Raw genomic sequence first — 57,671 nt, forward strand, 5'->3', positions numbered from 1 at the left:
TCCGCACGTTGCTGGCGATCGCGTCCAGGTCGACCAGGGCTTCGGCGAGGGCGCTCATCGGGCCGCCTCCACCGTGCGCCTGCCGGGCAGCGCGAACAGCCAGCCCGCGCCCACCGCCAGCAGCCCGCGGTGAACGGCCAGGCTCAGACCGATCACCAGCCCGCTCAGCAGAATCGGATAACCGAGCACGATCAGGCCCTGAGCGGACCCAGCCAGCCCGGAAACCGGTACGAGCAACAGCCGGTGCAGCAGGGCCAGGACCGGCATGTGAATGACGTAGATCGGCAGGGTGATGCGGCCGAGCCTAGCCAGCGGTTCGCTGAGCGCCGACCAGCGCGACAGCCGGGCAGCTGCGGTTATGCCGAAGATCACTGCCAGCACCGAGACCGCCGGCCATACTCCGAACCACTGCTGGGCACCGGTCACCGCCATCGCGGCGAGCGCCAGGACGTAGCCACCCGAGGTCAGCACCAGCCGGCGGCGGCTGGCGGTGGCGGCCCAGTGCTGGATCTGTGGCCGCAGGTACAGCCCGGCGAGGAAGAAGACCAGGTTCTGGTAGAGGCCGGCGCGATTGCCGGGGGTGTCCAGCAGGCCGGCGGCGGCGACGGCGGACAGCGCGGCGGCGGGGACCAGGACCAGCGCCCGGGGCGCCCGGCGGGTCACCTTGGCGACCGTGAAGTGCAGCGCCAGGGCGTACAGGTACCAGAGGTTGGACGGCGTGACGGTGAGCTGCTCCAGCAGGCCGAGCACCGAGGTGGCCCGGTCGGTCGGCAGTTCCGGCGCGGCGGCGAGGACCACGGTGTGGATCAGCAGCCAGACGGCGTACAGGTAGAGGAACCCGGCGATCCGGCTGCGGGCGACGACCCGCCACGGCCGCTGGGCGGCGTTCGCCGCGAAGACGCCCGAGATGGTGAAGAACAGCGGCATCCGCAGCGGCAGGAACTGCTCACCCAGCGTTCCCCAGAAGCCCGGCACCGGTACGCCGACGTGCCAGTCGATCTGGAGGTAGTCCTTCACGACGACGTGCCACAGCACGACGAGGACGATGCAGACGCCCTTCGCGGCATCCGCCCACTGCGCTCGGTGTGAGCCGGCGGCGGCGGGTGCGGGCCCAATTCGTTGGCGGTGGCGGAACCGGACGCGCGTCGCGTCGGGCTCCCGCTCGGCGGGCCGGGACCTGGTGGGCTGTGGGATCACGCACCGAAAGCTGCCAGCCGGATATCCGCGCGTGGTCGCCGAATTGTCATGATCCGGTAATGGACGGCGCGGGACCCGACCGTGGGCGGTTCCGAGCCGCCCCGGCCGACGTCGGACGGCACTAGGCTCGGTGCGGAGGTGCCGAACATGAAGCTCGGGCTGCACTACTGGAACTACTCGACTCCGGCCGACCCGGCCGCGATCGCACCGACCCTGGCGCAGGCGGCGAGCGTCGCGGAGCAGGCCGGGGTCGCGTCGTTCACGGTGATGGACCACTTCTTCCAGATGGACGCGGTCTTCGCGGCCGAGGAGCCGATGCTGGAGGCGTACACCACGCTCGGCTACGTCGCGGCCGTGACCCAGCGGATGACACTGGGCGTGCTGGTCACCGGCGTGATGTACCGCTACCCGGGGTTGCTGGCCAAGACCGTGACGACCCTCGACGTGCTCTCCGGCGGCCGGGCCCGCCTCGGCATCGGCGCCTCCTGGTACGAGCGGGAGCAGCTCGGGCTGGGTGTGCCGGTCGTCCCGGTCGCCGAGCGGTTCGAGCGGTTGGAGGAGACGCTGCGCGTCTGCCTTCAGATGTGGAGTGCCGACGACGGCCCGTTCAACGGGCGGCATTACCAACTCGCCGAGACCATCAACTCGCCACAGCCGTTGAGCCGTCCGCGCCCGCCCATCATGATCGGTGGTGGCGGCGAGAAGAAGACCCTGCTGCTGGTGGCCCGGTACGCCGACGCCTGCAATCTGTTCGGCCGCGCCGGCGTCGACGACATCGCCCGCAAGCTGGACGTGTTGCGCGGGCACTGCGCCGCCGAGGGCCGCGACTACGACACCATCGAGAAGACGGTGGTCGCCTCCCAGGCGCCGCTGGACGACACCGACGCGTTTCTCGCCGAGGTGTCCGAGTACGCGGCGCTCGGGGTGAGCGAGGTGCAGGTGACGCCGGATCGGGACCCGGTCGAGTTCGCCCGGCGGCTCGGCGACGAGGTGTTGCCCCGGTTGGCCGACATCGGCTGATTCCGCCGCGCCGATGCCGACGGGAACGAGCCGGATCCCGTGCGGTGGGTGGACGCGACGAGGGCCGTCCTCCCGGTGGTGCGGAGAACGGCCCTCGTCGATGGTGGGGTCAGGCGACCGCTGCGGGGAATCGTTCCCAGACCCGGTGCGCGGCCATCAACTGCTGCACCGCGGTCAACGCCTCGGCAGCCGAGCCCGCCGCCACGACGCCCGGGGTGCCGGCGACGCCGGCCTGCTCCAGCACCGTGACGCCGGCGCCCCAGGCGCCGATCGCCTTCGCGTGCCGCCAGCACTCCTCGACGAGCAGCAGCACGCGCGGGTCCACGGTCGCCGGGGCCGGCGTGCCCGCCTTGTCGTCGCGGGCGGGCAGGGCATCCGGTGCGGGCACCGGCGCTCCGGCCAGCAGGACCGCGTCGAACTCCACCGAACGACCGGTGGCGAAGGTGCGCTGCACCGGCAGGTCGCCCACCATGCCGCCGTGCGGGGCGATCAGCAGCGGCACCATGCCGGCACCGAACACCGCCCGGCGGACCTCGTCGACGCCGTCCAGGTCGCCGTCGGGGTCGACGACGATCCCGACCGTGCGGCCGTCGCTCGGCCACTCCCGACCGACCTGCGACAGCGCCGGGCTGGGCGTGACGTCGGGGAGGGCGACGGTCGGCCGGGGTGCCGGCAGGCCCAGGCCGGTGGCGACCTGCTCACACAGCACCGGGTCGATGTTGGCGAGGCTCTGCAGCTGGCGCTCCTTGATCGCCTGGTGGTAGCACTTGCCCAGCTCGAAGGTGTACGCCCGGATGATGTGCTCCCTCTCGACCGGCGACATGCTCAGCCAGAACAGGCGGACCTGGCTGTAGTGGTCGTCGAACGAGGCCGGATTGGCACGTACCTTCGGGGCCTCGGCCACGGTGACCGGCACGTCGACGAACGCCTGCTCGGCGTCGCCGGCGGGGAACGGGTTGCCGCCGTCGAGCGAGTTCGGCCGGTACGGTGCGACGCCGGCGTGCACGGCGTGCTGGTGGAAGCCGTCGCGCAGCATGTCGTTCACGGCGGTGTGCGGGCGGTTGATCGGAATCTGCGTGAAGTTCGGCCCGCCCAGCCGGGTGAGCTGCGTGTCGAGGTACGAGAAGAGCCGGCCCTGCAACAGCGGGTCGTTGGTGACGTCGATGCCCGGGGGCAGGTGACCGAGGTGGAAGGCGACCTGTTCGGTCTCGGCGAAGAAGTTCGTCGGCGTCCGGTTGAGCACCAGCCGCCCGATGGGCTGCACCTCGGCCAGCTCCTCCGGCACGATCTTCGTCGGGTCGAGCAGGTCGATGTCGGCGAAGGTCTCCTCGGGAGTGTCCGGGAAGACCTGGATGCCCAGCTCCCACTCGGGATACGCGCCGGCCTCGATGGCGTCGTAGAGGTCGCGTCGGTGGAAGTCCGGGTCGATGCCGCCGAGCAGCTGGGCCTCCTCCCAGGTCAGCGAGTGCACGCCCAGCTTCGGCTTCCAGTGGAACTTGGCCAGCACCGTCTCCCCGGCCTCGTTGACGAGGCGGAAGGTGTGCACGCCGAAGCCCTCCATCGTCCGGTACGAACGCGGGATGCCCCGGTCGGACATGTTCCAGATGGTGTGGTGCTGCGCCTCGGTGTGCAGCGACACGAAGTCCCAGAACGTGTCGTGGGCGCTCTGCGCCTGCGGGATCTCCCGGTCGGGGTGCGGTTTGCCGGCGTGGATGATGTCCGGGAACTTGATCGCGTCCTGGATGAAGAAGACCGGCATGTTGTTGCCGACCAGGTCGAAGGTGCCCTCGTCGGTGTAGAACTTCGTGGCGAAGCCACGGGTGTCGCGGACCGTGTCGGCCGAACCCCGTGAACCGAGCACAGTGGAGAACCTGACGAAGACGTCGGTCTCGCGACCCTTCTTGAGGAAGCCGGCACGGGTGACCGCCTCGGCGGTGCCGTACGCGGTGAAGACCCCGTGCGCGCCGGCGCCACGGGCGTGCACGACACGCTCCGGAATGCGCTCGTGGTCGAAGTGCGTGATCTTCTCGCGTAGGTGGTGGTCCTGGAGGAGCACCGGGCCACGCGGGCCGGCCTTGAGCGAGTGGTCGGTGTCGCGCAGCCGCGCCCCGTTCGCGGTCGTGAGATGGGCTCCCTGCTGACCGTTCGCGGTCGTCGGCGCGCCGGTCTCCGCGCCGGTCGGGGTACGCGTCTGCGGTGCCCTCTGTTCCGGCTTCGGCGGCAGCGGATCGTGCGGCGTCGTCGGCTCCTCGACGGTCGGTGGCGCGCTCCCCGGCGCACCGGGGATGTCGGGGGTGAGGGCGTCGGCGATCTTTCCTGAGGCGGTCTTCACGGCGTTCTTGACCGCCTCGGCGGGCTTGCTGGAATCCACTGAATGAACCTCTCCATGGCACGTGGGCGGGCCGGCGCCTGCCCTGCTACCCCTGGTCAGAGGGTCGAAACACGACTGATCTCGGCATTTCGCGCCGGGACTGGTGATTTCGCCGATGCCAGGATCGGCGGAGCAGCCAAAACTGACACACGTCGATATCCCTCGACTTTAGGGAGTGCCCGACGTGTCCTCACCAACCACCACCCGTCCCCGTTCCGTCGCAGCCCGGGCCGCCCGGCTCGCGTTGGCCGCCGTCCTGGCCGCCGGTGGCGCCCTGGCCGGGTCGTCCAGCGCGGCCCAGGCCGCCGGCCCCTACGAGCGCGGCCCCGCCCCGACCACCTCGATCCTGGAGGCCAGTCGCGGACCGTTCTCCACCGCGTCGCAGAACGTGTCCTCGCTGAGTGTCACCGGCTTCGGCGGCGGCGTCATCTACTACCCGACCAGCACCAGCGAGGGCACCTTCGGCGCCATCGCCATCTCGCCCGGCTACACGGCGGCCTGGTCCAGCATCAGCTGGCTCGGACCCCGCATCGCCTCGCACGGTTTCGTGGTGATCGGCATCGAGACCAACAGTCGGCTGGACCAGCCGGACAGTCGGGGCCGGCAGTTGCTGGCCGCGCTGGACTACCTGACCCAGCGCAGCTCGGTACGGACCCGGATCGACAGCAGTCGACTCGCGGTGGCCGGCCACTCGATGGGCGGCGGGGGCAGCCTGGAGGCGGCCTCGTCCCGGCCGTCGTTGCAGGCCGCGGTGCCGCTCGCGCCGTGGAACCTGGACAAGAGCTGGTCCGAGCTGCGGGTGCCCACGCTGATTATCGGTGGGGAGAGCGACAGCGTCGCGCCGGTCTCGTCGCACTCGGTGCCCTTCTACAACAGCATCCCGGCCTCCGCCGAGAAGGCGTACCTGGAGCTGAACGGGGCGAGCCACTTCTTCCCGCAGACCACGAACACGCCGACCGCGCGGCAGATGGTGGCCTGGTTGAAGCGGTTCGTCGACGACGACACCCGCTACGAGCAGTTCCTCTGCCCCGGCCCGAGCGGCTCGGCCATCCAGGAGTACCGCAACACCTGTCCCAGCGCCTGACGGCGGTCACGGGGCGGTCGCCGCTGGCGGCCGCCCCGTCCACGTGCGTGAAGGGGTATTGAAGGTCTTGACGCCCAACCCGAGAAACGTACACTGCGAGTGTAAATAAACACCCGCCACGACAGAGGGATGGGTGATGGAGCGCGGCCTGGAACTGCACCACATCGGCGTCCGTTTCGGCGGCCTCACCGCCCTCGACGACGTGTCCCTGCGGGTGCCACCCAACCGGGTGGTGGGCGTCATCGGGCCCAACGGCGCCGGCAAGACCACGCTGTTCAACGTGATCTGCGGCTTCGTCGCACCGGAGACGGGGTCACTCACCCTCGACGGCCGCCCGCTGCGGCCACGGCCGCACCGGCTGACCCGGCTCGGCATCGCCCGGACCCTTCAGGGCACCGGGCTCTTCGCCGGGCTGAGCGTGCTGGAGAACGTGATGACCGGCGCGTCGCACACCGCCCGTGCCGGCTTCGTCCCGGCACTGCTCGGGCTGCCGGCCAGCGACCGCGACGAACGCCGGCTGCGCGCGGACGCCCTGGCCATCCTCGACGAGCTGGGCATCGCCGAGCACGCCGGGGCCGCGCCGACCACCCTGCCCTTCGCCGTACGGCAGCGGGTCGCCCTGGCCCGCGCGCTCGCCGCCCGCCCCCGACTGCTCCTGCTCGACGAGCCGGCCGGTGGCCTCGGGGCGGACGACATCGCCGAGCTGGCGGAGCTGGTCCGTCAACTGCCCCGGCGGGACACTGACCCCTGCGCCGTGCTCCTGGTCGAGCACCACATGGACCTGGTGATGGCTGTCTGCGACGAGCTCGTGGTGCTCGACTTCGGCCGGGTCATCGCCGCCGGCACCCCGGACGAGATCCGCGACGACCCCGCGGTCACCGACGCGTACCTCGGTGCCACCGTCGAGGAAGAGGTCTCCCCATGAGCGGCACCGATCTGCTCGTCGTGCGGGGGTTGGTCGCCGGTTACGGGGCCGCGCCCGTGTTGCGGGCCATCAACCTCACCGTCCCGGCCGGCACCATCGCCGCCGTCGTCGGCGCCAACGGCGCCGGCAAGACCACCCTCCTGCGTGCGCTCTCCGGCATGATCCGCCCGGCCGCCGGCCAGGTCCTGCTGGCCGGCGAGGACCTTCGCGGGACGCCGGTGGAGCAGCTCGTCCGACGCGGCATGGCGCACGTCCCGGAGGGTCGGGGCGTGATCAGTGAGCTGACCGTCGACGAGAACCTGCGGCTGGGCGGGCTGTGGCGGCGCGACCGGGCCGACGCCGGGCGGGCCCTCGACGAGGTCTACGAGCTCTTCGAGCCGCTGGCCCGCCGCCGCCGGCACCTCGGTCACCAGCTCTCCGGCGGCGAGCGGCAGATGCTGGCGCTCGGTCGGGCCCTGGTCGGCCGACCCCGCCTGCTGCTGCTCGACGAGCCGTCGCTCGGCCTGGCCCCCCGGGTGGTCGCCCGGACCATGGCCCTGCTCCGCCAACTGCGCGACCGCACCGGCCTGACCGTCCTGCTGGTCGAGCAGAACGTGCGCAGCGCGCTCGCCGTCGCCGACCAGGGCGTCGTGATGTCCCTCGGTCGGGTGGTGATCGCCGCCCCGGCGGCGAAGCTGCGCGACGACGTCGACCTGCGCCACGCCTACCTCGGTTTCTGACCACCATCTCGTCCCCCGGAGGGAGGACTGTTGGACCGCTTCGTCTTCCTCACCGTCGACGGCCTGTCCCGGGGCGCGGTGTACGCCGCGTTCGCGCTGGCCCTGGTGCTCATCTGGCGGGCGGCGCGGGTCGTCAACTTCGCCCAGGGGGCGATGGCCGTGGCCGCCGCGTACGTCGCCTACACCGTCAGCACCGCCACCGGTTCCTACTGGCTGGGCTTCGTGGTCGCGATCGTCGCCGGCCTGCTGCTCGGTGCGTTGGTGGACCGGGTGGTGATGCGGCACGTCGATCACGCCTCACCGCTCAACCCGGTGATCGTCGCGCTCGGGCTGGTGCTGCTGATCCAGGCCGTGCTGGGCATGGTGTACGGCAGCGAGTTCCGCCCCGCCGAAGCCCCGTTCAGCCGGTCCGCCCTCACCGTGGGCGGCGTCGCCGTGCTGTCCCCGTACGACCTGTTCGTCTTCGCCACGATCGGCGTGGTGGTCAGTGGGCTGGCCTGGATGTTCGCGCGTACCCCGGTGGGGTTGCGGATGCGCGCGGCGGCCTTCGCTCCGGAGGTCTCCCGGCTGCTCGGGGTCAACGTCGGTGGGATGCTGACCCTCGGCTGGGCGCTCGCCTCCGGGGTGGGCGCGCTGGCCGCGATGCTGGTCCTGCCGACCGAGCTGGGCCTGCACCCGCACGCGATGGACCTGGTGTTCGTCTCGGCGTTCACCGCGGCGGTGGTCGGCGGGCTGGACAGTCCACCGGGGGCGGTGGTCGGTGGGCTGGTGGTGGGCTTGCTGCTCTCCTACGTGAGCGGCTACGCCGGCAGTGACCTCACCCCGCTCGCGGTGCTGGTCCTGCTGCTGGCGGTGCTGCTGGTCCGACCCGGTGGGTTGTTCGCCCCGGTCGCGGCGAGGCGGGTGTGAGCGCCACGAAGGCGGCGGTGCCGCCGAGGGAGCAGCTCGACGACCCGGCCAGCCGACCGGTCGACCGGCGACGCGGTTCCACCCTGCTGCGCCACCTCGCGGTGGTGCTGGCCGCCGGGTTGCTACTGGTGGCGGTCAGCTACTCCGTCGAGCCGTTCCGCAACTTCCAGCTCGCCACGGTGGCCGCCTACCTGTGCGCGACCGCCGGGCTGACCGTCCTCACCGGGCTCAACGGTCAGCTGTCGCTCGGGCACGGTGCGCTGATGGCCACCGGGGCGTACACGGTGGCGCTCTGCCAGACCGCGTTCGCCGACCGGGGGCTGACCGGCGGCTGGCTGTTGCCGCTGTCGTTGGCCGCGGCGATCGTCAGCACGGTCGCGGTCGGCGCGGTGGTCGGTGTGGCAGCGGCCCGGCTACGCGGCCCGTATCTCGCCGGTGTCACTCTCGCGGTGGCCGTGGTGGTGCCGGCGCTGGCGGTCACCTTCGACGGCGTGTTCAACGGCGAGCAGGGGCTGTCGGTGCCGGTCGAGCCGCCGCCGCTGTCGCTCGGCCCGTACTTCCCGTACGAGCGGTGGCAGCTCTGGGTCACCGGCGCGGCCACCCTGCTCGCGTTGTTGCTGCTGGCGAACCTGATCCGCAGCCGGTACGGGCGGACCTTCCGGGCGGTCCGCGACGACGAGGTGGCGGCCCGCCTCGCCGGCATCCATGTGGCTCGCACCCAGGTTCTCGCGTTCGTGGTCAGCGCCGCCACCGCCGGGCTCGGCGGCGCGCTGCTGGCGGTGCTCGCGCAGAGCGTCTCGCCCGGCGCGTTCTCGCTGACCCTGTCGCTGTTCCTGCTGATGGCCGTGGTGATCGGTGGCCTGGGTCGACTGACCGGCGCGCTCTGGGGGGCGGTCCTGCTGGTCGCCCTGCCCGATCTCACCCACTCGCTGACCGAGACGCTCACGCTCTCGCCCTCGGTGGCGCAGCGGATGGAGGGCAACCTGCCTCTGGCGATCTTCGGACTCACCCTGATCGTCGTCATGATCGCCGCCCCCGGCGGTGTGCAGGGTCTGCTGTCGCGTCTCGGCCGGGCGTTGCTGGCCAGGCGGCCGACCCGGCGTTCCTGAGCTGTCCTCGGTCCGGCCTCGGCCGGGCGCCCCACCACCACACCGTTCCCCGAAGAACCGGACCGAGAAAGGTCGGTGTTTCCCATGCACCGTAAAGCGCATCGCGGCCTCGCGATCGCCAGCACCCTTGCCCTGCTCATCACCGCGGCCGGCTGTGGCGGCGACGACGGCCCCGGCTCCGGCGGGGCGTCGGTGCCGGGCGTCACCGGCACCGAGGTCGTCGTCGGCACCCACATGCCGCTGACCGGGCCGGCCTCGGCCGGTTACTCGAAGATCGCCCCGGCGACGAAGGCGTACTTCGACTACGTCAACGCCAATGGTGGCGTGCACGGCCGCAAGATCACTTACAAGATCATGGACGACGGTTACAACCCGGCGAACACCCAGCAGGTGGTCCGCCAGCTCGTCCTCCAGGACAAGGTCTTCGCCATCCTCAATGGTCTGGGCACGCCGACGCACACCGGTGTGCTCGACTTCCTCAAGAGTAACCGGGTGCCCGACCTCTTCGTCGCCTCCGGCAGCCGCAGCTGGGACCAACCCGACAAGTATCCGGGCACGTTCGGGTTCAACCCGGACTACACGGTCGAGGGCAAGATCCTGGCCAACTACGCGAAGGTGAACCTGGCCGGCCAGAAGGTCTGCTTCCTCGGTCAGGACGACGACTTCGGCCGCGACAGCCTGGCCGGCGTGGAGAAGGTGCTCGGCGCCGGTGCCGTGGCGGCCAAGCAGACGTACGTCACCAGCAACACCAACGTGGCGCCGCAGATCGGCGCGTTCAAGGCGGCCGGGTGCCAGGTCGTCGTGCTCGCCACGGTGCCCGGCTTCACCGCGCTCTCCGTCGGCACGGCGGCGCGGCTGGGCTTCAAGCCGCAGTGGCTGGTCTCCAACGTCGGCGCCGACCACCCGACCCTGGCCAAGCAGCTCGGCGCCGCGGCGCCACTGCTGGAGGGCATGGTCGGCACCAACTACCTGCCGATGCAGAACGACACCGCCAACCCGTGGATCCAGCTCTTCATGAAGGTCAACAAGGAGCACAACGGGGACGCGCCGTTCGACGGCAACACCGTCTACGGCATGTCGGTCGGCTATCTCTTCGTGCAGACGCTGCTGGCCGCCGGCAAGGACCTCACCCGGGAGAAGGTCCTCGACGCCGTGCAGAAGGGCGGCTTCCAGGGCCCGGGGCTGGTGCCGCTGCGCTTCTCCGCCAAGGACCACTCCGGGTACGGCGGCCAGCGGTTGAGCCGGGTGAGCGGTGGAGTGCAGAGCTACTTCGGGCCGGCGTACGAGACGGACGAGGCGGACGGGGCGGTCAACGAGTACACCGCCACCCCGGCTGCGCCGCCGGCGAACGGGGTGCCGACCGGCTCCTGACGCCCCGCAGCCCCGACGTCCGACCGGGCGTGGTCCCGCCCGACCACGCCCGGTCGGACGGCTGCGCGCGTGTTGCCGGCGCGGCCCGCCGGCCGACCGTCGAAGGCGTTGACCGATACCGATCGACGCTCCTACTATCTGCACCGTGAATGCATATTCGGGCCGACTCGCGGGCCGGGTCGCCATCGTCACCGGCGCCAGTCGCGGGATCGGTCTGGCCATCGCCCAACGCCTCGTCGCCGAGGGCGCCCGGGTGAGCCTGACCGCCCGCCGACCCGAGGCGCTGGCCGACGCGGTCGCCGCCCTTGGCGGTCCGGCACACGCCCTCGCGGTGCCGGGCCGGGCCGACGATCCCGAGCATCGGGCCGCCGCGGTGCGTGCGGTCACCTCGGCGTTCGGGCCGGTGGACCTGCTGGTCAACAACACCGGCATCAACCCGGTGCACGGCCCGCTGGTCGAGCTGGACCTGGCCGCGGCCCGCAAGATCCTCGACGTGAACGTGGTCGCCGCGCTCGGCTGGGTGCAGGAGGTCTGCGCCTCCGGCCTGAGCGAGCGTGGCGGCTGCGTCGTCAACGTCTCGTCGATCGCCGGGCTCGGTCCGTCGCCCGGCATCGACTGCTACGGAGTCAGCAAGGCCGCGCTCAACCACCTCACCGCCAGCCTCGCCGTGGAGTTGGGGCCGACGGTCAGGGTCAACGCGGTCGCTCCCGGCGTGGTGAAGACCCGCTTCGCCGCCGCCCTCTACGACGGACGGGAGGCCGAGGTCGCCGCGCGGTACCCGCTCGGGCGCCTCGGCCTGCCGTCCGACGTGGCCGGCGCGGTCGCCTTCCTGGCCTCCGACGACGCCGGTTGGATCACCGGGCAGACCATCGTCTGCGACGGCGGCGTCTCACTGACCGGCCGGGCCGGATGACGGCGTCGGCGGAGCGTCCGGAGCCGCTGATCAACGGCTGTCTAGACTCGGCGGTGCGTCGGGGGACGCCGTGGCGGTGAGGGGGCGAGGGCGGATGGACGCAGTCGATGTGGCGGGCCGGGTCGACGGACGTACCGCCCGCGCCGAGCGGACCCGCGCCGCCATCGTCGAGGCGCACCTCGCGCTCATCTCCGAGGGTGACCTCCGCCCGACCGGGGAGCGCATCTCCGAGCGGGCCGGCATCTCGCTGCGCACCCTCTGGACCAACTTCAAGGACATGGAGACGCTCTTCGAGGCCAGCGGCGCGGAGGTGCTCCGCCAGCAGGACGCCGCCCACCGGCCGATCTCACCCGGGCTGCCGTTGGCGAAGCGGGTCGACGCGTACTGCCGGCAGCGGGCTCGGCTGCTCCAGCTCATCGCGCCGTCGGCGCGGGCCGCCCAGATGCGTGAGCCGGTCTCCGAACAGCTGCACCGCAACCGTCTCAAGCACATCGAACGGGTCCGCGACGAGGTCGAGGAGCTCTTCGCCGTCGAGTTAGCCGAGGCCGGGACGGGACGGGAGCAGTTGCTCAATGCCCTGGTCGCGGCGAGCACCTGGCAGGCCTGGTCGATGCTGCGCTACGGGCTCGGTCTCGGCGTGGACCAGGCCCGCGCGGTGATGGCCCGGACCGTGGGCGCTCTGCTGGCCGAGGTCGCGCCCGACTGATTCCGGCCCGGCCCGATATCGCCCCCTCTTTCCATTCGGTTTCCGATGGGTGACACTGGCAGGCATGGTTACTGCATCAAGAGTGCAACTAACCGTGCTGCGTGGCCGGGACGACGAGTGCCGGGCGGTCCGGAGCCTGCTCGACGGCATGACCAACGCCGGCGGTGCCCTGCTGGTGCGCGGGGAGCCCGGATCGGGCCGGACGGCGCTTCTCGGCTACGCCCATCGACACGCCGAGGGTGGCTGCACGGTGCTCGCCGGCGGCGGGCTCGCCGAGGAGGCCGCCCTGCCGTACGCCGGCCTGCAACGTCTGGTCGACCCGGTGCTCGACCGGGCCGCCGCGCTCCCCGGTGAGCAGCGCCACCTGCTGCGGCGCGCGCTGGCCGGGGAGAGCTGCCCGGCCGAGCGCCAGTTGACCCTGTCGATGGCGGTGCTCGGGCTGCTCACCGCCGCCGCCCGGGACCGGCCGTTGCTCGCCACGATGGACGACATCGACCGAGGTGACCCGCAGACCGCTCAGGTGCTGGCGTTCGTGGCCCGCCGGGTGCGGCACCTGCCGCTCGCCGTCCTGCTCACCGCGGACGTCACCGCCAACCTCGACGGGATACCGGCCCACCGACTGCGCGCGCTCAGCGAGCACGAGAGTCGCGCCGTCCTCACCGATCGACTCGGTCGGCTGGCCGGGCGCGACAGTGTCGAGCGGCTTCCCGACCGGCCGGCCGCGTCGGCACTGAGCGTGTTGGCCACGGTCGGCGGCGGCAACCCGCAGGCCCTGGTGGACCTCGCCGAGGTCCTCACCGCCGGGCAGTGGCGGGGCGAGGAGTCGCTGCCCGCCGCGCCACCGGCGGACGGAGCGCTGGCTCGCGCGTACCGCGCCCGGCTGGACCGGCTGCCCCCGGAGACCCGACGGGTGCTGCTGCTCGCCGCGCTCGATGAGGACGGCGAGCCGGGCACCCTGATCCGGGCCGCGGCGGCTGCTGGCGCCGAGGTCGAGGCACTCGCCCCGGCGGAGGTCGCCGGCCTGGTCCGCGTCGAGCAACGCGGCGTCACCTTTCCGCAGCCGCTGGTGCGCGCGATGATCGCGGCCAGCGCGCCGCTGGCGGAGCGCCGTGCGGCGCACCGACTGCTCGCCGAGGTGCTGGTCGCGGACGGGCAGCGGCTGCGCCGGGCGATGCACCTCGCCGCCGCGACCGCGGGCGCCGATCCGGCCCTCGCCGCCGAGTTGGAACAGGCGGCGGTCGGCGGATCCGACGGTTGGGCCGCCGCCTCGGTGGCCCTGCGGTGGGCCGCCGAACTGAGCGACCAGCCGAGGCTGACCGGCACCCGTCTGCTGGCCGCGGCCCGGTACGCCTGGGCCGGGGGACAACCCGACGAGGCCCGGCTGCTGCTCGACCGCCTCCGCGCGGTCGGCGTCGACCCGGTCGTCCGGGGTCGCGCCGACCTGCTTCGCGGCGAGCTTGATCTGCGCTGCGGCACCGCCTCGAGTGCGTCGGCCACGCTGCTGGCCGCCACCGCGGCGGTGGACGGCACCGACCGTGCCCTGGCGTTGACCGGGCTGGTACGCGCCGGCGAAGCGGTCTGCTTCACCGGCGACCAGTACCGCTACGCCGAGGTCGGCCGGCGGGCGCTGGCGTTGCGGCGCCCCGGCGACCCGCCGGCCCTGGAGGTCATGGGCTGTCTGATCGCCGGGGTGGCGGCGACCCTGCGGGGCGACCACGAGCGGGCCGGACCCGCGCTGCGCCGCGCCGTGGTGCTGGGCGACCGGCTGACCGGTTGGGCGTTGACCCCCACCGCGCTCAGCTGCGCCGCGGCGGCCGGACTGCTGGTGGCTGTGGACGGCGCGGCCCACCGGCTCGCCGAACGCGCGGTCGAGCTGGCCCGGGAACGGGGTGAGCTGTCCACGCTGTCGCGGGCGTTGGAACTGCGGGCGGTCGCCGAGTACTGGCTGGGTCGACACGAGGCGGCGGCGGAGAGCTCCCGCGACGGGCTGCGTGTCGCCCGGGCCACTGGGCAGGTCAACTGCGCCAACGTCCACCTGGGCATGCTCGCCGTCCTCGCCGCGATCCGGGCCGACCGGGAGACCAGCCTGCGGCGGATCCGGGAGATCGGCGAGTTTCCGACGCCGGGCAGCCGCCCGCACGCGCTCGCCGCGTGGGCCCTGGCAGTGCTCGACCTGGTGGACGGCCGGCACGCCGAGGCGGCGGACCGGTTGGCGTCGCTGTCCCGGCTCGGCACGCGCCGAGGTCAGGTTCTCGTGCAGGTGATGGCCACGCCGTACCTGGTGGAGGCGGCGGCGCACCTCGCGCACCGGCCGGCGGCGACGGCCGCGCTCGCCGCGTTCGACAGGTGGGCCAGCAGCACCGCGAGCCCGTTGCGCCGGGCCCTGTCCGCGCGGTGCCACGCACTGCTGGCTCCCCGGGGCGGCGCCGACGCGGAACGGGACTTCCAGGCGGCGCTGCGGCTGCACCCCACCGAGGCCGGCACGTTCGAGCGGGCGCGTACCGAACTGCTCTTCGGTCAGGAGTTACGCCGCAGTCGACGTCCTCGCGACGCGCGGACGCACCTGCACCAGGCCCGCGAGATGTTCAGCCTGCTCGGGGTGGAGTGCTGGGCCGAGCAGGCCACCACGGAGCTGCGGGCGGCCGGGGAGTCGATCGGTCCGCCGGACCTGCCCGCGGCGCGGTTGTTGACCGGCCAGCAACTGCGGATCGCGGAGTTGGTCGCCGAGGGCGCCACCAACCGGGAGATCGCCGCCCGGATGTTCCTCTCCATCCGTACGGTCGACCACCATCTGCGCAACGTGTTCCACCGGCTGGGTATCCGTTCGCGGACGGAGCTGGCCCGTGCGTTCACCGCCGAACGGCACGTCGGTCTGACCTCCGACCGGTGAAGGCCCGGTCTGGACGCGTTTAACTATCACCGCTAGTTTGAGCGTCATGGACCTCACCCTCTCCGCCGAGCAGGCGGCGGTCCGCCAGTTGGCCGCCGAATTCGCCGACCGCGAGCTGCTACCGCACGCAGCCGCCTGGGACCGCCGCGAATCGGTCGACCCCGCCATCGTCGGCATGCTCGGTGACCTGGGCTTCCTGGGGCTGACCATCGCCGAGGCCGACGGCGGTTCCGGCGGCGACCACCTCGCGTACTGCCTGGTCCTGGAGGAACTGGGCCGGGGCGACTCGGCGGTGCGCGGCATCGTCTCGGTCTCCCTCGGCCTGGTCGCGAAGTCGATCGCCGCGCACGGCAGCGCCGAACAACGGGCCCAGTGGTTACCCGGGCTCTGTGCCGGCACCGCACTCGGCTGCTTCGCGCTGACCGAGCCGGACAGCGGCTCGGACGCGGCCGCGCTGCGCACCCGGGCGGTCCGCGACGGCACCGACTGGTTGCTCACCGGCACGAAGATGTTCATCACCAACGGCACCACCGCCGACGTCGCGCTGGTCTTCGCCCGCACCGGCGGCCCCGGGCACCGGGGCATCACCGCGTTCCTGGTGCCCACCGACAGCCCGGGGCTGACCCGCCGGGAGATCCACGGCAAGCTCGGTCTGCGCGGTCAGGCCACCGGCGAGCTGGGCTTCGACGAGGTGCGGGTGCCCGACACGGCCCGCCTCGGCGCCGAGGGCGCCGGATTCCGCCTGGCCCTGGGCACCCTCGCCAAGGGCCGGATGTCGGTGGCCGCCGGGTGCGTCGGCATCGCGCAGGGCTGCCTCGACGCGGCGGTCGGTTACGCCGGGCAGCGCACCCAGTTCGGCAAGCCGATCGCCGGACACCAGCTGGTCCAACAACTGCTCGCCGCCATCGCTGTGGACACCGCCGCCGCCCGGCTGCTGGTGTGGCAGGTGGCCGACCTGATCGACCGGGACCAGCCGTTCGCCACCGAGGCGTCGACGGCCAAGCTCTTCGCCAGCGAGGCCGCCGTCCGCGCGGCCAACAACGCGGTCCAGGTCTTCGGCGGGTACGGCTACATCGACGAGTATCCGGTCGGCAAGTATCTGCGCGACGCCCGGGTGGCCACGCTCTACGAGGGCACCAGCCAGATCCAGCAACTCCTCATCGGACGCGCGCTCACCGGCGTCAACGCCTTCTAGCAGTTGTAGGGAGATCCGGCATGAGAGTCTTCACCTCGTTCGAGGAGCTGGCCGCCGCGACCGGCGAGAGCCTCGGGCCCGGTCCGTGGCAACGCGTCGAGCAGAGCCGCGTCGACCTGTTCGCCGACGCCACCGACGACCACCAGTGGATCCATGTCGACCCGGTCCGGGCCGCGGCGGGGCCGTTCGGCGCGACGATCGCCCACGGGTACCTCACCCTCTCGCTGTTGCCGGCGTTGGCGGGCGGGCTCTACCGGGTCGAGGGGGTGGCGATGGGCGTCAACTACGGGCTGAACCGGGTGCGTTTCCCCGCGCCGCTGCGGGTCGGCGCCGCCGTGCGGGCCACCGCGACCATCGCCGACGTGTCGCCGGTCACCGGCGGTGTGCAGCTGGTCGTGACGGTCACCGTGGAAAGCGACGGCGGCGGCAAGCCCGTCTGCGTGGCCGAGACCGTGAGCCGGCTCTACGGCGCCGCGCGGCAGTGAGCGACCAGCTCGGCGAGGGTTGCGAGGTGCTCGACGCCGCGTTCTACACGGCCCCCTGAGCACCAGAGCAGGTTGACGGGGCGGCGACGGGACTCCGTCGCCGCCCCCATCGTTGCGCGTCCTAGCAGTCGACGCGGAGCGAGCTGGCCTTGTTCCTTGCGCTCGTCGCCAGATTGACGTTCTTGCTGTTATTCCAGATCGATTGCAGCGGCGTCCCCGTTCCGCTGGCGTTGTCGAAGAGGCGCATCGTGCCTCCGCCGCGGTTCCGTACCGACTCGATGTTGTTGTTCATGCCGGACGGCATGGCCAAGTTGGGCTCACAGCGGGCCAGGATGTACATGGTTCCCGTCGCGTTGAGGCCGGTCCACAGGCAGGCGTAGCCGGCCGGACAGTCGCCCCATGCCTGGGTTCCGAATCCGACCTCGGTCAGGCCGCTGCTGGTCACGGTCTCCGGCCGGGCGTCGACGGATGCGGCGGAGGCCGGAGATCCCGCCAGCGGCACGAGTAGACCGACGGCGACCGCGAGGGCCGCGAATCGGTGCCGTACCGAAGGTCGGGGTCGCGAGGCACCGTTCTCAGCTGCAGTAGGGGTGATGTTCATGTCTACCTTTCCTGAACTGATAATGCGTCAGAGATGGACGTGTTCTCGGTAGTGAGCTTGTCAGCGAATACCCCCTCGTCTATTCGAGGATCGCGTGATACCCCCCGATCCCATGGCGACCATCGGTGCTGTTGGCGGCAGCAGCGATGCCGTTCATGGCGTGTATCACACGTCCCTTTCGCTCCTCCTCCGTGCCGCCGGTCGCGCCGGGTCGTCGAACGTGGCCGCACGCCTAGTTGTGCTGTGGCCGCTATCCGACACTCGCCGATTGGCGTTCACGGAACTAGATATAGTCGCCAATAGATTGTTTGCCAATCATGTCGCCAGGCTGACAAACAACTCTGCGACGGGGGACAACGTGGGAAGACCTGAGCGGCCACTGGACCCGGAGGCAGGCGAGCTGGAGCGGTTCGCGCTCGACCTGCGCCAGCTGCGGACAAAGGCAGGCTCGCCGACGTACCGCCAACTGGCCAGACGTGCGCACTTCTCGGTGACCACGCTGGCAAAGGCGGCCAGCGGCGAGACCGTGCCGAGCCTTCAGGTGACACTGGCGTATGTGGCCGCCTGTGACGGAGATTCGGCCGAATGGGCCGAACGGTGGCACAGTCTGATCGCTAGCGTGACGTCCAGCGAGACGGTGGGAGTCGGTCGCGGGCCGTACTGGGGGATGGCAGCCTTTCAACCAGAAGACTCAGAATGGTTCTTCGGACGCGAGCGCCTGGTGACTCAGCTCCGCGCAATGCTTACCCGCCTCCGGTTCGTCGCGGTTTTCGCCCCGTCGGGTGCGGGCAAGTCATCCCTGCTACGAGCGGGTCTGATAGCGGCCGTTGTCGAGAATCCCGTCAAGGGCCAGCCAGCCTGGGCCACGGCGCTGATGACGCCCGGCGAACACCCGATCGAAGAACTCGCGCTCCAGCTCGTCGATGGATCGGACCTGACTCGCGACACGGTCCAGCGCCGCCTGACCGATGACCCGGCCAGTATTCGCGCAACAATCGAGCAGATTCTCGATGTCCGGCCATCGGTAGCGAACATGCTCATCGTGGTGGACCAGTTCGAGGAGCTCTTCACGCTCTGCCGCGACGAGGAGGAGAGGTCGGGGTTTATTGCCGCCCTGCTCGCCGCGGCGGAGGTTCCCCGGGTCCGCGTGGTGCTCGGTGTGCGAGCCGACTTCTATGGTCGGTGCGCCGCCTATCCGGCCCTGGTGGCCGCTCTCCACGAGCACCAGCTGCTGATCGGCCCGATGGACGATGAGGATCTGCGCCGGACGATCACCGGTCCCGCCCAGCGCGCCGGGTTGCTCGTCGATCCGGCGTTGGTGGAGATGGCCGTGGCGGACGTTGGTGGTCAGACGAGTGCGCTGCCGCTGCTGTCCCACGCACTGTTGGAGACCTCGCGCCGTCGGCAGGGCAAGCGGATCACGTTGGCCCACTACCGCGAATCGGGCGGGGTGAATGGCGCCATCACCCGTACCGCTGAGGGGGTGTACGGGCAGTTCGATGAGGGGCAGCGCGGGCTGGCACGGGACATCTTCCTTCGCCTGACCGCCCTCGGTGACGGCACCGAGGACACCCGACGCCGGGCACCCCTCGCTGAGTTGGTGGGCGGGGCCGATCCGTTGGCCGCGGCTGAGGTGCTGGGCAGGTTGACGGCCGCGCGGCTGGTCACGGCGGACGAGAAGGGCGTCATGGTGGCCCACGAGGCCCTGATCCAGGAGTGGCCCCGGCTGCGCCGCTGGCTGAACGAAGATCGGGAGCTGCTGCGCTCCCACCGCAGGCTGACCGGAGCTGCCGCCGAGTGGGATCGGCACGACCGCGCGGACGGATTCCTGTATCGGGGGGTCCAGTTGGCACTCTGGGGCACGCACCGGGTGATGGACCTCAGCGACCTGGAGCGGGACTTTCTGGAAACCAGCCGGGCACGAGAGGGCCGGCGCCGGGCAGCCCGACGGCGGCGGATCAGCGTGGCGTTGACCGGGCTCGCGGCAACCGTTGTCGTGGTGAGCGTCCTCGCGGTAGTGACGCTGGTGCAGGCGAACCGGGCGACCGCCGAACGAGATCTCGCTGTTTCCCGGCAGCTGACGGTCGAGGCGAACAACCAACTGCAGATCGATCCGCAGCAGGCGCAACGCCTCGCCCGACGCGCTCTGACCACACGCCCGACCGTCGGTGCAGAGATGGCGCTCCGCCAGGCTGCCGTCGATGACCGGCTGCAGGCTGTTGTGCCGATGAGCAGCAAGAAGGCCCTGGGGGTGGCGTTCAGTCCGGACGGACAGCGGGTGGCGGCCACCGGGACGGACGGCGAGGTGCGGGTATGGAACTGGGCCGGGCACGGCGTCTCTGGACCGGGTCTGGCTCTCACCGGCGGATCCGATGGACAGGTCTGGAGCCCGGTGTTCAGCCGGGACGGGAAGCGACTGGTCACCGCCGGTTCGGACGGCACCGTCCGGATCTGGCAGGTCGATGGAACCGCTGGGCCCATCGTCCTACGCGGGCACGAAGGCCCGGTCTGGGGAGCGGCCTTCAGCCCTGACGGACGGTTGGTCGCCAGTGCTGGCGAGGACACCACCATTCGGGTCTGGGATGCCAGTGGCGACGGCCAGCCGGTGGTGCTGCGTGGGCACACGAAGGTCGCGGTCGGTGTGGCCTTCAGCCCGGACGGTCGCCAGTTGGCCAGCGGCGGCCACGACGCGACGGTACGGCTCTGGGATCTTGCCACCCGATCCACCAGAAAGATTCTCACCGGGCCGCGTGAGGCCACCAGGACGTTGGTGTTCAGCCAGGACGGCACCCGCCTGGCCTGCTCCAGCGCCGACGGTACGGCCTGGATATGGCCGCTGACCGGGCGGGCGGCGCCGGTGGTGCTGCGTGGGCACGAGGGCACTGTGGAAGGGCTCGCGCTGAGCCCAGACGAGCAGTGGGCCGCGACCACCAGTGACGATCTGACCGTACGGATCTGGAACGTCAACGGCGCCGGCGACCCGTTGGTGCTGCGGGGCCACACCAACCGGGTCTGGGCGTTGGCGTTCAGCCCGGATGGATCCCGGCTGGTGAGCGCGGCCGATGATGGCACGCTACGGATCTGGGACCCGGGCAGCGAACGACTGATTCTGCGCGGTCACAAGAAAGCCACCTGGACCGCAGCGTTCACCCCGGACGGGCGGCGGGTGGTCAGCGGCGGCGAAGACGGCACGGTACAGGTCTGGGACCTGGCCACACCGGCCGAGCCGCGGGTGCTCGGCCGCCACGACGGCGACGTCTACGGCCTCACTGTCAGCTCGGACGGAACGAGTGTGGCCACCGGCGGCCGCGACGGCAGCGTACGAGTCTGGAACCTCACCGGCAACAACGATCCGCTGGTGCTCCGCGGGCACGAGAAGCAGGCGTGGATCGCCGACTTCAGCCCTGACGGCCGTCGCCTGGCCAGCGTCAGCAACGACGGGAGCCTGCGAATCTGGGACCTCACCGGCCAGAGTGCGCCGGTAGTGCATCGAGTCGCCGAAGAAATCCGGTACGCCGCCTTCAGTCCGGACGGCAAGAGGGTCGCCACGGCCGGCGCGGAGGGCACGCTACGGATCTGGGACGCTCTCGGCAGGGCTGAACCACTGCTCCTTCCCGGTCACGAGGGATTGGTCTGGGCTGTGGCCTTCAGTCCGGACGGACAGCGGGTCGCCAGTGCCGGCTTCGACGGCACCGTGCAGATTCGCTCCGTCACGAGCGGCGTCGCGCCGATGGTGTTGCGAGGACACGAGGGTCCGGTCTGGCACGTGTCGTTCAGCCCTGATGGGCAATGGGTGCTCAGCTCCGGGAAGGACGGCACCGCTCGGCTGTGGCACGCTTCGGAGGCCGCGCAGTCCGTGACCTTCGGGGGATTCGGCGCCTCCGTGGAGACCGTCGACTTCAGCCCGGACGGCGAGCGGCTCGTCTCGACGCATGACGACGGCACGGTACGCGTCTGGCCCTGTCGAGCGTGTGCACCTGTCGAAAGCCTGCTGGAGCCGTGACGAGCAACGTTCACGGCGTCGAGGCGCGACGCGGTGGCTGGCCGACGAATGGATGCTGGGGCGGTGCCGGGCCACTGGGGCCCGGCACCGCGACGCATGGGGTCAGGCGAGCGTGCAGGCGGTGCCGTTGAGGGTGAATGCGGCCGGCCGGCCGGTGCCGCCCGTGTGGGTCGCCTGGAAGCCGATGTCGACCGAGGCGCTCGGCGCGATCGTCGCGTTGTAGGAGACGTTTCGGGCGGTCACCGCGCCGCTGGTCGGGGAGTAGCTGGCGTTCCAGCCGCTGGTGATGCTCTGCCCACCGGGCAGTGTGAACGCCAGGGCCCAACCGATCACCGGCGTGCTGCTCGTGTTGGTCACCGAGACCGACGCGGTGAGACCGCTGTTCCAGGCGTTGACCGTGTACGCGACACGGCAGGCACCGGACGGCGGGGGCGTGGTCGGTGGTTCGGTGGTGGGTGGGGGCGTGGTCGGAGGCGTGTCACCCCCGATGCTGCCGGGCACCGTACGGAGAGCGTCGTACCAGGCGGCGGCCATCTTGCGGTAGCCGGTGGCGTTCGGGTGCACTCCGTCGGCCAGGTCACTGAGCGTCAGGGCGCTATACATGTCGACCAGGTGAACCCGTTTCCCGGCGGCGGCCCGGCTCTGCACGATCCCGGGGATCGCGGCGTTGTAGCCCCGGACCTGGTTGTCCGCGCCGGCCTTCGGGACGATCGTCGCGACGAACACGTCCGCGTTCGGGGCGGTGTTGGTGATCCGGTCGACGAGGGTGGCCAGTCGGGACGGGGCCCCGGACGTGTCGCCGTACATGTCGTTGGTGCCGATGTGCAGCAGCACGGTCCGCGGATTCGTGGCCCGCAACCAGTTCACCACGTTGGCGTCGATCTGGGCGATCGTCCAGCCGGAGTGGCCCTGGTGGTCGTGGTCGCCGAGGCTGGCGGGCCCGTTGAACTGGGAGCCGACGAAGTCGATCCGGTAACCGCCGGACGTGAACCGTTGCCACAACTCGATCCGGTAGCCGCCGGGGACGTTGAATCCGTCGGTGATCGAGTCGCCGAGCGGCATCACGCGGACGCCGCCGTTGGACTCCGCGCTGGCGGGAGTGGTCGCGATCGGCACGGCGGCGACCATGGCGGCGACGGCGGCCAGGGCCGTCCACCATCGACGAGCCCGCCGGGGCCTCGACGTCGGTGCGCTGCCGGTCGGTGCGAGCGGGACGGGTGGCGCGAGCGTTGGACTGCGCATGGGACATCCTCTGGTGGGGGGTGCGCGACATCAGCGGTCACCGGGGTACGGCTGCCGTCATGACGCGGTACGCGGAGGTGGGGTGCGCGGCACGACCATGAACCCGGACGCCTGCACTGGTGGTCGTGGCGGTTAGCGGCGGTCACCGGCCGTCGAGCATCTGACGGGGACGGACCGGGAAGGCCGTGGCGGAGGTGTGCCCTGCACCTCGCCTGACGCACCATAGCGTGTTATCGCTAACACCGGCAACGCATCAGCATCCGACGATGCGCTCGGCGTTCAGGACTGCGCCGGGTGCAGGATCGAGCCCAGCCAGCGCAGCTGACGCCGCACGTGCACGGCCTCGCCGCCCTCATGACCGTTGAACGGGTAGACGTGCATCTCCCGCTCGGGCGGGACCGGCCTGCCGTTCGCGGCACCGTAGTGGTTGTAGGCGGCGAAGGCGGTTCGCGGTGGGCAGACGGTGTCGCGTCCGCCGACGCCGAAGTGTGCCGGCGCGGTCGCCCGACGTGCGAAGTTGACACCGTCGACATAGGACAAAGTGCGCCACACCGCATCCTGGGCCTCCCGGGCCACCGCCAGGTACCGGGCGATCTCGCCGTACGGCGCGAGGTCGGTGAGCGCGACGGCCCGGCGCATGTCGCACAGGAACGGGGCGGTGGTCAGCACCGCGCTGAGATTCTCGACGAGACCCGCCACCGCCAGGGCGATACCGCCACCCTGGCTGTTGCCGACCACGGTGACCCGGTCACCCTCGACCCCCGGCAGCGCGCGGACCGCCTCGACCGCCCGCACCGCGTCGGCTATCAGGCGGCGGTAGTGGTAGGTGCGCGGATCGAGGATTCCCCAGGTGGCCGGCCAGGGCCCGCCGGGAGCGCCGTGCGGGTCGGGGGTGTCCCCGGCGCCGTGCTGCCCCGCCTGTCCCCGATTGTCCATCAGCAGGTGCGCGTAGCCGGCCACCGCCCAGGTCGGCCGTTCGTGGGGCAGGCCGCGCCCGCGGCCGTAGCCGGCGTACTCGACCACGGCCGGCAGCGGTTCGCTGACCCCGGCCGGGCGGGTGTACCAGGCGCGGACCGGGTCACCACCGAAGCCGGCGAACGTGACGTCCCAGGAGTCGAGCAGCCGCAGGTCGGTGGGTTCGGGGCGGACGTCGACGAGCACCGGTACGGTTGCCGCCCCGGTGAGCGTGTCCCGCCAGAACTCGTCGAAGTCGTCGGGTTCGGCGACCTCGGGTGCGTACCGCTGGAGGTCGTCGAAGGTGGGGGCGGAGTGCGGCACGGGTCCTCGCAGGGGCCGGGGTCAGTGCGGATGGGCGGGGGGTGCGGTGCTCTCCCGGACGACCAGCTCGGTCACCAGGTCGATCCGGCTGGTCGCCGGCTCGTTGCCCCTGGTCAGGTCGAGCAGCATCTGGGTGGCGATGCCGGCCATGTCGCGCAACGGCTGGTTGATCGTGGTGAGCGCCGGGTCGGTCCAGGCGGAGACCGGCAGGTTGTCGTACCCGATCACCGAGAGGTCCTCGGGCACCCGCAGGCCGCACTGACGGGCGGCCCGGAGCACCCCCATGGCCTGGATGTCCGACCCGGCGAAGATCGCCGTGGGTCGGTCCGGCCGCTGGAGCAGTTGCAGCCCGTGGGCGTGCCCCGTTCCGGCGGAGAAACTGCCGTAGCGGATCAGCTCGCGGTCGACCACTATGCCGGCTTCGTCGTGGGCCGACTGGAAGCCGGCCGCGCGGGCTCGACTGCACAGCACGTCGGGTGGCCCGGAGATGATGGCGAGCCGTCGGTGCCCCAGCTCCAGCAGGTGCCGGGCGGCGAGCAGGCCGCCGTTCCAGTTGTTCGACCCAACGGTCGGCACCGAGGCCGAGGTGGCACTGTCGGTGTCGACGACGACGAAGGGGATGCCCTGGCGGCGCAGGTGCTGCTGTTGGGCCTCGGCCAGGTGGGAGAGGACGAACACCACGCCCAGGGGGCGGTCGACGAGTAACGCCTCCAGCCATCGTGCGGGCGGGCGGTGCGCGCCGTCGAGTTGGGCGATCGACAACCCGATGCCGGCCGCGGAGGTCACCGCCTCGACGCCCCGCAGGATCTCCATCGCCCAACCCGTGTCGAACTCGTGGAACACGAGATCCACCCGGCCGCCGCTGGTCGCCTGTCGACGGGCGCGGCGCTGGTACTGGTGGCGGTCGAGGCTCGCCTCCACCCGGGCTCTGGTGCCGGGGGCGACGTCGCCGCGTCCGTTGAGGACCTTGGACACGGTCGCGACCGATACGCCGACATCGTTGGCGATGGTCGCGATGGTGGTGGAGGCGGGTGGGTCGAGCGGGCGGTGCTCTGTCATCGCGGCCTCATACAGCATCCGAAAGTTTCGGGCGACCTTAACATGACGGGACATTCACGCCAGTAGCTGTCGCACTCGGGCCACGCATTCGCCGGGCATCGCGCGGCTCGTTGGCAACGGAATGCCGATCGCGGGCTCACCGTGTGCAGGAAACATCCCCTGGTAGTCCGATTGGGACACTTGACAGCCATCGATGGGGCACTTAGGTTGCCGAAAAGGTTACGCGGGTTTCCGGAAAGTTTCGGATCGTGAGAAACGTCCGCCACGGAACTGGTTCCACCAGGGCACGGGGATGTGGCCGGAGCTAAGGGGTCAGGGCATGAGAAGTCAGTCGCTCTCCGACGGCGGCGCCGCGCCGTGGCGTGATCAGCGGCTGTCGCCGACCGAGCGGGCCGAGGCGCTCCTGCCGATGATGTCCATCGAAGAGAAGATCGCCCAGCTCGTCGGGGTCTGGGTCGGCGCCGACGCCAGCGGCGAGGGCGTCGCACCGCACCAGTCGGACATGATCAGCGAGCTGCCGCCGTGGAGCACCGTCATTCGGTACGGTCTGGGCCAGCTGACCCGTCCGTTCGGCACCGCCCCGGTCGACCCGGTGTCCGGCGCCCGGTCGCTGGCCGCCTCGCAGGCGCAGATCGTGGCCGCCAGTCGGTTCGGCATTCCGGCGCAGGTGCACGAGGAGTGCCTCACCGGGTTCGCGGCGTGGCGGGCCACCGTCTACCCGACTCCGTTGAGCTGGGGCGCGTCCTTCGACCCCGAACTGGTCGAGGCGATGGCCGACCGCATCGGGCGGTCGATGCGCGCCGCCGGTGTGCACCAGGGCCTCGCCCCGGTGCTGGACGTCACCCGGGACTACCGCTGGGGCCGTACCGAGGAGACGATCGGCGAGGACCCCTACCTGGTCGGGACGACAGGTGCCGCCTACGTGCGGGGCCTGGAGCGGGCCGGTGTGGTGGCCACGCTGAAACACTTCGCCGGCTACTCCGCCTCCCGAGGCGGACGCAATCTCGCGCCGGTGCCGATGGGCCGGCGCGAGCTGGCCGACGTCATCCTGCCGCCGTTCGAGATGGCGCTGCGTCTCGGCGGCGCCCGTTCGGTGATGAACTCCTACGCCGAGATCGACGGCCTGCCCGTCGCGGCCGACCGTGGGCTGTTGACCGGGTTGTTGCGGGACGAGTGGGGCTTCACCGGCACCGTGGTGGCCGACTACTTCGCCGTACGGTTCCTGCAGACCCTGCACGGAGTCGCCGGGGATGCCGCCGAAGCGGCCCGGCTCGCCCTGCGGGCCGGGATCGACGTCGAGCTGCCCACCGTGGACGCCTTCGGCGAACCGTTGGTGCAGGCGGCTCGCCGCGGCGAGGTCGACGAGGCGCTGATCGACTGCGCGCTGCGTCGGGTGCTGATCCAGAAGATCGAGCTCGGCCTGCTCGACGAGGGCTGGCAGGAGCTGCCCGACGACGTGGCGTCCCTGCGCTTCGACGACGAGGCCAGCCAGGACATCGCCCTTCGCCTGGCGAGGGAGTCCGTCGTCCTGGTGCGCAACACCGGCGTCCTCCCGCTCGCCGCGGCCAGCCGGGTCGCCCTGGTCGGCCCGGTCGCGGACGACCCGATGGGCATGCTGGGCTGCTACTCGTTCCCCAACCACGTGGGCGTCAACCACAGCGACTTCGGGCTCGGCCTGGCCATCCCCACACTGCGCGACGAGTTGGCCCGGCGAGTCCCGATGCTCACCCACGAGCCGGGGTGCACCGTCACCGGCGACGACACCTCGGGCATCCCGGCCGCGGTCGCCGCTGCTGCCGCCGCCGACGTGTGCGTGCTGGCCGTCGGCGACCGGGCGGGAATGTTCGGCCGGGGCACCTCCGGTGAGGGCTGCGACGCCGTCGACCTGCGACTACCCGGCGTGCAGAGCGACCTCGTCCGCGCCGTCCTCGCCACCGGCACCCCGGTCGTCCTGGTCCTGATGACCGGCCGCCCGTACGCGCTCGGCCCGGAGTTCGACGACGCGGCGGCCGTGGTGCAGGCGTTCTTCCTCGGCCAGCTCGGTGGGCAGGCCCTCGCCGAGGTGCTCACCGGCGCGGTCAACCCGTCCGGACGGTTGCCGGTCAGCGTGCCCCGCGACGCCGGCGGGCTGCCGAGCACCTACCTCGCGCCACCGCTCGGCCGGCGCACCAAGGTCTCCTCGATCGACCCGACCCCGGCGTACCCGTTCGGCCACGGGCTGAGTTACACCACTTTCGAGTGGTCCGACGCCACAGTGGTCGAACCGGGTGAGGATCCGACCGCCTGGCCGGTCGACGGCGAGGTACGGGTGCGGATCACCGTCGCCAACACCGGTGAGCGGGCCGGCACCGAGGTCGTGCAGCTCTACCTGCACGACCCGGTCGCGCAGACCACCCGTCCGGTGGTCCGGCTGATCGGCTACACCCGGCTGCCGATGGCGCCCGGCGAGGTGGCGCACGTGACGTTCGGCGTACCTGCCGACGTGGCGTCCTTCACCGGGCTGACCGGCAGACGCATCGTCGAGCCCGGCGACGTCGAGCTGCGGTTCGGCCGATCCAGCGGCGAGGTGGCGGCGGCCCTGCCGCTGCGACTGGTCGGCACCGAACGCCAGGTCGGTTTCGAGCGGGAACTGCTCACCTCGGTGCGGGTCGAGCCCCTCGTGGCCGTTGCGCAGTCGGCGTAGGAGGTCACGGATGACATCCACCCTGCGGCCACCGCCGCCGGCGCCGCCGAGTCCTCCGCAGCGGGCGCAGAGCCCCGCCCCGCGCTCGCCGCGACGCCGGCGCACCTGGCGGCAGGCACTGCGCCGCGACTGGCAGCTCTACTCCCTGGCCATTCTGCCGCTGCTGTTCTTCCTGGTCTTCCGGTATCTGCCGATGATCGGCAACATCATCGCGTTCCGTCGGTTCAAGCCGGGCGGCAGCATCTTCGGTGAGTACTGGGTCGGGCTGCGCTACTTCCGGATGTTCCTCACCGACCCGACCTTCTGGGAGGTGTTCACCAACACCCTCGTGCTCGGGGCGTTGACCCTGCTGTTCTGCTTCCCGCTGCCGATCGTGCTGGCGCTGCTGCTCAACGAGGTCCGGGCCCGCCGCTTCAAGCGGTTCGTCCAGTCCGTGTCCTACCTGCCGCACTTCCTGTCGATCGTGATTGTGGCGGCGATGGTCATGCAGTTGACCTCGATCGAGGGCACCGCTAACCAGATCGTCAACCTCTTCGGTGGCGACCCGGTGGCCTTCCTGCAGAAACCGGAGTGGTTCCGCACCATCTACGTCTCGTCCGAGGTCTGGCAGACCGTCGGGTGGGGCACGATCCTCTACCTCGCCGCCCTCACCACCATCGACGAGGACCTGTACGAGGCCGCCCGGATCGATGGCGCCGGCCGGTTGCGACAGACCTGGCACGTCACGTTGCCCGGCATCCGTCCGACGATGGTGACCCTGCTGATCCTCAACATCGGCAGCTTCCTGGCGGTGGGGTTCGAGAAGATCCTGCTGCTCTACAACCCGTTGACGTATCCGACCGCGGACGTGATCTCCACCTATCTGTTCCGGATGGGCTTCCAGTCGAGCAACTTCAGCTACGCGGCCGCCATCGGCCTCTTCGAGGCCGTTATCGGGCTGATCCTCGTCCTGTCGGCGAACATCATTTCCCGTCGCACTGTGGGGACGAGCCTGTGGTGACCCTCGGTACGAAGATCGACGGACCGACGACGCGCGGGCCGGACGACAGCCGCGGCTACCGGATCTTCCGCGTGGTCAACACCGTCGTTCTGCTGGGCGTCGTGGTCGTGACGTTGTACCCGTTCCTCAACATCGTCGCCCGCTCGCTCAGCGAAGAGGCGTACATCCTCGCCGGCGAGGTGACCTTCTTCCCGCGCGGGTTCGACCTGACCGCGTACAAGCTGCTGACGTCGGACGCGATGTTCTGGACGAACTACCGCAACACGGTGGTCTACACGGTGGTCGCCACGCTCATCTCGATAGTGCTGACCACGTGTTACGCGTACGTCCTGTCGAAGCCGCAGCTCAAGGGGCGCCCGTTCCTCATCGGTGTCGCGCTGTTCACCATGTTCTTCTCCGGTGGCCTGATTCCCAACTACGTGCTGGTCACCAGCCTGGGCATGAAGAACACCATCTGGGCCGTGGTGATCCCCAACGCCATCAGCGTGTTCAACCTGCTGGTCATGAAGGCGTTCTTCGAGAGTCTGCCGAGCGACTTGGAGGAGGCCGCGGCCGTCGACGGGCTGAACACCTACGGCATCCTGCTGCGGATCGTGCTGCCACTGTCGAAGGCGATCATCGCGACGATGGTGCTCTTCTACGCGGTGTCCTTCTGGAACTCGTGGTTCACCGCGTTCCTCTACATCGACCGGCAGGATCTGCTGCCGGTCACCGTGTACCTCCGCAACCTCATCGCGGGCGCCACGAGCGCCGAGTCGGCCGCGGCCGACGCCGACAAGGTCCAGGCCGCGGCCACCCTCCAAGCCGTGACGATCGTGCTCACCACCCTGCCGATCCTGGCGGTCTACCCCTTCGTCCAGCGGTACTTCGTCCGCGGCGTGTTGCTCGGCGCGGTCAAGGGATGACGCCGGCGTCGCACCGCTTCCCCACCGAAACCCCACCACCGAAAGGACGAGCCATGCTCCACAAGACGTGGCGCCGCCTGGCACTGGCCACCGCGGGTCTGCTTGCGCTCTCCCTTGCCACCGCCTGTTCCGAGGACCCCGGTGAGTCGACCGACCTCTCCGAGAACCGGGTCGGCGCGATGGCCAACTACGGCATCGGTGACCAGTTCAAGGCCACCGAGGCGCTCTCGTTCTCCACCCTCTACAACAACCACACGTTCTACCCGCTCAAGGAAGACTGGGTGTTCTGGTCGGAGCTCACCAAGCGGACCAACGTCAAGATCGAACCGGTGGCCGTGCCGCTGAGCGACTACGAGCAGAAGCGCAGCCTGCTGATCGGCGCCGGCGACGCCCCGCTGATCATCCCGAAGACGTACCACCCGCAGGAGAACGCCTTCGTGTCCTCCGGGGCGATCCTCCCGGTGAGCGACTACCTGGACCTGATGCCCAACCTCAAGGACAAGATCACCAAGTGGAACCTCAAGCCGGAGATCGACAACCTGCGGCAGTCCGACGGTAAGTTCTACCTGCTTCCCGGTTTGCACGAGAAGCCCACGCAGGACTACACCGTGCTGGTGCGCACCGACATCATGCAGGAGCTCAACCTGGCGGTCCCGAAGACCTGGGACGAGCTGTACACGGTGCTCAAGGCGATGAAGGCGAAGTACCCGAACGTCTACCCGTACTCCGACCTCTTCAGCAAGCCCAACCCGACCGGCGCGCTGCTGAACATCCTCGGCTCGGCCCACGGCACCCAGGCGGGCTGGGACTACCAGCACGCGACCTGGGACCCGGCGGCGAAGAAGTTCAGCTACACCGGCGCGTCCGAGCAGTACAAGCAGATGGTCACCTACCTGCACAAGCTCGTCGCCGAGGGCCTGCTCGACCCGGAGAGCTTCACCCAGACCGACGACCAGGCCCGCCAGAAACTCGCCAACGGCAAGTCCTTCGTGGTCACCGGCAACGCGCAGACCCTGGTCAACAACCACCGCCCCGACCTGGCCAAGACCCTGCCGAACGCCAAGATGGCCAAGATCCCGCTGCCGGTCGGCCCGGCCGGCGAGATCAACCCGTTCCCCCGCCTGGAGAACGGCATCATGATCTCCACGAAGGCCCGGGAGAGCAAGAACTTCGTGGCCATGATGCAGTTCATCGACTGGCTGTGGTATTCGGATGCAGGCCTGGAGTTTGCCCGCTGGGGCATCGAGGGCACGACGTTCACCAAGGACGCGTCCGGCAAGCGCACGCTCGACCCCGGAGTCGACTTCCTCGGGCTCAACCCGAAGGCCCCCAAGCACCTGCAGAAGGACTTCGGCTTCCAGAACGGCGTCTTCGCCTACGGCGGCAGCCCCGACCTGGTCCGCGGCTTCTTCTCCCCGGAGGAGCTGGAGTTCCAGAAGGTGATGGACGCCCGGACCCCGAGGGTGGTGCCTCCGCCGGCCCCGTTGAGCGACGAGGAGCGCGAGCAGGTGTCGCTCTGGGAGACGCCGCTGAAGGACTTCGTCACCCAGAACACGCTGAAGTTCGCCCTGGGTCAGCGTCCGCTCAGCGAGTGGGACGCGTATGTGGCCGAGCTGAAGGCCAAGAACTCCGACCAGTACATCGACCTGGTCAACAAGGCGTACGAGCGGTTCCAGAAGAACAACGGCTGATCGGCGGGAGTCCGGTCGGGTCGCCTGGCGCGGCCCGGCCGGACCCCCGGGCCGACCACGGATCAGCTGAGTCGACCGGAGGGAGCGAGCGTTGAGTGGCGCGACTCAGACCCGGCGACAGTTCGGCGACGGGCCACTGTCGCGGATCACCTCGCGCGTCTACATCCTGCTCGTGGTCGAGCTGCTCCTGCTGCTCACCACGGTGCCCGCCCTGCTTCCGCTGCTGGTGCTGGGCCGCGATCCGAGCAACCTGCCGCTGGTCGCGCTCCTGCTGGTACCGGTCGGCCCGGCGATCTCCGCCGCCCTGTACACCCTGCGTCACCAGCGAGCCGACCTGACCGACCTGCGCCCGGCGACCCTGTTCTGGCGCGGCTACCGGGCCAACGTCCGCGGCGTCCTGCGCGTGTGGGTGCCGACGCTGCTGTGGCTGACCGTGCTCGCCGTGAACCTCGCCTACCGCGACGCGGTCGGCCTGTCGAGCTGGTGGGCGGTGCCGCTGGTGCTGATCGGAGTGGGTGTGACGCTCTGCGCGGCCAACGCTCTGGTGATCACCTCGCTGTTCGACTTCCGCACCCGCGACGTGCTCCGGCTGGCCGTGCACTTCCTCGTGCGTACCCCCGGTGTTCCCGTCGGCAACGCCCTGCTGCTGGCCGCTGCGGCCGGGATCACCGCGGCCTTCTCCGAAGCGGTGTTGATGCTGCTGGCGTCGGTCGCGGTGCTGGCGTACCTGCGCGTCGGCGACCCGATGATCCACCTGATCCGGAAGGAGTTCACCAGATGAGCCTGCCCCTCAGCGCCAAGGTGCCCTTCGGGGGCGACTACAACCCGGAACAGTGGCCAGAGGACGTGTGGAAGCAGGACTACCGTCTCTTCGACACGGCACGGATCGACCTGGTGACCCTCGGGGTGTTCGGCTGGGCGCTCACCCAACCCGCCGAGGGCACCTACGACTTCGCGCTGCTGGACAGGATCGTCGAGCGGGCCAGCGCCGAGGGACGCGGGATCTGCCTGGCCACCGGCACCGCAGCACACCCAGCGTGGTTGGCGAAGGCGTACCCCGAGGTGACCCGGACCGACTTCGAGGGCCGCAAGCACCGCTTCGGCCAGCGACACAACTCCTGCCCCAGCTCGCCGATCTTTCGCCGGCTCTCGACGGAGCTGGCCCGCCGGGTCGCCCGTCGCTACGCGGACACCCCGGCGGTGCTCGCCTGGCACGTCGGCAACGAGTACGGCGGCGCCTGTTACTGCGCCCTGTGCGCGGCCGGCTTCCGGAACTGGCTGCGTCTCCGCTACGGCACCCTCGACGAGCTGAACGCGGCCTGGTACACCACCTTCTGGTCGCACACCTTCACCGACTGGGACGAGATCGAGCCGCCGTCAGCACTGACCGAGCACTGGCGGGGCCCGGAGCACACCGCCTTCCCGGGCATCACCCTGGACTACCTGCGGTTCACCTCCGACGCGATGCTGACGAACTTCCGCGACGAGAAGGCGGCCATCCGGGAGTCCAGCCCGGCACTGCCGGTGACCACGAACTTCATGGGCATGTACCGCCCGATCGACTACCACCGCTGGGCCCCCCATCTGGACTTCGTCTCCTGGGACAACTACCCACCCGACGACGCGTCGGCGGCCCGGATGGCGCTGACCCACGATGTGATGCGCGGGCTCAAGGACGGTCAGCCGTTCTGGCTGATGGAACAGACCCCGAGCTTCACCGCGTGCCGCGACGTCAACCCGTTGAAGCGCCCCGGTCTGATGCGGCTGTGGAGCTGGCAGGCCGTGGCGCACGGCGCCGACGCGGTCCTCTTCTTCCAGTTGCGGGCCTCCCGCGGGGCCAGCGAGAAGTACCACGGCGCGGTCATCGGGCACGCCGGTCGCTCCGACACCCGGGTGTTCCGGGAGGTCGCCGAGCTGGGCGCCGAACTGGAACGGCTCGGCCCGGCGTCACTGGGCGCGCGGACCCCGGCCCGGGTGGCGCTGCTGTTCGACTGGGACAGCTGGTGGGCGTTGGAGCTGTCCGACGGTCCGTCCCGGCTGGTCCGCTACCAGCAGGTCGTGCTCGCGTACCACCGGGCCCTCTGGGATGCCGGTGTGGACCTGGACGTCGTCGCGGTGACCGCCGACCTTTCTGGCTACGACGTGGTCGTGGCCCCGGCCCTGCACCTGCTCAAGGGTGACCTGCCGCAGCGGCTGGAGGCGGTGGCGACGCGCGGCGGGTCGGTGCTGACCACCTACCTGTCCGGCCGGGTGGACGAGAACGACCAGGCCTTCCTGATGGACGTGCCGGGACCGCTCGGGCAGCTGATGGGCGTCCGGGTCGACGAGTGGGACGCCCGCGGCCCGGAGGTGGTCAACCCGGTCCGCCTCGGCGACGGCGCGGATCAGGTCGACGTCGAGGCGAGCCTGCTGTTCGAGCTGGTGATCCCGCAGGGCGCGCAGGTGATCGGCACGTACCAGGCCGACTTCTACGCGGGCACCCCCGCGGTGACCCGTAACTCCTTCGGCGCCGGCGACGGATGGTACGTGGCCGCCGGGCTGGATCAGGTCGGGGTGTCCTGGGTGGTGCGGCAGGTGCTCGCCCGGCACGACCTGCTCGGGCCCTACCCGGACGTGCCGGACCTGGAATCCGCCGTGCGGGTCGCGGCGGACGGGTCGCGGCTGTTGTTTCTGCTCAACCACCGCGCCGAGCCGGTCGAGGTGACCGCCCGGACCGGCGGCGTCGACCTGCTCACCGGCGAGCGTACGGCGGCCGGCGGTGTCCTGCGGCTGCCGGCGTACGGGGTTGTCGTGCTGGAGGAGGACCGGTGAACGCCGAAGAGTCGGTGGAGTTGGAGCAGCTCATGTTCGTCGAGGAGCCGATGGACGGTGACGAACCGCGCGTCCATCCGGCCTGGCTGCCGCCGGAGGCGTTCCGGTCGCTCGGCGCGCGTCGCGTCCTCCTGCACGGCGAGGGGCTGCTCGTCGACACCGTGCTCAACGAGGTCTCGCGCGCCTGCGCCCGGTACGGCGGACGGGTGTGGCACTCCCCGTCCTGGGACGTGGATGTCGACCTGGTGCTCGCCCTGCGCGACGCCGCCGAGCTGCCCAATCCGGCGGTGGAGGCGGCGCGCGCCGCCGGCGAGGCGGCGCTGGCCGAGCTGGGCGACGGCGGGACGCTCGGCGACGAGGGTTTCGTGTTGGCGCGGGCCGGCGACGTGACGGCGGTGCTGGCCGACGCGCCCGCCGGCCTGCTCTACGGGCTCTTCCACGTGGTCCGGCTCTGCGCGGTGGCCTTCGACCCGGCCCGGCCACCGGAGCGGCACCGGCCGGCACTGCGCCGACGGATGCTGAACCACTGGGACAACGTGGCAGTGCACCCGGTGATGGGCCAGGTCGAACGGGGCTACGCGGGCGGCTCGATCTTCTGGCAGGACGGCCGTCCGCGCGGCGACCTGGCCCGGGTGCGGGAGTACGGGCGGCTGCTGGCCTCCTGTGGAATCAACGCGATCTCGGTGAACAACGTCAATGTGGCCCGTACCGAGGCGCTGCTGCTCACCGAACGGCTCGGGGACGTGGCCGAGATCGCGGACGCGCTGCGCCCGTACGGCATCCGGGTGCACCTGTCGGTCAGCTTCGCCGCGCCGGTGCTCCTCGGTGGCCTGCCGACCGCCGACCCCCTGGACGAGAACGTGCGGGTCTGGTGGGCCGGCACCACCAGGCGGGTGTACGACCGGATCCCGGACTTCGGCGGCTACCTGGTGAAGGCCGACTCGGAGGGGCAACCCGGCCCGTTCACGTACGGCCGTGACCACGCCGACGGGGCGAACCTGCTGGCCGAGGCCCTCGCCCCGCACGGGGGAGTGGTGCACTGGCGGGCGTTCGTCTACAACCACCACCAGGACTGGCGGGACCGGTCCACCGACCGGGCTCGGGCCGCGTACGACCACTTCGCCCGGCTCGACGGGCGGTTCCGTACCAACGTGGTCGTCCAGGTGAAGTTCGGCCCGGTGGACTTCCAGCCGCGCGAGCCGGTCTCACCGGTGCTCGCCGCGATGCCGGCGACCCGGCTGGCGGTGGAGTTGCAGGTCACTCAGGAGTACACGGGCCAACAGCGGCACGTCTGTCACCTCGGCCCGTGGTGGAGTGAGGTGCTCGGCTTCGCTCCCTGGGGGCCGGGCGGGCGGACGATCGCCGACGTGGTCGCCGGGGAGTCGGGGGCGGGCGGCGGGATGGTCGCGGTGGCCAACGTCGGCGACGACCTCTTCTGGACCGGGCATCCGTTGGCGCAGGCCAACCTGTACGGGTTCGGTCGACTGGCCTGGGACCCCCGGCGGGACCCGACGGCGATCCTCGACGAGTGGATCACGTTGACCTTTCCGCCGTCGGCGACCGCCGACGCGGAGCTGGTGCGGCGGGTCCTGCACGAGATCATGGACGACTCGTGGCGCACGTACGAGCGCTACACCGCCCCGCTGGGTGTCGGTTTCATGGTCAACCCCGGCGACCACTACGGTCCCGGCGTCGACGGGTACGAGTACACCCGGTGGGGCACCTACCACTTCGCCGACCGCGACGGCGTCGGCGTGGACCGCAGCCGCGCGTCGGGCACCGGCTTCGCCGGCCAGTACCCGCCGTACTGGGCGCAGGTGTACGAGTCATCCGAGACCTGTCCCGACGAGTTGCTGCTCTTCTTCCACCACGTGCCGTACGGGCACGTGCTGCACAGCGGCTCGACGGTCATCCAGCACATCTACGACACCCACTTCGCCGGGGTCGAGGAGGTGACGGCGATGCGACGCAGGTGGCAGACGTTGACCGGGATGATCGACCCGAGCGTGTACGAGCGGGTCGCCGAACGCCTCGACGAGCAGGTGCGCTGCGCCACCGAGTGGCGCGACCAGATCAACACGTACTTCTACCGCAAGTCCGGGGTGCCGGACGGGCGAGGGCGGGACATCTACTGAGCGACGGTGTGGGCGGCCCGGTCATCCGGTCGGGCCGCCGCATGCCGTGTGCTCCGCTGCGGCCCGGCGGGTTCCGAAAAACGTGCCGATAATTCACCGCCACCCATCGCCGCCGAAGGCGCCCGTCGATGCCCATTGTCGCGCAGGTGACCGCCAGAACCGTTGCGGCGAAAGGTTTCCGGAAGTCTTGACAATCGAGTGTGCTCGATCGAAGCTGACATGGTCACGCGAGCCGCGGTCAAGGTCGGGCGAAGGGCAGTCCTCGACTTAAGTCCCCTTCCACGCGCCTTTTTCCGCAGAGGATCGCGACGATGACACTGAAGACGAGAATGCTTGGCGTCGTCATGGCGGCCGTGACACTGGCCGCCGCCGCGTTGACGTTCGCCGCTCCCGCGTCGGCGGCGACGCTCACCCAGGTGACCAACTTCGGCACCAACCCCACCAACCTGCAGATGCACCTGTACGTCCCGGACCGGGTGGCGACCCGGCCGGCGATCCTCGTGGCCATGCACTACTGCACCGGGACGGGCCCCGCGTTCCACTCGGGCACCCAGTACGCCTCCCTCGCGGACCGGTACGGGTTCATCGTGATCTACCCGTCGGCGACCCGCAGCAGCAAGTGCTGGGACGTCTACTCACCGCAGGCGTTGCGCCGTGGCGGCGGCAGCGACCCGGTCGGGCTCATGTCGATGGTGGACTACGTGCGGCAGCGCTACTCCGCCGACCCCGCCCGGATCTTCGCCACCGGCACCTCGTCCGGGGCGATGATGACCAACGTCATGCTGGGCGTCTACCCGGACGTGTTCGCGGCGGGTGCCTCGTTCGCCGGGGTGCCGTTCGCCTGCTTCGCCACCGGCGGCACCTCGGAGTGGAACAGCCAGTGCGCCAACGGGCAACTCATCCGGACCGCGCAGCAGTGGGGTGACCTGGTCCGGCAGGCGTACCCCGGCTACACCGGCCCGCGACCCCGGATGCAGATCTGGCACGGCACCAACGACGAGACGCTGCGCTACCCGAACTTCGGTGAGCAGGTCAAGCAGTGGACGAACGTGCACGGGCTGAGTCAGACCCCGACGTTCACCGACTCCCCGCGGTCCGGCTACACCCGCACCCGCTACGGCAGCAGCGGCCCGATGGCGCCGGTCGAGGCGATCAGCATGCAGGGTGTGACGCACAACGTGCCGGTCGACGCGGCGCAGGTGATCCGCTTCTTCGGGCTCGACGGCACCGCGCCCCCGACCACTCCGCCGCCGACCGACCCGCCGCCGACCACTCCGCCGCCGACCGATCCGCCGCCGACCACTCCGCCGCCGACCGATCCGCCGCCGACCACTCCGCCGCCGAGCGAGGGTGCCTGCCGGGTCGGTTACACGGTCAACGCCTGGAACAGCGGTTTCACCGCGAGCGTCGCCATCACCAACACCGGTGCCACCGCCGTCAACGGCTGGGAGTTGACCTTCACGCTGCCCAGCGGGCAGCGCATCACCAGCGGCTGGAACGCCCAGTACGCCCCGACGAGCGGCGCGGTGACCGCCCGCAACGTCTCCTACAACAACACCATCGCACCGAACGCGTCGGTCGAGATCGGCTTCCAGGCCACGCACGAGGGCGGCACGGGCAAGCCCACCTCGTTCGCGCTCAACGGTGCCGCCTGTTCGGTGTCCTGATTTCCCTTCCCACCCCACCACCCTCAGAAGGAGTCACAGATGAGAAGTTCGAGATGGAAGGCGGCATCCAGAGCCGCAGTCGCGCTGGCCAGCGCGGGTGCCCTCGCCGCCGGCATGGCGCTGTTCGCGACGGCACCCGCCTCCGCCGGGACGACACTCGGCGCGTCCGCCGCCGAGAAGGGTCGCTACTTCGGCACGGCGGTGGCCGGCTTCAAGCTCTCCGACAGCGCGTACACCACGATCTTGAACCGTGAGTTCAACTCGGTGACCGCCGAGAACGAAATGAAGATGAACGCCACCGAGCCGCAGCAGAACCAGTTCAGCTACGGGGCGGCGGACCAGATCGTCAACCACGCCCGCAGCCGCGGGATGAGCGTGCGGGGTCACACCCTGGCGTGGCACTCGCAGCAGCCCGCCTGGATGGAGCGCATGAGCGGCAGCGCGCTGCGGCAGGCGATGCTCAACCACGTCACGCAGGTGGCCACCTACTTCCGTGGCAGGGTCGTGGCGTGGGACGTGGTGAACGAGGCGTTCGCGGACGGCAGCTCCGGAGGCCGTCGCGACTCCAACCTCCAGCGCACCGGCAACGACTGGATCGAGGCGGCGTTCCGGGCCGCGCGTGCCGCCGATCCGGGCGCGAAGCTCTGCTACAACGACTACAACACCGACAACTGGACGCACGCCAAGACCCAGGGCGTCTACAACATGGTGCGCGACTTCAAGGCCCGTGGCGTGCCGATCGACTGCGTCGGGTTCCAGTCGCACTTCAACAACGACTCACCGTACGTGAGCAACTACCGCACCACCCTGTCCAGCTTCGCGGCGCTCGGTGTGGACGTGCAGATCACCGAGCTGGACATCCAGGGCGCTTCGGCGAACACGTACCGCAGCGTCGTCGAGGACTGCCTGGCCGTTGCCCGCTGCAACGGCATCACGGTGTGGGGCATCCGCGACAGTGACTCGTGGCGGTCTTCGCAGACCCCGCTGCTGTTCAACAGCAACGGCTCGAAGAAGCCCGCGTACGACGCGGTTCTCACCGCGCTGAACAACGGCACCACGCCCACGGACCCGCCGACCGACCCGCCGACCGACCCGCCGACCGACCCGCCCACCACGCCGCCGCCGGGCACGGGTGGCTGCACCGCCACGGTGTCGGTGAACCAGTGGAACGGTGGCTTCGTGGCGAACGTACGGGTGACCGCAGGCTCGTCGGCGCTCAACGGCTGGACGGTGTCGATCGGACTGCCGTCCGGTGTCACCGTCACCGGAGCGTGGAGCGCCAACCGCAGTGGTAACAGCGGCACGACGAACTGGACCAACGTCGCCTACAACGGTCAGGTCGGCGCCGGGCAGTCCACCGAGTTCGGGTTCCAGGCCAACGGCACCGCCGGCAGCCTGAGCCCCACCTGCTCCGCGGGCTGACGCACCCACCGGCCGGTGCGGGGGGCAGGGCCCCGCACCGGCCCCACCCGCTCCTGCCCTCGGTGATCAAGAGGTTTGCGTCAGGACACGCCAGATCGGTTGACGGAACCCTCTTGATCACCGGGAGGGGTTGAGCCGCGACTATCGCAACCGGCTGGCAGAGCTGGTCGAGGTCGGCGGCGGTGGCTAGCCGTCGATGCGGGTGATGTTGCGGATCTTGTTTGACGCGTCCAGAGCGGCGACCTTGTACGCCTCGGCCAGCGTCGGGTAGTTGAACACCGTGTCGACCAGGTAGTTGATCGTGCCGCCGCAGCCCATCACCGCCTGACCGATGTGGACGATCTCGGTGGCGGCGGTACCGAACACGTGCACCCCGAGCAGCCGGCCGTCGTCGGGGGAGACGAGCAGCTTCAACATGCCGTACGAGTCACCCACGATCTGACCCCGGGCCAACTCGCGGTACCGGGCGATGCCCACCTCGAACGGTGTCGAGCTCTCGGTGAGCTGCGCCTCGGTCTGCCCGACGAAGCTGATCTCCGGAATCGTGTAGATGCCGATCGGTTGCAGGCCGTGCATCTCCCGGATCGGCTCGCCGCAGGCGTGCTGCGCCGCCAGTCGGCCCTGCTCCATCGAGGTGGACGCGAGCGCGGGAAAGCCGATCACGTCACCGACGGCGTAGATGTTCTCCACCGCGGTGCGGTAGTTGGCGTCGACGGCGATCCGGCCGCGTCGGTCCGCCTCCAGCCCGGCCGCCTCCAGCGCCAGGTCGTCGGTCTGACCCTGCCGGCCGGCCGAGTACATCACCGTGTCGGCGACGATCTTCTTGCCGCTCTTGAGAATGCACAGCGCCGCGGTCTGGTGCTTCTCCACGGCGGCGACCTCCTCGCCGAAGCGGAACGCCACGGACAGGTCGCGCAGGTGGTACTTGAGTGACTCGACGATCTCGTCGTCGCAGAAGTCCAGCATCCGGTCGCGGCGTTCCACCACCGTCACCTTGGTGCCGAGCGCGGCGAACATCGAGGCGTACTCCATGCCGATCACGCCGGCGCCGACCACGACCATGCTGCGGGGTACGGCTTGCAGGTTGATGACGCCGTCGGAGTCCACGATCGTGCGGTCGTCGAAGTCGACGCTGTCCGGGCGGGCCGGGCGGGTGCCCGCGGCGATGACGCTCTTGTCGAAGGTCACCTTGGACTCGCGGCCGGAGCCGTCGTCGACCCAGATCGCGTGCGCGTCGGCGAAACGCCCGGTGCCGGTGATCATCGTGACGCGGTTGCGGGACAGCTGGTTGCGGATGACGTCGGTCTGCCGGGTGATGACGTGCTGGGTCCGGGCCGCCAGGTCGCTGACGGTGATGTCCTCCTTGACCCGGTAGCTGCTGCCGTACAGGTCGCGCTGACTCAGGCCGGTCAGGTAGAGCACTGCCTCGCGCAGCGTCTTGGAGGGCACGGTGCCGGTGTTGATGCACACCCCACCGATCATGTCGCGGCGGTCCACGATGGCCACCCGCCTGCCGAGTTTGGCGGCGGCGATCGCGGCTTTCTGACCGCTGGGCCCGGAGCCCAGCACCAACAGGTCGTAGTCATACACAGGCGTTAGCGTCGCAAGATGTCGCGGCGCACGCCAGACCCCGGAGTCGAGCGTTATTCGTCTGCCACCGTGCACAGGCCGCCGTTGAGTGTGATTTCCTCCGGCAGTTGCGTGCCGGTGGCGACCAGCCCCAGCGACACGGTGCCGCCGGGCGGGATCACCGCGTTGCGGCCGGTGTTGCCCACTCGGAGGTAACTGTTGTTGAGGCGGTCGCCGACCTTCGCGCCCCAGATGCCCTGCACCTGCTGACTGGCCCAGAACCGCCACGTCATCGTCCACCCGTCGACCACCGTCGAGCCGGTGTTCTCCACGACGAGGTGCGCCACGAAACCGTTCGGCCACTGCCGGACGACGGACCGGACCGCGCAGCTCGGCGGCGGCGGCAGGGTGGTGACGGTGACCGGTGCGGACAGCGCGGACAGCAGTCCGACCTCGTCGCGGGCTCGCACCACGAAGGTGTAGGTGGTGTTCGGCGTCAACCCGTTGATCGTGGCGCTGTTGACGGGCGGGTACTGGGAAACGTCGCGGACCAGGGTGAGAGCGCCGCCGGCGTCCACCCGGAACACCTCGTACCGTTCGAGCGCCGCGTTCTCCACCGAGTGCGCCCAGCGCAGCCGGACCGCCGTGGCGGTGACGTCGAACGCCACCGGTTGACCCGGCGCGCCCGGCGGTTGGTCGTCGCCCGGCGGCATGGTCAACCGCAGGCTCGGGTTCGACGGTGAGCCGTTGCCGGCTGCGTCCACCGCCGACACGAAGAAGGTGTAGGTGCGCGACGGCCGCAGGCCGGTGATCCGGATGTTGTTGGTGTCGGTCGACCAGGTGAGGCCGTTGTCCTCGAACCGCGCGGAGACCGGGTAACGGACCACCCCCACGTTGTCGGTCGAGGCAGCCCAGGTCAGCTCGACCCAGGTGGTGTCGATGGCGGTGACGGTGATCGGGCCCGGGGCGGTGGGGGGCTCGGTGTCGTCGGCGGCCGCGTACGCCGGGGTCGCGCCCGACGCCACCAGGACTGCCGTGAGCGTGCAGGCGGCCAGTGCGGCGGCCCGGGACCGGGCGCCGCGCCTCGGATGATCGCGCATGGTTGATCGCCTCGCCTTCGAGTGAGCGCAGCGGACCAGTCATCGACTGATGACGATGATAGGTGAGCGGTGGTCAGGGCGTTGTCCCGTCAGCCGACGAGACGGCGCTCCCAGGCCCAGGCGGCGATCTCGACCCGGTTGCGGGCCGTGAGTTTCATCTGCACGCTCGCCAGGTGGGTCTTGACCGTGCCCACGGCGATGAAGAGCCGAGCGGCGATCTCGGCGTTGGTCAGGCCCCGGGCGACGAGCTTCACGACGTCGAGTTCCCGTGGCGACAGGCCGCCGTCGTCGCGCGCCCGGGCCGGCGAGCTGAGGTGCTCCAACAGCCGGACCGTGATCGAGGGGCTGATCAGCGCGTCTCCGGACACGGCCGCGCGAACGGCCTCCACCAGCAGGGCCGGGCCGGAGTCCTTGAGCAGGAAGCCGCACGCGCCGTTGGAGAGCGCCGTGTGCACGTACTCGTCGAGGTCGAAGGTCGTCACGACGACCACCCGGATCGGGTCGGCGACGCCCGGCCCCGCGAGCAGCCGCAGTGCCTCCAGACCGTCGAGGCGGGGCATCCGGATGTCCAGCAGCACCACGTCCGGGCGCAGTCGTCGGGCCAGCTCGACGGCCTGGACGCCGTCTGCTGCCTCGCCGACCACCTCCAGGTCCGACTGGGCGCCAATGATCATGCCGAAGCCGGTCCGGACCATGGCCTGGTCATCGGCGATCAGCACCCGGATCACCGGGCTGCCGCCACCTGTAGCGGAAACGCCGCGTCGAGCACCCAGCCACCGGCGACGCCGGGCCCGGCGGTGATCGTGCCGCCGAGGGCGCGGACCCGCTCGGTGAGGCCGATCAGGCCGAAGCCGTGCCCCCGGGCCGGCGCGGTTCGCGGCGACGCGCCGTCGTCGGCGACCCGAACCAGCAACCAGTCCGGGGTACGCCGCACGGCCACGGCCACGGACCGCGCGTCCGGCGCGTGCTGGCGGGAGTTGGTCAGCCCCTCCATCACCACCCGGTACGCCGACGTCGAGACCTCCACCGGCAGTCCGTCCAGGTCGCCGTCGACGTGCAGTCGTGCCGGCGCGTTCGCCGCGCCGTTGAACCCGGTCAGCAGCGGTTCCAACTCGTTCACCCCGGCCAGTGGCGCCAGCGGAGCGTCCGGCGGCGCGTCCGGGTTGCGCAGGATGCCGACCATCCGCCGCATCGAGGCCATCGTCTCCGCGCCGGCCCGCTCGATCTGCTCCAGGGCGACGATCACCCGCTGCGGGTCCTGCTCGGCGACGAACCGGGCGCCCTGTGCCTGCACCACGATGCCGGTGACGTGGTGGGCGATGAAGTCGTGCAGGTCCCGGGCGAACTCCGCACGCTGCTCGGCCCGCACCAGGGCGATGGCCCGCTCCCGGCCGGCGGCCACGATACGCAGGTAGAGCCCCACCCCGGCGGCGCCGGCAGCGGCGATCACCTGAAGCAGACCGAAGATCACCAGGAGACTCTCGGCGCCGGAACGCAGCGGCAGCGCGGCGACGGCCAGCCCGGCGACCACCGCCGCCGCCGGGGCGAGTCGGGGCGCGCCCCAGCGCGTCACCACGAAGACCACCCCGATCAGCCCGGCCGACTCGGCGAGCCCCCAGCTGCCGCCACCGAGCCCGTAGCGGCCGTCGGGAATGATCACGATCGCCGCGGTCACGACCAGTGACGCAGAGGCGAGTACCAGCGCGGCCAACGGCAGCCGGCGGGAGCCCGGTCGGTGCACCGGCAGCCAGAGCGGAACCGTCGCCACCGCCAGCCCCACCCGTACCAGCAGGAGCAGCAGGGCGGCCAGGCCCGTGGGCGAGCTGTACCGCAGGTCGAAGAGGGCGAGCAGCCCCATGGCCACCAGCCCGGCGGCCTGGGCCAGGCGTACCCACCATCGTCGAAGATCCGGCGTGCTCATGGTGACCCAGCGTAGCCAGCCGGACGGAGGTGCCGGATCGGCCGAAAGGCAGACCCGCGCCGGTCATACCCGGCCCCGGGCCGATGCGCCCGCCCACCGGTCGCGGCGAGGCTTTCCCGGTCACCACGCAGCCTTTGGAGGAACGATGACAACCCACGCCCCGCCGGAGACCAGCCACGCCGCGGTAGCGGCGGTCGACCTGGTGAAGGTGTACGGCAGCGGCGACACCGCCGTCCGTGCCCTGGACGGGGTCTCGGTCGGCTTCGGCCGGGCCGAGTTCACCGCCATCATGGGCTCGTCCGGATCCGGCAAGTCGACCCTGATGCACTGCCTCGCCGGCCTCGACACGGCCACCTCCGGTCGCGTCCTGCTCGGCGGCACGGAGCTGACCGGCCAGTCGGACCGGACCCTGACCCGGGTACGCCGGGAACGGATCGGGTTCGTCTTCCAGTCCTTCAACCTGCTGCCACAGCTCACCGCCGCGCAGAACATCACCCTGCCGCTGGATCTCGCCGGTCGGCAGCCCGACGCTGAACTCCTCGCGCACCTGGTACGGATGCTGGGCCTCGGCGACCGTCTGAACCACCGGCCCAGCGAGCTGTCCGGCGGCCAGCAGCAGCGGGTCGCGCTCGCCCGGGCACTGGTGGCACGCCCCGAGGTGGTCTTCGCCGACGAGCCGACCGGCAACCTCGACTCGCGCTCCGGCGCGGAGGTGCTCACCATCCTGCGCGACTCCGTACGCGACCTCGGTCAGACCGTCGTCATGGTCACCCACGACCCGATCGCCGCCGCGTACGCCGACCGGGTGGTGCTGCTGGCCGACGGGCGGCTGGCCGGCGAGATCGACAAGCCGAACCAGGTGTCGGTCACCGACGCCCTGCGTGAGCTGGCGGCCCGCCGATGAGGGCGACGGTGCTGCGTACCCAGACGACCGCCGCCGCCCGGCGGCCCGGCCGGCTGATCCTGACCGGCCTGGCGATCCTGGTCGCGTCGTTCGTCGTCTTCGGCGCCGTGCTGGTGCAACAGATCACCGAGCGGACCGTGCGGGACAACCTCAGCGGCACCCCGGCCGTCACCGACCTGGTGATCGGCAGCGTCGACGTGCCGCCACCCACGGTGCGGGACGTGCAGCAGATCCGGGCCGTGCCCGGGGTGGCCGAGGCGGTCGCCCGGGTCGCCACCGGCGTCTCGATCGGCGAGGGATACCTCAACCTGCAGTCCGATCCGGGCAGCGGCCCGTTGAGCACGGTCCGGGTCGTCGAGGGCAGGTACCCCGACGCCCCCGGCCAGATCGCGATCACCCCGCGCACCGCCGAGCGGCTCGGGCTGTCGGTCGGCACCACCACCAGAGGTACCGGCGGCGAACTCGGCGCGCCCGCTCCGCTCACCGTGACCGCCGTGGTGGAGACCGCCGCCGACGCCGGGTACGACGCGTACGCCCCGGAGAGCGCGGTGATCGGCTGGGCGCGACTGACGGCCGTGGAACGCGTGGACGTGCGGGTGACGCCCGGCACCGAACCCGACGCGGTCCGGCAACGGGTCAGCGCCGTGGTCGCCGCCCAGCCGATCCGCTCCGGTGCCGAGGTACGCGACGCCGAGGCCAACGCGGCAGCCGAGCAGGTCGGGAAACTCTTCATTCTGGTCGGCGTCTTCGTCTCCATCGCGGTCGCCGCGGCGGCGCTGGTGGTCACCTCGACCTTCCGCATCGTCTTCGCCCAGCGGATGCGGCAGCTCGCGCTGCTGCGGGCCGTCGGCGCGAGTCGGGGCACCCTGGTCGGCGCGCTGGCCGCCGAGGGCGCCCTGACCGGTCTGGTCGCCGGGGTCGTCGGGGTCGCCGCCGCGCTCACCCTCGGGTACGCGCTGCCGCCGGTCCTGCGCGCCGCCGGCCACCAGGTCTCCTCGCCGGGCCTGCCGCTGGCGGAAGCGGTCATGGTGGTGATCGGCGCTGTCGTGGTCACCGTGTTGGCCGTGCTGGCGCCGGCGCTCTCGGCCGCCCGGGTCTCCCCGTTGGAGGCGCTGCGGTCGGCGAGCACCACCGCCGGTCGGCGCGGCATCGGGGCGGCGCGCCTGGTGTCGGGGTTGCTCCTGACCGTCGGCGCGGTCCTCGCGGCGGTCGCCACGATCAGTCGGTTGCCGAAGCCCGACCAGTCGGACTACAACCCGACGCTGCCCCTGCTCCTGCTCGTCGCGTCGGGCGGGATGGCGTTCTTCGCGCTGGTGGCCCTCGGTCCGCTGCTGGTCCGCCCGGTGCTGGCCGTGGTGGGTTGGCCGCTGCGCCAGCTCGGGCCGCTCGGGCGGATGTCGGTCGGCGGGATCGGCGGGGCCCCACGCCGGGCGGCAGCGGTCTCCGTCGTGGTCGCGCTGGGGGTGACCCTGATCTCCGGGGTGGTCATCGGCGGCGCGTCGTTGCGGATCCTCGCCGACCGCGAGATGGCGCTGTCGGCCCCGACCGACTTCGAGGTCACGACCAACGGTGAGCCCCTGCCGCCGGCCGTGGTGACCCGGGCCGAGGCGGCGCGCGGCGCGCTGGCCCGGGTGGTGCCGTACCGCAGGGTCGACGACGCGACACTGTTGCGCGGCGTCGACAAGCTCGGCACCACCGAGTCCGGTTACCTGACGAGCGACCTCGACCTGGCGGCGTTGCCGAGCACCGGCGATCTGGACGTGGCCCAGGGCACCCTGGCCGACCGTGGCCCGGGACGGATCGTGGTCAACAAGTGGGTCGCGTGGGACGCCGGCCTGCGGGTCGGCGACACCGTCACCCTCGCCGTTCCCGCCGGCCGGGTCGACGTGCGGGTGGCCGCCGTCCTGCCCGGTGACGGCCCGCTGCACACGGGCATCCTCGCCGATCCGGCGGACCTGGACCGGCTCGGCGTGCCGGCCGCGTACACCGGTCTGCTGGCCGACGCCGCCGGTGCCGGCGAGGACGGCCGCACCGCCGGGGTGCGGGCGCTGCGGCAGGCGATCGGTGGCAGCGACGGGGTGGGCCTCGCGGTGCTCGCCGACGATCGGGACCGCAACGACGCGGTGCTCCGCACCCTGGTCTGGATCGCGGTGGGTCTGGTCAGCCTGACCGTGCTGATCGCGGTCGTCGGCGTGGGCTCCACGACCGCGCTGTCGGTGGTGGAGCGGGTACGCGAGTCCGGGCTGCTCAGGGCGATCGGGCTGTCCCGGACCGGCCTGCGCGCCATGCTGACCGTCGAGTCGGGCCTGTACGGGGTGATCGGCGCGACGATCGGCCTGGTGCTCGGCATTCCGTACGCCTGGTTGGCCGTCCAGACCCTCGGGATCGAGGCGCCGCTGACCGCGCCGCTGCTGCCGCTGGCCGGGCTCTTCGTGGTGCTGGTCGCGCTGACCGCGCTGGCCGGGGTGCTGCCGGCCCGTCGGGCGTCGCGGGTCAGCCCGGTGCAGGCGCTGGGGGCCGACAACTGAGCACCGTCGTGGGGTGGCGTCGCACCGTCGGCGCCACCCCACGACGGCCCGGTCAGTTGGGGTTGTTGGCGTGGGTCAGCGTCTCCCAGGCGACGAAGAGGTTGTTCGTCCCGGCCGGACGTTGTTGCAGCGTGAGGGTCTGGGTGTTGGTCATGACGTTGCCCAACCGGGTGCTCATCGCGTTGAAGCCGACCTCGGTGATCGGCCCGAGGCCCCGGGTGAGGCTGCCACCGCAGAGCCAGGAGGGTGGCGCCTCGCCGAGCTGGTAGCGCGAGTGGAAGCCCAGCGCCTGGCGCAGCCGCTCGCCGACCTGCGGGTACAGGTCCCGTCCCTGGATCCGGGAGGTCTCCGCGACGTGCGAGATGGCGGAGATCCCGTACCCGGTGTGGACGAAGTCGCGGCAGGTCTCCTGGGCGAGGCCGGCGACGAACGTGGACTGGCCCTGCCAGTAGCCGATGATCTCCGCGCTGGTGTCCAGGCCGCTGCCGGGCATCGTGTACGGCAACGCGCCGTCGCTGGGCAGGTAGATGAAGGCCCGGGTGCGGTTGAGGAATCGGGTGACCGCCGCGTCGTAGGCGTTCCGGTCGTCCAGGAAGACCGCGATGCCGACGGCGGCCTCCATCATGGTCAGTTCCCAGTTGCCGTTGCTGTTCGAGCCGTTGCGCACCACCGGCAGGTAGACGTTGCGCAGCATGGTGGCGAAGCGGTTGGCGTTGGGCCAACTCGTGTAGGTGTACTTGATGATCTCGGCGGCCCGGGGCCAGACCGAGGCGGCCCAGCCGGTCTGCAACGGGCCGTTGCTACCGGTGTGTGCGGTGATCGTCGCCGACCACGCGTCCATGATCTGGATCGACTTCTGCGCGTAGCGGGCGTCCCCGGTGACGTACCAGGCGAGCGCGTCGGTGTACGCCGCGATCGCGTCCTCCCGCTCGTCGGTGCAGCCGTTGTTCGGGTTGGAGTAGGACCCGCACTCGACCACCGAACGGGGTGCCGGGGTGCGCGACAGGGAGGCGTACCGGCTGCTCATCATCTGGTTGTAGGCCGACGCCCACGGCTGCGCGCCGGCCTGCACCCGGCCGCGGACGAAGTCGAGCTGGCCTCGGCTGACCAGCACGCCGGGGTGGGTGAAACCACTCGACGGCGGCGGTGTGGTGCCGCCTCCGGTGGGTAGTGCCCAGCTCTGGTTGGCGGTGCCGGTGCAGCTCCAGATCTGCAACGGCGTCCCGTCGGCCGAGCTCTGGCCGGTCGCGTCGAGGCACTTGCCCGAGGTCGGGTTGACCAGTTGCCCGGCGTTGGCCGACCACTGCTGCGCCCCGGTGCCGTTGCAGTCGTAGATCTGCACCCGGGCGCCGTTGGCGGTGCTGGCGGCGGCGATGTCCAGGCACTTGCCCAGCGCCCGGATCGTGCCGTCGTCGCCGACCGTCCACTGTTGCGCGGCGGAGCCGTTGCAGGTGAAGAGCTGCACCGCGGTGTTGTTGGCCGGGTTCGCTGCGGCCACGTCGACGCACTTGCCGCCGTACCCGGTGATGGTGCCGGTCGCGGCCGCCACGGCGGGCGATGCGCCGACGACCAGTCCGGTCGGTACGGCGAGCAGGGCCGCGGCGAGCGCGGAGATCAGTCTGATGCGGGGGTGGCGGGGCGCGAGCCCGGCCGATCGTCGCGCCATGTGGGGGTCCTTCCGGGGCGGCGAAACAACTGTAAAGTGTGTTAATCATTACAGTCATACAGGCCGATATCAATGCCTTCGTCGCCACGGATGCCGTTACGGGTGCATGGACGCACCCTTGAGCACCTTGTCCACCACGTTGCGCGGCGCGTGCAACGCCAGCCCCACCAGGTCGAGCTTCTCCCGTCCGACCGCCTGGACGGCAGCGCGGTTGTCCCGGTCGTTGCCGGTGGCGAACAGTTCGGAGGTGAAGATCGCCAGCCGCAGGCCACGAGCGAGGCCGCGCGAGTGCGCGCCGACCAACGTCGCCCGGTCCCCGGCGAAGACCAGCACCGGCTGGCCGAACATCGGCAGGTAGCCGGTGCCGTCCGCGTCGCGGTACTCCTCGCCGACCAGCTCCGGCAGCGTGCTCGCGATGCCGCTGACCAGGAACGCGGTGACGTTCAGCCGTTGCCAGCCCGCCAGGTCGTTGCGGAGCAGCACGGCGATCTTGGTGGGAAAGCGGATCGGTTCGGTCATGGCGTCGAGCCTGCCCGCCCCGACACCTACCGGTCTTGTACGTTCTTAGCGTGGTCACCCGCCCCGCGGGCTCGCATGTCAGCGCGTGGCGACCGGCGGTAGCCGGGGTCGCCGAGGTCTTTCACGCCCATTTCGTCGACCACGCCTACCCCCGGCACATCCACGACGTCTGGACGCTGCTGATCGTCGACGACGGCGCGGTCCGCTTCGACCTGGACCGGCACCGGCACGGCGCGCTGCGCACGTCGGTCACCCTCCTGCCGCCGTACGTGCCGCACGACGGCAGGTCCGCCACACCCGACGGCTTCCGCAAACGGGTCCTGTACCTCGACACGTCGGCGCTCGACGCCGAGCTGGCCGGGCGGGCCGTCGACGAGCCGGACCTGGCCGATCCGCGGCTGCGCGACCGGGTTGACCGCCTGCACCAGGTGCTCGCCGCACCCGGCGACGAGTTCGAGGCCGAAAGCCGGCTCGCGTTCATCCTGGACCGGCTCCGCCGCCAACTCCGCCAGCGCTGCCCGGTCGGTGTCCAGCCGGCCGGACACGGCCTCGCGGTGCGCCTACGGGAGCTGCTGGACGCCCGGACCGTCGAGGGCGTCACCCTGCGGGAGGCCGCGGAGCTGCTGCACGCCCACCCGACCCACCTGGTCCGGGCGTTCACCCAGGTGCACGGCGTGCCACCCCACACCTATCTGACCGGTCGTCGGGTCGAGCTGGCCCGTCGCCTGCTCCTCGCCGGGCAGCGGCCCGTCGAGACCGCCGTCGCGGTGGGGTTCTTCGACCAGGCGCACCTGACCCGCCACTTCCGGCGCTACCTGGGGGTCAGCCCCGCCCGTTACCCCCGCCCGACCTGATCGCGGTCAGACGAGCTGGCCGCCGATGACGGCCAGCAGGCGCAGCTTCTCGTCGCTCGGCGACCCGGGTACGGCGGTGAAGACCAACAGTGTCTGTGACTGGTCGGGATCAACGAGCGTCTGGCAGTGCAGTTCCAACGCCCCGACCTCCGGGTGCACGAAGTGCTTGGGCGGGCAGTAGCCGGCGGGCACCGGGTGCTCCCGCCAGAGCTGCGCGAACTCCGGGCTCCTGGCCAGCAGGTCGTCGACGAGCGCGGCGGCCCGTGAGCCGCGCCCGTCGCGGGTGTACGCCGCGTGCAGGTGCGCCACGAGCAGTCGACTCTGTGTCTGGTGATGCTGCGCCGGGTGCAGCTGCCGTGCGCTCGGGTCGGTGAACCAGCGGTGGTGCGCGCTGCGCGCCAACCCGGTGTACCGGGTCTCGTCACCGAGCAGGGCGACGGCCGGCGCGGTCTGCGCCAGGGTCTCGCCGAGGTGGTTCACCACCTGGGCCGGGGTGTCGTGCATCCGGTCGAGGATGCGCATCATCCCCGGGTTCACGTGGTCGGCCCGCACCGCGCGGCGCGGAACGGCGTGCCCGGCAAGCTGGAACAGGTGATCCCGTTCGGCGAGGGAGAGCCGCAGGCCCCGGGCCAGCGCGGCGAGCATCTGTTCCGAGGGGTGCGGCCCGCGCTGCTGCTCCAACCGGCTGTAGTAGTCGGTGGACATCCCGCTCAACGTGGCCACTTCCTCACGCCGCAGCCCTCCGGTGCGCCGCCGGGGCCCCCGGGGCAACCCCACGTCCTCGGGCTGCAGAGCCTCCCGGCGGGTACGCAGGAAGCTCGCGAGTTGGGCGCGGTCCACGTGTCTCTCCGATCGGTGGGTGCCAGCCAGTCGCCGGCACATCAACTGCAACAGACCAGCCCCGCCCCGCTGTTCCACCCCACCCCACCCCACCCTCGCCCCGCCCCGGGTTGCGCGCCCCGCGCCCCGTCCGCGCCCCGCCCCGGGTTGCGCGATCTTGCACTTTCTGTCGGTACATAGGGGGCGTAGCACCCCATATCGGCGACCGAAAGTGCAAGATCGGCGTGGGTGCGGGTGCGGGCGCGGGTGTGGGTGTGGGTGTGGGTGTGGGTGTGGGTCTGCGGAGGGGTCAGCGTTGGATGGACTTGGTCTCCAGGAACTCCTCCAGCCCAAACCGGCCGAACTCGCGACCGTTGCCGGAGTGCTTGTAGCCGCCGAACGGGGCGAGGGGGTTCCAGTGGCCGGCGTTCACGTCGACCTGGCCCACGCGCAGCCGCCGGGCGATCGCCAGCGCGTGCTCCGGCTCACCGAAGACGCCGCTGGTCAGGCCATACAGCGTGCCGTTGGCGATGGCTACGGCCTCCTCTTCGTCGGTGTGGGGGATGATCGTCAGCACCGGGCCGAAGATCTCCTCCTGGGCGATCGCGGAGGCCGGGTCGACGTCGGCGAAGATCGTCGGCTGGACGTAGGCCCCGACGGTCAGCCCCGCGGGCCGCTGCGGGCCGCCGAACACGAGCCGAGCACCGTCGGAGACGCCCCGCTCGATGTAGCCGACGACCTTCTGCCGGTGGGCCTCGGACGCCATCGGGCCGATCCGGGTGGACTCGTCGCCCGGGTCGCCGACGGAGTACTGCTTCGCGGCCGCGACGGCCAACGCCACGACCTCGTCCTGACGGGAGGCGGGCACCAGCATCCGTGGCCACGCGCCGCAGACCTGACCGCCGTTGCTGAACGCCATCATCACGCCCCGCTCGACAGCGGTGGGCAGGTCGGCGTCGTCGAGGATGATGTTCGCGCCCTTGCCGCCCAACTCCAGCGCGACCCGCTTGACGGTCGCCGCGGCCACCGCGGAGATCCGCTGTCCCGCCCGGGTGGAGCCGGTGAAGGAGATCATGTCGACGTCCGGGTGGGCGGAGATCGCCTCGCCGACGGTCGCGCCGGTGCCGTAGACCACGTTGAAGACACCCGCCGGTACGCCGGCCTCGGCGGCGACCTCGGCGAGGATGCGCGCGGTCAGCGGGGCGTTCTCGGACGGCTTGAAGACCATCGTGTTGCCGGCGAGCAGAGCCGGAGCCAGCTTGGAGACGATCTGCTGAAGCGGAAAGTTCCACGGCGTGATCGCGCCGACCACGCCGATCGGCTCGCGGACGATCAGCGAGTTGCCGACCTCCTCGGTCCAGGCGAAGTCGTCGGCGAGGCCGGCGATGGACTCGACCACAGCGGCCGGGAACGCGACCTGGGCGGTCCGGGACATGCCGATCGGAGAGCCCATCTCGGCGGTGATCGCCTGGGCGATCTCCTCCGTGCGGGCGGCGAGGCCGGCGCCGAGGCGGCGCAGCACGTCCGCGCGGTGCCGCGCAGTGGTCGCCGACCAGGCCGGGAAGGCGGCACGGGCGACAGCGACGGCGCGGTCGACGTCGGCGGCGGTGCCGGCCGGGGTCTCGGCGACGACCTCGCCGGTGGCCGGGTTCACGACGGGAAGGGTGCCGGCGGAGCCGGTGACGGTCTCGCCACCGATCCAGTGGCCGGTGACGGTGTAGGTGGAAGGTGTCATGGACCGACCGTCGCACCGCTGCCGAACCCCAACCAGGTGCGGTTTATCCACGGTTCGGCGATCCCTGGCTGGAGACTGGCACGTCGGGTTGGCCGGGCCCAGGTACCGGCAGGCCGGGCTTCCAGCACCCGGCGGGGCGGGGTGGCGTGTCCTGCCGACCATGAGCTTCGCGGGTCGCCGGGGCAACGCCGACGCCGACCGGATGCCATAGTGCCGCGATGAAGGCGGACCTGCACAGTTACTTGAAGGGCGGCCGTGAGTCGCTGCTGTGGAAGCTCGACGGGCTCGGCGAATACGATATTCGGCGTCCGTTGACCCCGACCGCCACCAATCTGCTCGGTCTGGTGAAGCACTCGGCGGCCATGGAGATCGTCTACTTCGGTGTCGTGTTCGGTCGACCGTTCGAGCAGGAGTTGCCGTATGTCGGTGACGGCGCGGAGACCAATGCCGACATGTGGGCGAGTGCGGACGAGACCCGTGAGGAGATCCTGGCGCTGTACCGGCGCGCGATCGCCCACGCCGACACCACCATCGAAGCCCTCGCCCTGCACGAAGTGGGTCACGTGCCGTGGTGGGGCGATGCGGCGGTCACGTTGCACCACGTCCTGGTCCACGCCATCGCGGAAACCCAACGGCACGCCGGCCACGCCGACATCGTCCGCGAACTCATCGACGGCACGGCCGGGCTACTGCCAAGGCACGACAATCTGCCCGCCGCGGACGAGTCATGGTGGCGGGACCACCGCCGGCGAGTGGAGCAGGCCGCGCTCGACGCCAGCAGGCGCAGCAGCTAGTTCTCCGCCGGCCATCGGTGACGCCTGCGGATCTCGGCCGCCCGCCGCCCCGATCCCGCGCGGTCACCGACGCGATGAGGGCGGCGTCGCCGGGCGACGCAGGGCACCAGCTCGCGGCTGTGCCGGCTGATTGCCACCCCGACGTCCGGCCACAGTCGCAAAGACGATCGGATACGTGGCCGGGCCGTCACGAAATCCGGCGGCGGATCGTCACAGATGGCAGTTAGTCTTCCTCCGCGCGTCGTCGTCCTGGCACGTCGCGCGCCGCGCCCGGTCGGCGCGGCATCGCCGCCACCGCCCACCGTCGGCCGGCTCAATCGACTTCAGGAGAGTTAGTGACACAGCAATCCCTCGCGACATCGGACAAACTCGACGGCGCGGTGCTCAAGGTGGCGGGCGTCGTCGTCCTTGGCGCGATCATGTCGATCCTCGACGTGACGGTGGTCAGCGTGGCGCTGCCCAAGTTCCAGAGTGAGTTCGACGCGTCCTACGCCCGTGTCGCCTGGACCATGACCGCCTACACCCTCGCGCTCGCCACCGTGATCCCGCTCAGCGGGTGGGCGGCGGACCGGTTCGGCACCAAGCGGCTCTACATGGTGGCGCTGACCCTGTTCACGATCGGGTCGGGGCTCTGCGCCATGGCCGACACGATCGGTGAGCTGATCGGTTACCGGGTCCTGCAGGGCCTCGGTGGCGGCATGCTCATGCCGCTGGGCATGACCATCATGACCCGGGCGGCTGGTCCGCACCGGATCGGTCGGTTGATGGCCGTCCTCGGCATCCCGATGCTTCTGGGGCCGATCGGCGGCCCGATCCTCGGTGGTTGGCTGATCGACACCGCGAGCTGGCACTGGATCTTCTTGATCAACCTGCCGATCGGCCTGATCGCCCTGATCTACGCGCAGGTCGCGCTGCCGAAGGACGCGCCCGAGCCGTCCGAGTCGTTCGACTTCGTCGGCATGCTCATGCTCTCGCCGGGTCTCGCGCTGTTCCTCTACGGCGTCTCGTCCCTGCCGGAGGCGGGCACCTTCGCCGAGGCCAAGGTCTGGGCCCCGATGCTGGTCGGCGGCGCGCTGGTGGTGGCGTTCGTGCTCTACTCGTTCAAGCCCCGGCACCCGCTGCTCGACCTGCGGCTGTTCCGCAACCGCAGCCTGACCATCGCGTCGGTGACGATGTTCGTGTTCATCATCGCGTTCATGGGTGCCGGCCTGCTGTTCCCGAGCTACTTCCTACAGGTGCGCGGTGAGTCGACGCTGGCCGCCGGCCTACTGATGGCTCCGCAGGGCATCGGCGCGATGATCACCATGCCGATCGCCGGCACGCTGGCCGACCGGGTGCCGATCGGGCGCACCGTCCCGTTCGCGCTGGGGCTCATCGTCGTCGGGTTCTTCGGGTTCACCCAGGTCGACCCGCAGACCTCCTACTGGCTGCTCGGCGGTTCGCTGTTCGTGATGGGTCTGGGCATGGGCGGCACGATGATGCCGATCATGACGTCGGCGCTGCGGACGTTGCAGGCGCAGGAGGTGGCCCGCGGCTCGACGCTGGTCAACATCCTCCAGCAGATCGGCGGTTCCGTCGGCGCCGCCGTGATGTCGGTGATCCTCACCAACGAGCTCAACGGCTCCCGGCCGATCCCCGGCCTGGTGGACGAGAGCGGCAAGCCGATCACCGAAGCCGGGCTGGCCATCGCCTCCCAACAGCGGCCGGAGCTGCTCCAGCAGATGCCGGTGGACCCGTCGATCATCGAGCGCGGGTTGGACTTCGCCGCCAAGTCGTTCGCGAGCACGTTCTGGGTCGCGTTCGCACTGGTCGTACTCACCATCATCCCGGCGGCGTTCCTGCCGCGCCGACGTCAGCCGGCGCAGCTCGACGACCCGCAGGGCGAGCAGGTCAGAACTCCCGTCGTCATCCACTGACCGACCCCGCCGCGCTCGTCACCCCACTCCGGTGCCGAGCGCGGCGGGTACGGCGTCAGCGCAACGGACCGTCGCCGGGCCCGTCCGGGTCCTCGACCACGTGGATCGCCGCCTCCTCCGCGCTGGCGGCACCCGCGTCGATGCCGGCGTCCCACGCCACCGACTCGGCTTCGTCGTCCTCGCGGACGCCCTCGTCGTACGCGACGAGACGGCCGGCGCGCGCCTCCGCCTCGTACCCCCGGCGGGTCAACTCGTCCTCGTCGTCGCCACCCTCGGCGTACGGGTCCACATCCGGCACCTCCTGGGCGAGGTGTTGCTCCAGGGACTCGCCCGCCCGCTCCTCGGCCGGCGTGGTGCCGAACCGGTTTGCCGCGGTCCAGTGGTCCTCGGCGATGATGCCGGTGTCGAGGGGGTCGCCGACCCGGTCGTCGTCGAGGGTGTCGGAGGCGTCCAGGACCCCGTCGTCCTCGGCCACGTTCCACTCGTCGACGGAATCCATCCGTTCGGTCTGGCTCACGGCGGTCTCCTCTTCGTCACGGTGCAGCAAAACGATCAGCTTATGACCGTGCAACGCGCCCGCGCCCCGAGGTCTGCCCGATGTGACGAACGGACCTGGGGGCGCGCGGCGCCGCGGTGGGTCAACGCTTCAGCAGCTCCGCCACGGCGTCGGTGAACTCCGCCGGTTGCTCGATGTGCGCGAAGTGTCCGCTTCGCTCCAGCGTCACCAGTCGCGAGTCCGGAAGTCCCGCGTGCAACTGCTGGGCCCAGCGGGGGCCACAGATGAAGTCGTACGTCCCGACGATCACCACGACGGGCACGGTGAGCTCACCGAGGTTCTCCCGCACGTCGAATGGAGCTGGATCCTGGGCGTTGGCCGGCTCCGCCCAGATCCGGACGCCAGCCTGAAGTGGGGCGAACTCGTTCTGTCGGCCCCAGAAGTCCGCGAAGTAGACCGGCAGGACGGCGCGCAGGGCAGCGCCCAACGACTCGTCGTCCCTCGCCGCGTGGAGCTGCTCGAAGGCCGCCGGAATCGCCGCCGCCTCGGGTCGGTCCGGGTGTCGCTGTGGGTACGCGGCGACGCCGGCCATCGCCTCGGCCCAGAACTCGGCCCCGGTGACGGGTGAGGTGTCGTACAGGGCCAGCCCGGCGACCTGGTCCGGGTGGTCGAGGGCGTACCGCTGGGCGACGAAACCGCCGTACGAGTGCCCGAGGAGGTACACCCGGGGTTCGCCGAGGTGCTCGACGACGGCGTGCAGGAACCGGACATACGTGCCGAGACGGTAATCGCCGGGGTTGTCGAGCCGTCCCGAGGCGCCGGTGCCCACCGGCTCGACGTACACCATTGTGAAGTGCTCCTCCAGGCTCGGCGTCCGCAGGTAGGACCATTCGATCCCCGGGCCACCCGAGTGCGCCAGGCACACCGGGCCGCTGCCGGCGACGTGGTAAACCTGCGCGACGCCATCCACGGTGAACGTGTGGGCACCGGGCGCGAGGGCGCTGACGTCGTGGCTTGTGGAACCCATGAACTATCTCCCGATCCGAGACCCGCGCGGCGTCCGCCGGCACGGCAACTGGTGCTTGACGCGGACCAGATGCGCGGGTCGAGCGGAAAGTTCGCTCGGTCGGGAAAGTTTTTTTCAGACCAGCGCGGGGGCGGGGTGGAAGAGGGTGAGTTGGCGTACCCGGCCCTGGCGCAGCATCTGCAACCACAGCGCCGCGGGTGGGCAGTGCTCCGGGTCGTCGGGTGGGCTGATCAGGTCGGTCTCCCAGATAAGCACGTCGCCGCTGGCCACCACGTTGCGCAGTCGCTGACGTACCCCGGCGGTCAGGTCGCGGCTCATGCCGGTGACCGCCAGATCGGGGCCGCCGCGCGGACCACCTGGCACGATCATCTCGGCGTCGGGCCACCAGCTCTCGCGGACCACCCGGTCGAAGTCGCCGCCCATCGCGGTGGC

At 71.0% G+C, this 57,671-nt stretch carries 45 protein-coding genes (2 of these 45 only partly in view); 27 read left to right on the forward strand and 18 right to left on the reverse strand.

All coding sequences use genetic code 11. The features are described from left to right. Nucleotides 1-58, reverse strand: partial view of an alanine racemase gene (gene alr, locus ACZ6NZ_RS08680; RefSeq protein WP_465857116.1) — the 5' portion only. It extends 1,085 nt beyond the left edge of the window; only the first 58 of its 1,143 coding nucleotides appear in the window; its start codon is at nucleotides 56-58; the stop codon falls past the left edge of the window. Beyond that, nucleotides 55-1,197 carry an acyltransferase family protein gene (locus ACZ6NZ_RS08685; RefSeq protein ID WP_465857118.1) on the reverse strand — a complete coding sequence of 381 codons (1,143 nt, stop codon included), beginning with the start codon at nucleotides 1,195-1,197 and terminating at the stop codon, nucleotides 55-57. The genes alr and ACZ6NZ_RS08685 overlap by 4 nt, the downstream gene beginning before the upstream one ends. A 147-nt stretch (nucleotides 1,198-1,344) precedes the next feature. Here ACZ6NZ_RS08685 and ACZ6NZ_RS08690 point away from each other — a divergent pair, with 147 nt between their 5' ends. Continuing rightward, nucleotides 1,345-2,217 (forward strand): LLM class F420-dependent oxidoreductase, encoded by an 873-nt coding sequence (locus ACZ6NZ_RS08690; RefSeq protein WP_465857120.1) that lies wholly within the window; start codon nucleotides 1,345-1,347, stop codon nucleotides 2,215-2,217. A 109-nt stretch (nucleotides 2,218-2,326) separates the two neighbouring features. Here the strand turns inward: ACZ6NZ_RS08690 and ACZ6NZ_RS08695 are convergent, their stop codons facing one another. Then, complete coding sequence (locus ACZ6NZ_RS08695; protein ID WP_465857122.1) at nucleotides 2,327-4,588, reverse strand: catalase; 2,262 nt, start codon at nucleotides 4,586-4,588, stop codon at nucleotides 2,327-2,329. A 184-nt stretch (nucleotides 4,589-4,772) separates the two neighbouring features. Here ACZ6NZ_RS08695 and ACZ6NZ_RS08700 point away from each other — a divergent pair, with 184 nt between their 5' ends. The 11 genes from ACZ6NZ_RS08700 to ACZ6NZ_RS08750 all read left to right on the forward strand — a co-directional run bounded on the left by ACZ6NZ_RS08700 (nucleotide 4,773) and on the right by ACZ6NZ_RS08750 (nucleotide 16,894). Beyond that, nucleotides 4,773-5,672, forward strand: a complete 900-nt coding sequence (locus ACZ6NZ_RS08700; protein WP_465857124.1) for an alpha/beta hydrolase family protein — start codon at nucleotides 4,773-4,775, stop codon at nucleotides 5,670-5,672. Between the two features lie 136 nt (nucleotides 5,673-5,808). Further along, the gene (locus ACZ6NZ_RS08705; protein ID WP_366606341.1) at nucleotides 5,809-6,597 is read left to right on the forward strand and encodes an ABC transporter ATP-binding protein; all 789 of its coding nucleotides are present in this window, start codon (nucleotides 5,809-5,811) and stop codon (nucleotides 6,595-6,597) included. Beyond that, nucleotides 6,594-7,316 (forward strand): ABC transporter ATP-binding protein, encoded by a 723-nt coding sequence (locus tag ACZ6NZ_RS08710; protein ID WP_465857126.1) that lies wholly within the window; start codon nucleotides 6,594-6,596, stop codon nucleotides 7,314-7,316. Before ACZ6NZ_RS08705 ends, ACZ6NZ_RS08710 begins: the two co-directional genes overlap by 4 nt. Nucleotides 7,317-7,346: 30 nt before the next feature. Further along, nucleotides 7,347-8,225 carry a branched-chain amino acid ABC transporter permease gene (locus ACZ6NZ_RS08715; protein ID WP_091399163.1) on the forward strand — a complete coding sequence of 293 codons (879 nt, stop codon included), beginning with the start codon at nucleotides 7,347-7,349 and terminating at the stop codon, nucleotides 8,223-8,225. Continuing rightward, on the forward strand, nucleotides 8,222-9,334 hold the full coding sequence (locus tag ACZ6NZ_RS08720) for a branched-chain amino acid ABC transporter permease (protein ID WP_465857129.1): 1,113 nt from the start codon (nucleotides 8,222-8,224) through the stop codon (nucleotides 9,332-9,334). The genes ACZ6NZ_RS08715 and ACZ6NZ_RS08720 overlap by 4 nt, the downstream gene beginning before the upstream one ends. Nucleotides 9,335-9,418: 84 nt before the next feature. Continuing rightward, on the forward strand, nucleotides 9,419-10,705 hold the full coding sequence (locus ACZ6NZ_RS08725) for an ABC transporter substrate-binding protein (RefSeq protein WP_465857131.1): 1,287 nt from the start codon (nucleotides 9,419-9,421) through the stop codon (nucleotides 10,703-10,705). A 145-nt stretch (nucleotides 10,706-10,850) separates the two neighbouring features. Next, nucleotides 10,851-11,618, forward strand: a complete 768-nt coding sequence (locus tag ACZ6NZ_RS08730; RefSeq protein ID WP_465857133.1) for an SDR family oxidoreductase — start codon at nucleotides 10,851-10,853, stop codon at nucleotides 11,616-11,618. Between the two features lie 94 nt (nucleotides 11,619-11,712). After that, nucleotides 11,713-12,324 carry a TetR/AcrR family transcriptional regulator gene (locus tag ACZ6NZ_RS08735; RefSeq protein WP_465857135.1) on the forward strand — a complete coding sequence of 204 codons (612 nt, stop codon included), beginning with the start codon at nucleotides 11,713-11,715 and terminating at the stop codon, nucleotides 12,322-12,324. 64 nt (nucleotides 12,325-12,388) lie between these two features. Then, entirely contained in the window at nucleotides 12,389-15,214 is a 2,826-nt protein-coding gene (locus ACZ6NZ_RS08740; RefSeq protein ID WP_465857137.1) for an AAA family ATPase, read from the forward strand. Between the two features lie 46 nt (nucleotides 15,215-15,260). Next, complete coding sequence (locus tag ACZ6NZ_RS08745; RefSeq protein WP_465857139.1) at nucleotides 15,261-16,409, forward strand: acyl-CoA dehydrogenase family protein; 1,149 nt, start codon at nucleotides 15,261-15,263, stop codon at nucleotides 16,407-16,409. Nucleotides 16,410-16,429: 20 nt separating this feature from the next. Further along, the gene (locus ACZ6NZ_RS08750; RefSeq protein WP_465857141.1) at nucleotides 16,430-16,894 is read left to right on the forward strand and encodes a MaoC family dehydratase; all 465 of its coding nucleotides are present in this window, start codon (nucleotides 16,430-16,432) and stop codon (nucleotides 16,892-16,894) included. A 121-nt stretch (nucleotides 16,895-17,015) separates the two neighbouring features. On the opposite strand, the gene ACZ6NZ_RS08755 is transcribed toward ACZ6NZ_RS08750, so the two are convergent. Beyond that, nucleotides 17,016-17,495 carry a peptidase inhibitor family I36 protein gene (locus ACZ6NZ_RS08755; RefSeq protein ID WP_465857143.1) on the reverse strand — a complete coding sequence of 160 codons (480 nt, stop codon included), beginning with the start codon at nucleotides 17,493-17,495 and terminating at the stop codon, nucleotides 17,016-17,018. Nucleotides 17,496-17,607: 112 nt separating this feature from the next. On the opposite strand from ACZ6NZ_RS08755, the gene ACZ6NZ_RS08760 reads away from it, so the two are divergent. Continuing rightward, nucleotides 17,608-21,498: an nSTAND1 domain-containing NTPase gene (locus ACZ6NZ_RS08760; RefSeq protein WP_465857145.1), complete on the forward strand. Its 3,891-nt coding sequence runs from the start codon at nucleotides 17,608-17,610 to the stop codon at nucleotides 21,496-21,498. A gap of 102 nt (nucleotides 21,499-21,600) precedes the next feature. On the opposite strand, the gene ACZ6NZ_RS08765 is transcribed toward ACZ6NZ_RS08760, so the two are convergent. The 3 genes from ACZ6NZ_RS08765 to ACZ6NZ_RS08775 all read right to left on the reverse strand — a co-directional run bounded on the left by ACZ6NZ_RS08765 (nucleotide 21,601) and on the right by ACZ6NZ_RS08775 (nucleotide 25,077). Then, entirely contained in the window at nucleotides 21,601-22,740 is a 1,140-nt protein-coding gene (locus ACZ6NZ_RS08765) for a cellulose binding domain-containing protein (protein ID WP_465857147.1), read from the reverse strand. A 279-nt stretch (nucleotides 22,741-23,019) separates the two neighbouring features. Continuing rightward, nucleotides 23,020-24,018 (reverse strand): acetylxylan esterase, encoded by a 999-nt coding sequence (locus ACZ6NZ_RS08770; protein ID WP_465857149.1) that lies wholly within the window; start codon nucleotides 24,016-24,018, stop codon nucleotides 23,020-23,022. Between the two features lie 21 nt (nucleotides 24,019-24,039). Further along, the gene (locus ACZ6NZ_RS08775) at nucleotides 24,040-25,077 is read right to left on the reverse strand and encodes a LacI family DNA-binding transcriptional regulator (protein WP_465857151.1); all 1,038 of its coding nucleotides are present in this window, start codon (nucleotides 25,075-25,077) and stop codon (nucleotides 24,040-24,042) included. 319 nt (nucleotides 25,078-25,396) lie between these two features. Here ACZ6NZ_RS08775 and ACZ6NZ_RS08780 point away from each other — a divergent pair, with 319 nt between their 5' ends. The 9 genes from ACZ6NZ_RS08780 to ACZ6NZ_RS08820 all read left to right on the forward strand — a co-directional run bounded on the left by ACZ6NZ_RS08780 (nucleotide 25,397) and on the right by ACZ6NZ_RS08820 (nucleotide 39,391). Next, nucleotides 25,397-27,760 (forward strand): beta-xylosidase/alpha-l-arabinosidase, encoded by a 2,364-nt coding sequence (locus ACZ6NZ_RS08780; RefSeq protein ID WP_465857153.1) that lies wholly within the window; start codon nucleotides 25,397-25,399, stop codon nucleotides 27,758-27,760. Nucleotides 27,761-27,770: 10 nt separating this feature from the next. After that, nucleotides 27,771-28,760, forward strand: a complete 990-nt coding sequence (locus ACZ6NZ_RS08785; protein ID WP_465857155.1) for an ABC transporter permease — start codon at nucleotides 27,771-27,773, stop codon at nucleotides 28,758-28,760. Then, nucleotides 28,757-29,665 (forward strand): carbohydrate ABC transporter permease, encoded by a 909-nt coding sequence (locus tag ACZ6NZ_RS08790; protein WP_465857157.1) that lies wholly within the window; start codon nucleotides 28,757-28,759, stop codon nucleotides 29,663-29,665. Before ACZ6NZ_RS08785 ends, ACZ6NZ_RS08790 begins: the two co-directional genes overlap by 4 nt. Nucleotides 29,666-29,718: 53 nt before the next feature. After that, complete coding sequence (locus ACZ6NZ_RS08795) at nucleotides 29,719-31,356, forward strand: ABC transporter substrate-binding protein (protein WP_465857159.1); 1,638 nt, start codon at nucleotides 29,719-29,721, stop codon at nucleotides 31,354-31,356. 91 nt (nucleotides 31,357-31,447) lie between these two features. Beyond that, nucleotides 31,448-32,137, forward strand: a complete 690-nt coding sequence (locus ACZ6NZ_RS08800) for a DUF624 domain-containing protein (protein ID WP_465857161.1) — start codon at nucleotides 31,448-31,450, stop codon at nucleotides 32,135-32,137. Next, a complete protein-coding gene (locus tag ACZ6NZ_RS08805; RefSeq protein WP_465857163.1) occupies nucleotides 32,134-34,167 on the forward strand; it encodes a beta-galactosidase in 2,034 nt (677 codons plus the stop codon). The genes ACZ6NZ_RS08800 and ACZ6NZ_RS08805 overlap by 4 nt, the downstream gene beginning before the upstream one ends. Beyond that, nucleotides 34,164-36,302: an alpha-glucuronidase gene (locus tag ACZ6NZ_RS08810; protein WP_465857165.1), complete on the forward strand. Its 2,139-nt coding sequence runs from the start codon at nucleotides 34,164-34,166 to the stop codon at nucleotides 36,300-36,302. Before ACZ6NZ_RS08805 ends, ACZ6NZ_RS08810 begins: the two co-directional genes overlap by 4 nt. A gap of 311 nt (nucleotides 36,303-36,613) precedes the next feature. Beyond that, on the forward strand, nucleotides 36,614-37,969 hold the full coding sequence (locus ACZ6NZ_RS08815) for an extracellular catalytic domain type 1 short-chain-length polyhydroxyalkanoate depolymerase (protein WP_465857166.1): 1,356 nt from the start codon (nucleotides 36,614-36,616) through the stop codon (nucleotides 37,967-37,969). Nucleotides 37,970-38,008: 39 nt separating this feature from the next. Beyond that, nucleotides 38,009-39,391 (forward strand): glycoside hydrolase family 10 protein, encoded by a 1,383-nt coding sequence (locus ACZ6NZ_RS08820; protein ID WP_465857168.1) that lies wholly within the window; start codon nucleotides 38,009-38,011, stop codon nucleotides 39,389-39,391. A gap of 186 nt (nucleotides 39,392-39,577) precedes the next feature. On the opposite strand, the gene sthA is transcribed toward ACZ6NZ_RS08820, so the two are convergent. The 4 genes from sthA to ACZ6NZ_RS08840 all read right to left on the reverse strand — a co-directional run bounded on the left by sthA (nucleotide 39,578) and on the right by ACZ6NZ_RS08840 (nucleotide 43,981). After that, nucleotides 39,578-40,981: a Si-specific NAD(P)(+) transhydrogenase gene (gene sthA / locus ACZ6NZ_RS08825; RefSeq protein ID WP_465857170.1), complete on the reverse strand. Its 1,404-nt coding sequence runs from the start codon at nucleotides 40,979-40,981 to the stop codon at nucleotides 39,578-39,580. Nucleotides 40,982-41,034: 53 nt separating this feature from the next. Next, nucleotides 41,035-42,060, reverse strand: a complete 1,026-nt coding sequence (locus tag ACZ6NZ_RS08830) for a fibronectin type III domain-containing protein (RefSeq protein ID WP_465857172.1) — start codon at nucleotides 42,058-42,060, stop codon at nucleotides 41,035-41,037. A gap of 89 nt (nucleotides 42,061-42,149) precedes the next feature. Then, nucleotides 42,150-42,788, reverse strand: a complete 639-nt coding sequence (locus ACZ6NZ_RS08835) for a response regulator transcription factor (protein WP_366606380.1) — start codon at nucleotides 42,786-42,788, stop codon at nucleotides 42,150-42,152. Beyond that, nucleotides 42,785-43,981: a sensor histidine kinase gene (locus ACZ6NZ_RS08840; protein WP_465857175.1), complete on the reverse strand. Its 1,197-nt coding sequence runs from the start codon at nucleotides 43,979-43,981 to the stop codon at nucleotides 42,785-42,787. The genes ACZ6NZ_RS08835 and ACZ6NZ_RS08840 overlap by 4 nt, the downstream gene beginning before the upstream one ends. A gap of 145 nt (nucleotides 43,982-44,126) precedes the next feature. Here ACZ6NZ_RS08840 and ACZ6NZ_RS08845 point away from each other — a divergent pair, with 145 nt between their 5' ends. Together ACZ6NZ_RS08845 and ACZ6NZ_RS08850 are read left to right on the forward strand one after the other, a co-directional pair. Continuing rightward, nucleotides 44,127-44,885, forward strand: coding sequence for an ABC transporter ATP-binding protein (locus tag ACZ6NZ_RS08845; protein ID WP_465857177.1), 759 nt, complete (start codon nucleotides 44,127-44,129; stop codon nucleotides 44,883-44,885). Then, nucleotides 44,882-47,413, forward strand: coding sequence for an FtsX-like permease family protein (locus ACZ6NZ_RS08850; protein ID WP_465857179.1), 2,532 nt, complete (start codon nucleotides 44,882-44,884; stop codon nucleotides 47,411-47,413). Before ACZ6NZ_RS08845 ends, ACZ6NZ_RS08850 begins: the two co-directional genes overlap by 4 nt. A gap of 52 nt (nucleotides 47,414-47,465) precedes the next feature. On the opposite strand, the gene ACZ6NZ_RS08855 is transcribed toward ACZ6NZ_RS08850, so the two are convergent. Further along, nucleotides 47,466-49,079, reverse strand: a complete 1,614-nt coding sequence (locus ACZ6NZ_RS08855) for an RICIN domain-containing protein (RefSeq protein WP_465857181.1) — start codon at nucleotides 49,077-49,079, stop codon at nucleotides 47,466-47,468. Nucleotides 49,080-49,175: 96 nt separating this feature from the next. After that, nucleotides 49,176-49,598, reverse strand: a complete 423-nt coding sequence (locus ACZ6NZ_RS08860) for a DUF2000 domain-containing protein (protein ID WP_357207495.1) — start codon at nucleotides 49,596-49,598, stop codon at nucleotides 49,176-49,178. A gap of 50 nt (nucleotides 49,599-49,648) precedes the next feature. Between ACZ6NZ_RS08860 and ACZ6NZ_RS08865 the strand changes: the two genes are divergently transcribed. Then, entirely contained in the window at nucleotides 49,649-50,452 is an 804-nt protein-coding gene (locus ACZ6NZ_RS08865; protein ID WP_465857184.1) for a helix-turn-helix transcriptional regulator, read from the forward strand. A gap of 6 nt (nucleotides 50,453-50,458) precedes the next feature. Here the strand turns inward: ACZ6NZ_RS08865 and ACZ6NZ_RS08870 are convergent, their stop codons facing one another. Together ACZ6NZ_RS08870 and ACZ6NZ_RS08875 are read right to left on the reverse strand one after the other, a co-directional pair. Next, entirely contained in the window at nucleotides 50,459-51,292 is an 834-nt protein-coding gene (locus ACZ6NZ_RS08870) for a helix-turn-helix transcriptional regulator (protein ID WP_465857186.1), read from the reverse strand. Nucleotides 51,293-51,581: 289 nt separating this feature from the next. After that, nucleotides 51,582-53,006, reverse strand: a complete 1,425-nt coding sequence (locus ACZ6NZ_RS08875; protein ID WP_465857188.1) for an aldehyde dehydrogenase family protein — start codon at nucleotides 53,004-53,006, stop codon at nucleotides 51,582-51,584. Between the two features lie 218 nt (nucleotides 53,007-53,224). On the opposite strand from ACZ6NZ_RS08875, the gene ACZ6NZ_RS08880 reads away from it, so the two are divergent. Both ACZ6NZ_RS08880 and ACZ6NZ_RS08885 read left to right on the forward strand, forming a co-directional pair. Next, entirely contained in the window at nucleotides 53,225-53,800 is a 576-nt protein-coding gene (locus ACZ6NZ_RS08880) for a DinB family protein (RefSeq protein WP_465857190.1), read from the forward strand. Between the two features lie 335 nt (nucleotides 53,801-54,135). Then, nucleotides 54,136-55,716 carry a DHA2 family efflux MFS transporter permease subunit gene (locus tag ACZ6NZ_RS08885; protein ID WP_465857192.1) on the forward strand — a complete coding sequence of 527 codons (1,581 nt, stop codon included), beginning with the start codon at nucleotides 54,136-54,138 and terminating at the stop codon, nucleotides 55,714-55,716. A 55-nt stretch (nucleotides 55,717-55,771) separates the two neighbouring features. Here the strand turns inward: ACZ6NZ_RS08885 and ACZ6NZ_RS08890 are convergent, their stop codons facing one another. The 3 genes from ACZ6NZ_RS08890 to ACZ6NZ_RS08900 form a co-directional block, all read right to left on the reverse strand. Beyond that, complete coding sequence (locus tag ACZ6NZ_RS08890; protein ID WP_433308411.1) at nucleotides 55,772-56,233, reverse strand: DUF5709 domain-containing protein; 462 nt, start codon at nucleotides 56,231-56,233, stop codon at nucleotides 55,772-55,774. A gap of 121 nt (nucleotides 56,234-56,354) precedes the next feature. Next, nucleotides 56,355-57,239 carry an alpha/beta fold hydrolase gene (locus ACZ6NZ_RS08895; RefSeq protein WP_465857194.1) on the reverse strand — a complete coding sequence of 295 codons (885 nt, stop codon included), beginning with the start codon at nucleotides 57,237-57,239 and terminating at the stop codon, nucleotides 56,355-56,357. Between the two features lie 114 nt (nucleotides 57,240-57,353). Next, on the reverse strand, nucleotides 57,354-57,671 hold the 3' portion of the coding sequence (locus ACZ6NZ_RS08900; RefSeq protein WP_465857196.1) for an RNA polymerase sigma factor. It continues 606 nt past the right edge of the window; 318 of the gene's 924 nt are visible here — the last part of the coding sequence; the start codon falls outside the window, past its right edge; it ends in the stop codon at nucleotides 57,354-57,356.

The sequence above is a fragment of the Micromonospora sp. NPDC047756 genome (genome assembly GCF_055587245.1).

What these genes read in the sequence shown, in the direction of transcription:
- ACZ6NZ_RS08740 (WP_465857137.1), top strand. Translation starts at nt 12,389, where the DNA reads ATGGTTACTGCATCAAGAGTGCAACTAACCGTGCTGCGTGGCCGGGAC.
- ACZ6NZ_RS08880 (WP_465857190.1), top strand. Translation starts at nt 53,225, where the DNA reads ATGAAGGCGGACCTGCACAGTTACTTGAAGGGCGGCCGTGAGTCGCTG.
- ACZ6NZ_RS08725 (WP_465857131.1), top strand. Translation starts at nt 9,419, where the DNA reads ATGCACCGTAAAGCGCATCGCGGCCTCGCGATCGCCAGCACCCTTGCC.
- ACZ6NZ_RS08760 (WP_465857145.1), top strand. Translation starts at nt 17,608, where the DNA reads ATGGCGACCATCGGTGCTGTTGGCGGCAGCAGCGATGCCGTTCATGGC.
- ACZ6NZ_RS08875 (WP_465857188.1), bottom strand. Translation starts at nt 53,006, where the DNA reads ATGACACCTTCCACCTACACCGTCACCGGCCACTGGATCGGTGGCGAG.
- ACZ6NZ_RS08820 (WP_465857168.1), top strand. Translation starts at nt 38,009, where the DNA reads ATGAGAAGTTCGAGATGGAAGGCGGCATCCAGAGCCGCAGTCGCGCTG.
- ACZ6NZ_RS08765 (WP_465857147.1), bottom strand. Translation starts at nt 22,740, where the DNA reads ATGCGCAGTCCAACGCTCGCGCCACCCGTCCCGCTCGCACCGACCGGC.
- ACZ6NZ_RS08845 (WP_465857177.1), top strand. Translation starts at nt 44,127, where the DNA reads ATGACAACCCACGCCCCGCCGGAGACCAGCCACGCCGCGGTAGCGGCG.
- ACZ6NZ_RS08750 (WP_465857141.1), top strand. Translation starts at nt 16,430, where the DNA reads ATGAGAGTCTTCACCTCGTTCGAGGAGCTGGCCGCCGCGACCGGCGAG.
- ACZ6NZ_RS08705 (WP_366606341.1), top strand. Translation starts at nt 5,809, where the DNA reads ATGGAGCGCGGCCTGGAACTGCACCACATCGGCGTCCGTTTCGGCGGC.
- ACZ6NZ_RS08805 (WP_465857163.1), top strand. Translation starts at nt 32,134, where the DNA reads ATGAGCCTGCCCCTCAGCGCCAAGGTGCCCTTCGGGGGCGACTACAAC.
- ACZ6NZ_RS08860 (WP_357207495.1), bottom strand. Translation starts at nt 49,598, where the DNA reads ATGACCGAACCGATCCGCTTTCCCACCAAGATCGCCGTGCTGCTCCGC.
- ACZ6NZ_RS08850 (WP_465857179.1), top strand. Translation starts at nt 44,882, where the DNA reads ATGAGGGCGACGGTGCTGCGTACCCAGACGACCGCCGCCGCCCGGCGG.
- ACZ6NZ_RS08690 (WP_465857120.1), top strand. Translation starts at nt 1,345, where the DNA reads ATGAAGCTCGGGCTGCACTACTGGAACTACTCGACTCCGGCCGACCCG.
- ACZ6NZ_RS08785 (WP_465857155.1), top strand. Translation starts at nt 27,771, where the DNA reads ATGACATCCACCCTGCGGCCACCGCCGCCGGCGCCGCCGAGTCCTCCG.
- ACZ6NZ_RS08780 (WP_465857153.1), top strand. Translation starts at nt 25,397, where the DNA reads ATGAGAAGTCAGTCGCTCTCCGACGGCGGCGCCGCGCCGTGGCGTGAT.
- ACZ6NZ_RS08735 (WP_465857135.1), top strand. Translation starts at nt 11,713, where the DNA reads ATGGACGCAGTCGATGTGGCGGGCCGGGTCGACGGACGTACCGCCCGC.
- ACZ6NZ_RS08895 (WP_465857194.1), bottom strand. Translation starts at nt 57,239, where the DNA reads ATGGGTTCCACAAGCCACGACGTCAGCGCCCTCGCGCCCGGTGCCCAC.
- ACZ6NZ_RS08815 (WP_465857166.1), top strand. Translation starts at nt 36,614, where the DNA reads ATGACACTGAAGACGAGAATGCTTGGCGTCGTCATGGCGGCCGTGACA.
- ACZ6NZ_RS08755 (WP_465857143.1), bottom strand. Translation starts at nt 17,495, where the DNA reads ATGAACATCACCCCTACTGCAGCTGAGAACGGTGCCTCGCGACCCCGA.
- ACZ6NZ_RS08830 (WP_465857172.1), bottom strand. Translation starts at nt 42,060, where the DNA reads ATGCGCGATCATCCGAGGCGCGGCGCCCGGTCCCGGGCCGCCGCACTG.
- ACZ6NZ_RS08745 (WP_465857139.1), top strand. Translation starts at nt 15,261, where the DNA reads ATGGACCTCACCCTCTCCGCCGAGCAGGCGGCGGTCCGCCAGTTGGCC.
- ACZ6NZ_RS08795 (WP_465857159.1), top strand. Translation starts at nt 29,719, where the DNA reads ATGCTCCACAAGACGTGGCGCCGCCTGGCACTGGCCACCGCGGGTCTG.
- ACZ6NZ_RS08840 (WP_465857175.1), bottom strand. Translation starts at nt 43,981, where the DNA reads ATGAGCACGCCGGATCTTCGACGATGGTGGGTACGCCTGGCCCAGGCC.
- ACZ6NZ_RS08710 (WP_465857126.1), top strand. Translation starts at nt 6,594, where the DNA reads ATGAGCGGCACCGATCTGCTCGTCGTGCGGGGGTTGGTCGCCGGTTAC.
- ACZ6NZ_RS08855 (WP_465857181.1), bottom strand. Translation starts at nt 49,079, where the DNA reads ATGGCGCGACGATCGGCCGGGCTCGCGCCCCGCCACCCCCGCATCAGA.
- ACZ6NZ_RS08775 (WP_465857151.1), bottom strand. Translation starts at nt 25,077, where the DNA reads ATGACAGAGCACCGCCCGCTCGACCCACCCGCCTCCACCACCATCGCG.